The sequence below is a fragment of the Pseudomonas sp. TYF_14 genome (assembly GCF_043105275.1).
Classification (GTDB): Bacteria; Pseudomonadota; Gammaproteobacteria; order Pseudomonadales; family Pseudomonadaceae; genus Aquipseudomonas; species Aquipseudomonas alloputida.
Genome location: NZ_JBICLK010000009.1, coordinates 111911 through 166894, shown reverse-complemented (window position 1 = coordinate 166894; position 54984 = coordinate 111911). Strand labels below are relative to the sequence as shown.

The 54984-nt window shown below is 62.8% G+C and carries 56 protein-coding genes and 1 pseudogene (2 of these 57 only partly in view); 27 read left to right on the top strand and 30 right to left on the bottom strand.

Annotation, left to right across the window (positions count from 1 at the left end; genetic code table 11):
* The 4 genes from recD to ACF8O8_RS03855 form a co-directional block, all read left to right on the top strand.
* Positions 1-421 carry the 3' portion of an exodeoxyribonuclease V subunit alpha gene (gene recD / locus ACF8O8_RS03870; protein ID WP_392509271.1) on the top strand. 1655 nt of this gene lie to the left of the window's left edge, so the window shows 421 of its 2076 coding nt (coding positions 1656-2076); the start codon falls outside the window, past its left edge; the stop codon is at positions 419-421.
* Positions 422-521: 100 nt separating this feature from the next.
* The gene (locus ACF8O8_RS03865) at positions 522-1088 is read left to right on the top strand and encodes a YfiR family protein (protein ID WP_020191918.1); all 567 of its coding nucleotides are present in this window, start codon (positions 522-524) and stop codon (positions 1086-1088) included.
* The gene (locus ACF8O8_RS03860; protein WP_020191917.1) at positions 1085-2356 is read left to right on the top strand and encodes a diguanylate cyclase domain-containing protein; all 1272 of its coding nucleotides are present in this window, start codon (positions 1085-1087) and stop codon (positions 2354-2356) included. The genes ACF8O8_RS03865 and ACF8O8_RS03860 overlap by 4 nt, the downstream gene beginning before the upstream one ends.
* Before the next feature lie 4 nt (positions 2357-2360).
* The gene (locus tag ACF8O8_RS03855) at positions 2361-2852 is read left to right on the top strand and encodes an OmpA family protein (RefSeq protein WP_049587103.1); all 492 of its coding nucleotides are present in this window, start codon (positions 2361-2363) and stop codon (positions 2850-2852) included.
* A gap of 133 nt (positions 2853-2985) precedes the next feature.
* Here the strand turns inward: ACF8O8_RS03855 and ACF8O8_RS03850 are convergent, their stop codons facing one another.
* Positions 2986-3936, bottom strand: a complete 951-nt coding sequence (locus ACF8O8_RS03850; RefSeq protein ID WP_014859456.1) for a LysR family transcriptional regulator — start codon at positions 3934-3936, stop codon at positions 2986-2988.
* A gap of 132 nt (positions 3937-4068) precedes the next feature.
* Between ACF8O8_RS03850 and ACF8O8_RS03845 the strand changes: the two genes are divergently transcribed.
* Together ACF8O8_RS03845 and mmsB are read left to right on the top strand one after the other, a co-directional pair.
* Positions 4069-5595, top strand: a complete 1527-nt coding sequence (locus tag ACF8O8_RS03845; RefSeq protein ID WP_003251574.1) for a CoA-acylating methylmalonate-semialdehyde dehydrogenase — start codon at positions 4069-4071, stop codon at positions 5593-5595.
* A gap of 10 nt (positions 5596-5605) precedes the next feature.
* Complete coding sequence (mmsB, locus tag ACF8O8_RS03840) at positions 5606-6493, top strand: 3-hydroxyisobutyrate dehydrogenase (protein ID WP_012053718.1); 888 nt, start codon at positions 5606-5608, stop codon at positions 6491-6493.
* A 191-nt stretch (positions 6494-6684) separates the two neighbouring features.
* Here the strand turns inward: mmsB and ACF8O8_RS03835 are convergent, their stop codons facing one another.
* Together ACF8O8_RS03835 and dmeF are read right to left on the bottom strand one after the other, a co-directional pair.
* Positions 6685-7029 carry a cupin domain-containing protein gene (locus ACF8O8_RS03835; RefSeq protein WP_003251579.1) on the bottom strand — a complete coding sequence of 115 codons (345 nt, stop codon included), beginning with the start codon at positions 7027-7029 and terminating at the stop codon, positions 6685-6687.
* A 96-nt stretch (positions 7030-7125) separates the two neighbouring features.
* The gene (gene dmeF / locus ACF8O8_RS03830) at positions 7126-8070 is read right to left on the bottom strand and encodes a CDF family Co(II)/Ni(II) efflux transporter DmeF (protein WP_392509270.1); all 945 of its coding nucleotides are present in this window, start codon (positions 8068-8070) and stop codon (positions 7126-7128) included.
* A 70-nt stretch (positions 8071-8140) separates the two neighbouring features.
* On the opposite strand from dmeF, the gene ACF8O8_RS03825 reads away from it, so the two are divergent.
* Positions 8141-8416, top strand: coding sequence for a metal/formaldehyde-sensitive transcriptional repressor (locus tag ACF8O8_RS03825; protein ID WP_233692907.1), 276 nt, complete (start codon positions 8141-8143; stop codon positions 8414-8416).
* Between the two features lie 95 nt (positions 8417-8511).
* Here ACF8O8_RS03825 and ACF8O8_RS03820 read toward each other — a convergent pair whose 3' ends face one another.
* The 7 genes from ACF8O8_RS03820 to ACF8O8_RS03790 form a co-directional block, all read right to left on the bottom strand.
* Positions 8512-9444 (bottom strand): phosphatidate cytidylyltransferase, encoded by a 933-nt coding sequence (locus ACF8O8_RS03820; RefSeq protein ID WP_233692908.1) that lies wholly within the window; start codon positions 9442-9444, stop codon positions 8512-8514.
* A gap of 1 nt (position 9445) precedes the next feature.
* A complete protein-coding gene (locus tag ACF8O8_RS03815; RefSeq protein ID WP_016497906.1) occupies positions 9446-10069 on the bottom strand; it encodes a lysophospholipid acyltransferase family protein in 624 nt (207 codons plus the stop codon).
* 10 nt (positions 10070-10079) lie between these two features.
* The gene (locus ACF8O8_RS03810; protein ID WP_392509269.1) at positions 10080-10511 is read right to left on the bottom strand and encodes a hypothetical protein; all 432 of its coding nucleotides are present in this window, start codon (positions 10509-10511) and stop codon (positions 10080-10082) included.
* On the bottom strand, positions 10508-11956 hold the full coding sequence (locus ACF8O8_RS03805) for a phosphatase PAP2/dual specificity phosphatase family protein (RefSeq protein WP_392509268.1): 1449 nt from the start codon (positions 11954-11956) through the stop codon (positions 10508-10510). Before ACF8O8_RS03805 ends, ACF8O8_RS03810 begins: the two co-directional genes overlap by 4 nt.
* Positions 11957-13711, bottom strand: coding sequence for a bifunctional alpha/beta hydrolase/class I SAM-dependent methyltransferase (locus ACF8O8_RS03800; RefSeq protein WP_392509267.1), 1755 nt, complete (start codon positions 13709-13711; stop codon positions 11957-11959).
* A gap of 31 nt (positions 13712-13742) precedes the next feature.
* Entirely contained in the window at positions 13743-14348 is a 606-nt protein-coding gene (locus ACF8O8_RS03795) for a CDP-alcohol phosphatidyltransferase family protein (protein WP_392509266.1), read from the bottom strand.
* Positions 14349-14431: 83 nt separating this feature from the next.
* Positions 14432-15313 carry a LysR substrate-binding domain-containing protein gene (locus tag ACF8O8_RS03790; RefSeq protein WP_392509265.1) on the bottom strand — a complete coding sequence of 294 codons (882 nt, stop codon included), beginning with the start codon at positions 15311-15313 and terminating at the stop codon, positions 14432-14434.
* 77 nt (positions 15314-15390) lie between these two features.
* On the opposite strand from ACF8O8_RS03790, the gene ACF8O8_RS03785 reads away from it, so the two are divergent.
* Complete coding sequence (locus ACF8O8_RS03785) at positions 15391-16155, top strand: sulfite exporter TauE/SafE family protein (protein ID WP_392509264.1); 765 nt, start codon at positions 15391-15393, stop codon at positions 16153-16155.
* Here the strand turns inward: ACF8O8_RS03785 and ACF8O8_RS03780 are convergent.
* A complete protein-coding gene (locus ACF8O8_RS03780; protein WP_264360784.1) occupies positions 16145-16459 on the bottom strand; it encodes a putative quinol monooxygenase in 315 nt (104 codons plus the stop codon). The two genes, ACF8O8_RS03785 and ACF8O8_RS03780, sit on opposite strands and share 11 nt — an antisense overlap.
* 163 nt (positions 16460-16622) lie before the next feature.
* Here ACF8O8_RS03780 and ACF8O8_RS03775 point away from each other — a divergent pair.
* The 3 genes and pseudogenes from ACF8O8_RS03775 to ggt all read left to right on the top strand — a co-directional run bounded on the left by ACF8O8_RS03775 (position 16623) and on the right by ggt (position 20078).
* Positions 16623-17213, top strand: a pseudogene (locus ACF8O8_RS03775) (NAD(P)H-dependent oxidoreductase).
* Between the two features lie 183 nt (positions 17214-17396).
* The gene (locus ACF8O8_RS03770) at positions 17397-18293 is read left to right on the top strand and encodes a LysR family transcriptional regulator (RefSeq protein WP_003251593.1); all 897 of its coding nucleotides are present in this window, start codon (positions 17397-17399) and stop codon (positions 18291-18293) included.
* 117 nt (positions 18294-18410) lie between these two features.
* On the top strand, positions 18411-20078 hold the full coding sequence (ggt, locus tag ACF8O8_RS03765; protein ID WP_392509263.1) for a gamma-glutamyltransferase: 1668 nt from the start codon (positions 18411-18413) through the stop codon (positions 20076-20078).
* 122 nt (positions 20079-20200) lie between these two features.
* Here ggt and ACF8O8_RS03760 read toward each other — a convergent pair whose 3' ends face one another.
* Positions 20201-22168 carry a methyl-accepting chemotaxis protein gene (locus ACF8O8_RS03760; protein WP_392509274.1) on the bottom strand — a complete coding sequence of 656 codons (1968 nt, stop codon included), beginning with the start codon at positions 22166-22168 and terminating at the stop codon, positions 20201-20203.
* Between the two features lie 124 nt (positions 22169-22292).
* Positions 22293-23183, bottom strand: a complete 891-nt coding sequence (locus ACF8O8_RS03755; RefSeq protein WP_392509262.1) for a neutral zinc metallopeptidase — start codon at positions 23181-23183, stop codon at positions 22293-22295.
* A gap of 199 nt (positions 23184-23382) precedes the next feature.
* Here ACF8O8_RS03755 and pcaH point away from each other — a divergent pair, with 199 nt between their 5' ends.
* Both pcaH and pcaG read left to right on the top strand, forming a co-directional pair.
* Positions 23383-24102: a protocatechuate 3,4-dioxygenase subunit beta gene (gene pcaH, locus ACF8O8_RS03750; protein ID WP_009682255.1), complete on the top strand. Its 720-nt coding sequence runs from the start codon at positions 23383-23385 to the stop codon at positions 24100-24102.
* Positions 24103-24112: 10 nt separating this feature from the next.
* Positions 24113-24718 carry a protocatechuate 3,4-dioxygenase subunit alpha gene (gene pcaG, locus ACF8O8_RS03745; RefSeq protein ID WP_010955312.1) on the top strand — a complete coding sequence of 202 codons (606 nt, stop codon included), beginning with the start codon at positions 24113-24115 and terminating at the stop codon, positions 24716-24718.
* Between the two features lie 137 nt (positions 24719-24855).
* Here pcaG and trmA read toward each other — a convergent pair whose 3' ends face one another.
* From trmA to ACF8O8_RS03730, 3 genes are all read right to left on the bottom strand, one after another.
* Complete coding sequence (trmA, locus tag ACF8O8_RS03740; RefSeq protein ID WP_004575991.1) at positions 24856-25941, bottom strand: tRNA (uridine(54)-C5)-methyltransferase TrmA; 1086 nt, start codon at positions 25939-25941, stop codon at positions 24856-24858.
* A complete protein-coding gene (locus ACF8O8_RS03735; protein WP_392509261.1) occupies positions 25938-27233 on the bottom strand; it encodes an NCS2 family permease in 1296 nt (431 codons plus the stop codon). Before ACF8O8_RS03735 ends, trmA begins: the two co-directional genes overlap by 4 nt.
* Before the next feature lie 229 nt (positions 27234-27462).
* The gene (locus ACF8O8_RS03730; protein ID WP_010955310.1) at positions 27463-28683 is read right to left on the bottom strand and encodes an MFS transporter; all 1221 of its coding nucleotides are present in this window, start codon (positions 28681-28683) and stop codon (positions 27463-27465) included.
* Between the two features lie 343 nt (positions 28684-29026).
* Here ACF8O8_RS03730 and ACF8O8_RS03725 point away from each other — a divergent pair, with 343 nt between their 5' ends.
* The 3 genes from ACF8O8_RS03725 to ACF8O8_RS03715 are packed head-to-tail and all read left to right on the top strand — an operon-like array spanning position 29027 to position 31639.
* The gene (locus tag ACF8O8_RS03725) at positions 29027-30463 is read left to right on the top strand and encodes a cytochrome ubiquinol oxidase subunit I (RefSeq protein WP_010955309.1); all 1437 of its coding nucleotides are present in this window, start codon (positions 29027-29029) and stop codon (positions 30461-30463) included.
* Between the two features lie 3 nt (positions 30464-30466).
* The gene (gene cydB, locus ACF8O8_RS03720; RefSeq protein WP_010955308.1) at positions 30467-31474 is read left to right on the top strand and encodes a cytochrome d ubiquinol oxidase subunit II; all 1008 of its coding nucleotides are present in this window, start codon (positions 30467-30469) and stop codon (positions 31472-31474) included.
* A gap of 9 nt (positions 31475-31483) precedes the next feature.
* Entirely contained in the window at positions 31484-31639 is a 156-nt protein-coding gene (locus ACF8O8_RS03715; protein WP_003251614.1) for a DUF2474 domain-containing protein, read from the top strand.
* Between the two features lie 105 nt (positions 31640-31744).
* On the opposite strand, the gene ACF8O8_RS03710 is transcribed toward ACF8O8_RS03715, so the two are convergent.
* Positions 31745-32869 carry a methyltransferase gene (locus ACF8O8_RS03710; RefSeq protein WP_010955306.1) on the bottom strand — a complete coding sequence of 375 codons (1125 nt, stop codon included), beginning with the start codon at positions 32867-32869 and terminating at the stop codon, positions 31745-31747.
* 96 nt (positions 32870-32965) lie between these two features.
* Positions 32966-33673: an autoinducer binding domain-containing protein gene (locus ACF8O8_RS03705; RefSeq protein WP_392509260.1), complete on the bottom strand. Its 708-nt coding sequence runs from the start codon at positions 33671-33673 to the stop codon at positions 32966-32968.
* 215 nt (positions 33674-33888) lie between these two features.
* On the opposite strand from ACF8O8_RS03705, the gene ACF8O8_RS03700 reads away from it, so the two are divergent.
* Positions 33889-34665 carry a ferredoxin--NADP reductase gene (locus tag ACF8O8_RS03700; protein WP_010955304.1) on the top strand — a complete coding sequence of 259 codons (777 nt, stop codon included), beginning with the start codon at positions 33889-33891 and terminating at the stop codon, positions 34663-34665.
* A gap of 123 nt (positions 34666-34788) precedes the next feature.
* Here ACF8O8_RS03700 and mscL read toward each other — a convergent pair whose 3' ends face one another.
* Entirely contained in the window at positions 34789-35208 is a 420-nt protein-coding gene (gene mscL, locus ACF8O8_RS03695) for a large-conductance mechanosensitive channel protein MscL (protein ID WP_020193520.1), read from the bottom strand.
* A gap of 176 nt (positions 35209-35384) precedes the next feature.
* Here mscL and radA point away from each other — a divergent pair, with 176 nt between their 5' ends.
* A complete protein-coding gene (gene radA, locus ACF8O8_RS03690; protein ID WP_003251626.1) occupies positions 35385-36755 on the top strand; it encodes a DNA repair protein RadA in 1371 nt (456 codons plus the stop codon).
* Positions 36756-36790: 35 nt separating this feature from the next.
* Here radA and ACF8O8_RS03685 read toward each other — a convergent pair whose 3' ends face one another.
* Together ACF8O8_RS03685 and ACF8O8_RS03680 are read right to left on the bottom strand one after the other, a co-directional pair.
* Positions 36791-38308: a nucleobase:cation symporter-2 family protein gene (locus ACF8O8_RS03685; protein ID WP_010955302.1), complete on the bottom strand. Its 1518-nt coding sequence runs from the start codon at positions 38306-38308 to the stop codon at positions 36791-36793.
* A 263-nt stretch (positions 38309-38571) separates the two neighbouring features.
* Positions 38572-38934: a PilZ domain-containing protein gene (locus ACF8O8_RS03680; RefSeq protein ID WP_029615590.1), complete on the bottom strand. Its 363-nt coding sequence runs from the start codon at positions 38932-38934 to the stop codon at positions 38572-38574.
* Between the two features lie 177 nt (positions 38935-39111).
* On the opposite strand from ACF8O8_RS03680, the gene ACF8O8_RS03675 reads away from it, so the two are divergent.
* From ACF8O8_RS03675 to yjiA, 3 genes are all read left to right on the top strand, one after another.
* Entirely contained in the window at positions 39112-41178 is a 2067-nt protein-coding gene (locus ACF8O8_RS03675) for a carbon starvation CstA family protein (protein ID WP_004577217.1), read from the top strand.
* 17 nt (positions 41179-41195) lie between these two features.
* The gene (locus tag ACF8O8_RS03670) at positions 41196-41393 is read left to right on the top strand and encodes a YbdD/YjiX family protein (protein WP_003251633.1); all 198 of its coding nucleotides are present in this window, start codon (positions 41196-41198) and stop codon (positions 41391-41393) included.
* Between the two features lie 77 nt (positions 41394-41470).
* Positions 41471-42448, top strand: a complete 978-nt coding sequence (yjiA, locus tag ACF8O8_RS03665) for a GTPase (RefSeq protein WP_049587087.1) — start codon at positions 41471-41473, stop codon at positions 42446-42448.
* Here yjiA and ACF8O8_RS03660 read toward each other — a convergent pair.
* On the bottom strand, positions 42408-43895 hold the full coding sequence (locus tag ACF8O8_RS03660) for a methylenetetrahydrofolate reductase C-terminal domain-containing protein (RefSeq protein ID WP_010955299.1): 1488 nt from the start codon (positions 43893-43895) through the stop codon (positions 42408-42410). The two genes, yjiA and ACF8O8_RS03660, sit on opposite strands and share 41 nt — an antisense overlap.
* A gap of 227 nt (positions 43896-44122) precedes the next feature.
* Here ACF8O8_RS03660 and ACF8O8_RS03655 point away from each other — a divergent pair, with 227 nt between their 5' ends.
* Positions 44123-44947: a 5-methyltetrahydropteroyltriglutamate--homocysteine methyltransferase gene (locus tag ACF8O8_RS03655; RefSeq protein ID WP_129932564.1), complete on the top strand. Its 825-nt coding sequence runs from the start codon at positions 44123-44125 to the stop codon at positions 44945-44947.
* Positions 44948-45085: 138 nt separating this feature from the next.
* On the opposite strand, the gene ACF8O8_RS03650 is transcribed toward ACF8O8_RS03655, so the two are convergent.
* Entirely contained in the window at positions 45086-46264 is a 1179-nt protein-coding gene (locus ACF8O8_RS03650; protein ID WP_392509259.1) for an acetyl-CoA C-acetyltransferase, read from the bottom strand.
* Positions 46265-46565: 301 nt separating this feature from the next.
* On the opposite strand from ACF8O8_RS03650, the gene fabV reads away from it, so the two are divergent.
* Entirely contained in the window at positions 46566-47777 is a 1212-nt protein-coding gene (fabV, locus tag ACF8O8_RS03645) for an enoyl-ACP reductase FabV (protein ID WP_010955296.1), read from the top strand.
* 143 nt (positions 47778-47920) lie between these two features.
* Positions 47921-48829: an alpha/beta fold hydrolase gene (locus ACF8O8_RS03640; RefSeq protein ID WP_392509258.1), complete on the top strand. Its 909-nt coding sequence runs from the start codon at positions 47921-47923 to the stop codon at positions 48827-48829.
* Positions 48830-48873: 44 nt separating this feature from the next.
* Here ACF8O8_RS03640 and ACF8O8_RS03635 read toward each other — a convergent pair whose 3' ends face one another.
* The 4 genes from ACF8O8_RS03635 to ACF8O8_RS03620 are packed head-to-tail and all read right to left on the bottom strand — an operon-like array spanning position 48874 to position 50845.
* Positions 48874-49215: a HopJ type III effector protein gene (locus tag ACF8O8_RS03635; RefSeq protein WP_014592347.1), complete on the bottom strand. Its 342-nt coding sequence runs from the start codon at positions 49213-49215 to the stop codon at positions 48874-48876.
* On the bottom strand, positions 49208-49504 hold the full coding sequence (locus ACF8O8_RS03630) for a DUF1244 domain-containing protein (protein WP_010955294.1): 297 nt from the start codon (positions 49502-49504) through the stop codon (positions 49208-49210). Before ACF8O8_RS03630 ends, ACF8O8_RS03635 begins: the two co-directional genes overlap by 8 nt.
* Before the next feature lie 9 nt (positions 49505-49513).
* Positions 49514-50251 (bottom strand): dihydromonapterin reductase, encoded by a 738-nt coding sequence (gene folM, locus ACF8O8_RS03625; protein WP_392509257.1) that lies wholly within the window; start codon positions 50249-50251, stop codon positions 49514-49516.
* A gap of 33 nt (positions 50252-50284) precedes the next feature.
* On the bottom strand, positions 50285-50845 hold the full coding sequence (locus ACF8O8_RS03620; RefSeq protein WP_010955292.1) for an antibiotic biosynthesis monooxygenase: 561 nt from the start codon (positions 50843-50845) through the stop codon (positions 50285-50287).
* A gap of 219 nt (positions 50846-51064) precedes the next feature.
* Here ACF8O8_RS03620 and ACF8O8_RS03615 point away from each other — a divergent pair, with 219 nt between their 5' ends.
* Positions 51065-52000, top strand: coding sequence for a MerR family transcriptional regulator (locus ACF8O8_RS03615; RefSeq protein ID WP_392509256.1), 936 nt, complete (start codon positions 51065-51067; stop codon positions 51998-52000).
* On the opposite strand, the gene ACF8O8_RS03610 is transcribed toward ACF8O8_RS03615, so the two are convergent.
* Both ACF8O8_RS03610 and ACF8O8_RS03605 read right to left on the bottom strand, forming a co-directional pair.
* The gene (locus ACF8O8_RS03610) at positions 51985-52602 is read right to left on the bottom strand and encodes a hypothetical protein (protein ID WP_049587077.1); all 618 of its coding nucleotides are present in this window, start codon (positions 52600-52602) and stop codon (positions 51985-51987) included. The two genes, ACF8O8_RS03615 and ACF8O8_RS03610, sit on opposite strands and share 16 nt — an antisense overlap.
* Before the next feature lie 59 nt (positions 52603-52661).
* Entirely contained in the window at positions 52662-53090 is a 429-nt protein-coding gene (locus ACF8O8_RS03605) for a PAS sensor domain-containing protein (protein WP_010955290.1), read from the bottom strand.
* A 115-nt stretch (positions 53091-53205) separates the two neighbouring features.
* Here ACF8O8_RS03605 and ACF8O8_RS03600 point away from each other — a divergent pair, with 115 nt between their 5' ends.
* On the top strand, positions 53206-53661 hold the full coding sequence (locus tag ACF8O8_RS03600; RefSeq protein WP_003251656.1) for a flavodoxin: 456 nt from the start codon (positions 53206-53208) through the stop codon (positions 53659-53661).
* 21 nt (positions 53662-53682) lie between these two features.
* On the opposite strand, the gene ACF8O8_RS03595 is transcribed toward ACF8O8_RS03600, so the two are convergent.
* A complete protein-coding gene (locus tag ACF8O8_RS03595; protein ID WP_392509255.1) occupies positions 53683-54564 on the bottom strand; it encodes a LysR family transcriptional regulator in 882 nt (293 codons plus the stop codon).
* A 97-nt stretch (positions 54565-54661) separates the two neighbouring features.
* Between ACF8O8_RS03595 and ACF8O8_RS03590 the strand changes: the two genes are divergently transcribed.
* Positions 54662-54984, top strand: partial view of a CidA/LrgA family protein gene (locus ACF8O8_RS03590; protein ID WP_010955288.1) — the 5' portion only. It continues 64 nt past the right edge of the window; 323 of the gene's 387 nt are visible here — the first part of the coding sequence; the start codon lies at positions 54662-54664; its stop codon lies beyond the right edge, outside the window.

Here is a 54984-nt window from a genome sequence, read left to right as displayed (position 1 = left end):
GCCCTGGTACGAAGGGCGCCCGGTGCTGGTGACCCGCAACGACTACGGCCTGGGCCTGATGAACGGTGACATCGGTATAGCCCTGCGCTTGCCGGATGAGCAGGGCCAGCCGCTGCTGCGTGTGGCCTTCCCGCGCAACGACGGCAGTGGTGGTGTGCGGTTCGTTCTGCCGAGCCGGCTCAACGAAGTGGAAACGGTATTCGCCATGACCGTGCACAAGTCCCAGGGCTCGGAGTTCAGCCACACTGCCCTGGTGCTGCCGGATGCGCTCAACCCGGTGCTGACCAAGGAACTGGTGTACACCGGCATCACGCGGGCCAAGCACTGCTTCAGCCTGGTCGAGCCACGCCAAGGCATTTTCGAAGAAGCGGTGGCGCGCAAAGTACGGCGTATTTCCGGGTTGATGCTCGAGCAGGTCTAGGGCCATGACACCCATTACACGTGGCTGCAGGCTCATACAATAAAGCGGCCATGTGCTATCGTTGCGCCGATATCGGAAGGGGCTTAAAGGGATTTCCCACATGAACGTGGCCGCAAGGCGAGTGACAAGCTGTGCGCTTTCGCTATTGCTGGCCGTCCTGTTCCTTTCTGCAGGCGCTGCCCGGGCAGACCCCGGCACAACCGCCGCCCAGGCACAGCAGCGCGCCAAGGCAGTCACCCAGGTAGTACTGGGTATCTTCAGTTACGCCCGCTGGCCCGTCGAACCCTCTCCTTTGCGCCTGTGCCTGGTCGGCCCGACCGAGTACGCCGACGATCTCATCAAGGGCCATGTCCAGGAGTCCGGCCGGCCGCTGCAGGTGCGGCGCTTGCTGGCAGAAGACACCCAGGTCGCCCAGGCCTGCGATGCCCTCTACATTGGCAAGCTTGACCAGGGCCAGCGGGATCGGCTTTTCCAGCGTATCGGCGGCCACCCGGTGCTGAGCATCAGCGAGGCGGATGACCCCTGCACGGTCGGCAGCCTGTTCTGCCTGCGGGTCAGCGACCAGCAGGTGGCCTTTGAAGTCAATCTCGACTCGGTGGCACGCTCTGGCGTGCGCATTCACCCCAGCGTGCTGCAATTGTCGCGGCGCCGGGCGGAGCAGCCATGAAGCCGACCCGCAAGCGTACCGTGCGCCCGACCCTGCGCTCGGTGCTGGGCCGTGGCCACCTCAGCGTCGCCTTGCTTGCCGTTGGCCTGGCGGGTATCTCCCTCACCCTGCTGGGCGTGCTCGCCCTGCGAGTCTATGCCAACCATAACCTGCAGTTGATCGCCCGCTCGATCAACTACACCGTAGAAGCGGCTGTGGTGTTCGATGACAGCGCCGCCGCCAATGAATCGCTGGCGTTGATTGCCAGTACCGAAGAAGTGGCCGAGGCCAAGGTCTTCAACAACGAGGGCGAGCAACTGGCGCACTGGCAACGCGACAATACCGGCATGCTCGCGCAGCTGGAGGTGCAGGTTGCCAGCGCCTTGCTGGATGAGCCGGTCATTCTGCCGATCGTGCACCAGCAACAGCAGGTCGGGCATATCGAACTGGCAGGCCAGGGCAGGAGCCTGTTGCTGTTCCTGCTCAGTGGCTTGGCCGGTATCCTGTTCTGCACGGTCCTCAGCGCCCTGGCTGCCCAGTATCTGTCGCGGCGCCTGCTCAACGATATCACCCGCCCGCTGCGTGGCCTGGCCAGTGTCGCCCATGCCGCCCGCCGCGAGCGCAGCTTCGACCGGCGCGTGCCAGAAGCGCCGATTGCCGAGCTGAACGAGCTGGGTAACGACTTCAATGCCCTGCTGGATGAACTGGAGGTGTGGCATAGCCACCTGCAGAGCGAAAACCAGACCCTGGCCCATCAGGCCAGCCACGACAGCCTGACCGGCTTGCCCAACCGCGCCTTCTTTGAAGGGCGCCTGAGCCGCAGCGTGCGAAATGCGGCGCGCCAGCAGGACCACCTGGCAGTGCTGTTCCTCGACAGCGACCACTTCAAGCAGATCAACGACACCCTCGGCCACGCCGTGGGTGACGAGGTATTGATCAGCGTGGCCGAACGTGTGCGCGCCCAGCTGCGCGAGCAAGACCTGGTGGCGCGCCTGGGGGGCGACGAGTTTGCCGTGTTGTTGACGCCTTTGCATACGCGCAAGGATGCCGAACACATTGCCGAGAAGATCGTTGCCAGCATGGAGCTGCCGGTGCAACTGGACAGTGGCCGCAGTGTTTCCACCTCGCTGAGTGTCGGTATTGCCTATTACCCGGATGACGGCGCTGACCCCGCCAGTCTTCTGAATGCCGCCGATGCGGCAATGTACCAGGCCAAGCGCGAACGCCGTGGCCATTGGCAAGTGGCGCAGACGGAACGGTCCGCCAATGAAATCAGGAACAGGAGTTGAACCCGTGATGCACGCTTTACGTTTTCCGCTTTGGGCCTTGTTGTTCGCCATGCTGGCGCTGACGGGGTGCCAGAGCGCCCCCCAAAAGGGCCTTACCCCAGAACAGATTGCCGTGCTCAAGCGCGAAGGTTTCACCCCGACCGATGAAGGTTGGGCCTACGACTTGTCTGGCAAAGTGCTGTTCGGCAGCGATCTGGACAGCCTCAACGGCCAGAGCCAGGCGATTGTCGAGCGCATCGGCAAGGCGCTGCTCGGCGTGGGTATCCAGGGCGTGCGGGTGGACGGGCATGCCGACTCGTCGGGCAAGGCGGCGTATAACCAGCAGCTGTCCGAGCGCCGCGCGCAAAGCGTGACCAAGGCGCTGGTGGGGATTGGCATGCAGGCACAGAACATTCAGAGCCGTGGCCTGGGCAGCAGCCAGCCGGTGGCGGACAACCGCACCAGCGCCGGGCGTACCGAGAACCGTCGGGTGTCCATCGTGGTAGCGTCCTACTGATCGTCGCCGCTCGGGCTGTCACATAGCCCCCTGTAGGCGCGGGCAACGCGGTGTCTGACACCGGCTTCGCCGGTGTTCGCGGGCAAGCCCGCTCCTACAGGGGCTGTGTTGCCTTCGGAAATGCGCAGGCCCATCAGTCCTGGGCAAAGCGCATCTCGCGGGTTTGCCCCATCAACAACGGCGCATTCGCCTCGGTCACCGACCGGATGTAATCCCACAACAAGGTAATGCGCTTCAACTTGCGCAAATCCTCCCGGCAATACATCCAGAACTGCCGCGTCACCTCGATCTCCTCCGGCAACACCGTGACCAATCGCGGGTCCTGCGCGGCGAGGAAGCACGGCAATATTGCCAGCCCACGCCCCTGCAGCGCTGCCGTGTACTGCGCGATCACGCTGGTACTGCGCAAATGTGCGCTGGCGTTGGGGATCAGGTTGGCCAGGTACAGCAGCTCGGAGCTGAACGCCAGATCATCCACGTAACTGATGAAGGGGTGTTTGGCCAGGTCCGTCACCTGGCGGATCGGCGCGTGGCTGTCCAGGTAGCCCTGGGTGGCATACAACCGCAAGCGGTAGTCGCACAGCTTGCAGCACACATAAGGCCCATGCTCAGGCCGCTCCAGCGCGATGACGATGTCCGCCTCACGCTTGGACAGGCTGATGAAGTGCGGCAGCGGCAGGATGTCCACCGAAATTGCCGGGTAGGCGTCGACGAAGTGGCTTAGCTGCGGCGTGATGAAAAAGCTGCCAAAGCCCTCCGTGCAGCCCATGCGCACATGGCCCGACAATGCCACCCCCGACCCGGATACCTGCTCGCAAGCCATGTGCAGCGTGCTCTCGATCGATTCGGCATAGCCCAGCAGGCGCTGGCCTTCGGCGGTCAGCACAAAGCCGTTGGTGCGCGACTTTTCGAACAGCAAGGTACCCAGCGCGCCCTCCAGCGAGCTGATGCGTCGCGACACGGTGGTGTAGTCCACGCTCAGCCGTTTGGCGGCACTGCTGGCCTTGCGGGTGCGAGCCACTTCGAGGAAGAACTTCAAATCGTCCCAGTTGAGCGCGCTCAGGGATGTAAGGTCTTTTTGCATGATGATCCGGTTTTTTTGTGCGTTCTTGTTGGATGTTTGCACATCTATACTCGAAACAAGCCTCAGGACGCCACCCCGCGTTTGCCCGGCGCTGGCGATCTCGTCCCGACAACAATTCCAAGGAGAACGCAGATGAACGCACCGCAATCCCCTAACAGCACCAAGGTCGAGCAGGTCAAGCTGCTGATCGACGGCCAGTGGGTCGAGTCCAAGACCACCGAATGGCGTGACATCGTCAACCCGGCCACCCAAGAGGTGCTGGCACGCGTACCGTTCGCCACCGTCGAGGAAGTCGATGCAGCCGTGGCCGCTGCTCACCGTGCTTTCCAGACGTGGCGTAACACCCCGATCGGCGCCCGCATGCGCATCATGCTCAAGCTGCAGGCGCTGATCCGCGAACACACCAAACGCATTGCCCAGGTGCTCAGCGCCGAGCAGGGCAAGACCCTGGCCGACGCTGAAGGCGATATCTTCCGCGGCCTGGAAGTGGTCGAGCACGCGGCGTCCATTGGCACCCTGCAGATGGGCGAATTTGCCGAGAACGTCGCCGGCGGTGTCGATACCTACACCCTGCGCCAGCCGATCGGCGTATGCGCTGGCATCACCCCGTTCAACTTCCCGGCAATGATCCCGCTGTGGATGTTCCCCATGGCCATTGTCTGCGGCAACACGTTCGTGCTCAAACCGTCCGAGCAGGACCCGTTGTCGACCATGCTACTGGTCGAGCTGGCGCTGGAAGCCGGCGTACCGGCCGGTGTGCTGAACGTGGTGCACGGCGGCAAGCAGGTGGTGGATGCCATTTGCACCCACCAGGACATCAAGGCGATTTCCTTCGTGGGCTCTACTGAAGTCGGCACGCACGTTTACAACCTTGGCAGCCAGCATGGCAAGCGTGTGCAGTCAATGATGGGCGCCAAGAACCACGCGGTGGTGTTGCCTGATGCCAACCGCACGCAAACCATCAATGCGCTGGTGGGGGCTGCCTTTGGCGCGGCGGGCCAGCGCTGCATGGCGACCTCCGTGGCCGTGTTGGTGGGCAAGGCCCGCGAATGGTTGCCGGATATCAAGGAGGCCGCCAGCAAGCTCAAGGTCAATGCTGGCTGTGAGCCGGGCACCGACGTTGGCCCGGTGGTTTCCAAGCGTGCCAAGGAGCGTGTGCTGGGCCTGATCGAAAGCGGTATCAAGGAAGGCGCCAAGCTGGAACTCGACGGCCGTGACGTCAAGGTGCCGGGCTACGAGCAAGGCAACTTCGTCGGCCCAACCCTGTTCTCGGGCGTGAAGACCGACATGCAGGTGTATACCCAGGAAATCTTCGGCCCGGTGCTGGTGACCCTGGAAGTCGATACGCTCGACGAGGCCATCGCCCTGGTCAACGCCAACCCGTTCGGCAACGGCACCGGCCTGTTCACCCAGAGCGGCGCTGCGGCCCGCAAGTTCCAGAGCGAAATCGATATTGGCCAGGTCGGCATCAACATCCCGATCCCGGTACCCGTACCGTTCTTCAGCTTCACCGGCTCGCGGGGTTCCAAACTCGGTGACCTCGGGCCGTACGGCAAGCAAGTGGTGCAGTTCTACACTCAGACCAAGACCGTCACTGCTCGCTGGTTCGATGACGACAGCGTCAACGACGGTGTGAACACCACCATTAGCCTGCGCTAAGGAGTACGTCATGCGTATCGCATTCATCGGCCTGGGCAACATGGGCGCGCCCATGGCCCGCAACCTGATCAAGGCCGGGCATCAGCTGAACCTGTTCGACCTGAACAAGGCCGTGCTTGCCGAGCTGGCAGAACTGGGCGGGCAGATCAGCCCCTCGCCCAAGGACGCGGCGGCCAACAGCGAGCTGGTGATCACCATGCTGCCGGCCGCAGCCCATGTGCGCAGCGTGTACTTGAGCGAGGACGGCGTACTGGCCGGCATTCGCCCTGGCACGCCGACCGTTGACTGCAGCACCATCGACCCGCAGACCGCACGTGATGTGTCCAAGGCCGCAGCGGCAAAGGGTGTGGACATGGGGGATGCGCCGGTTTCCGGTGGTACTGGCGGCGCGGCGGCCGGCACCCTGACGTTCATGGTCGGCGCCAGTACCGAGTTGTTCGCCAGCCTCAAGCCGGTACTGGAGCAGATGGGCCGCAACATCGTGCACTGCGGGGAAGTCGGTACCGGCCAGATCGCCAAGATCTGCAATAACCTGCTGCTCGGCATTTCGATGATCGGCGTGTCCGAGGCCATGGCCCTGGGTAACGCGTTGGGTATCGATACCAAGGTGCTGGCCGGCATCATCAACAGTTCGACCGGGCGTTGCTGGAGCTCGGACACCTACAACCCGTGGCCGGGCATCATCGAAACCGCTCCGGCATCGCGTGGCTACACCGGTGGCTTTGGCGCCGAACTCATGCTCAAGGACCTCGGGCTGGCTACCGAAGCGGCACGCCAGGCACACCAACCGGTGATTCTCGGTGCCGTGGCCCAGCAGTTGTACCAGGCCATGAGCCTGCGAGGCGAGGGTGGCAAGGACTTCTCGGCCATCGTCGAGGGTTATCGCAAGAAAGAGTGATGCTAGAGGTGGACTTCATCGCGGGCCAGGTGGCCTTCCCTCTGTAACTGCGCACCAGAGGGAAGGGCGTCTGCTCCGCGATTTTTTTGTCCACGCTTACAGGTATTGCGCGGCTGTTGTAGGCGCGGGTTCACACGCGAATGCTGCAGAAGCCTCACCGCCGCATTAGCAGGTAAACCCGCGCCTGCAAGTCAGGCGAAGACGAAATACTTACGTACAGTCTCGACCACTTCCCACGTACCTTTCATGCCCGGTTCGATCACGAACACATCACCCGCCTTCAGGTGCTTGGGCTCTTCGCCTTCCGGGGTGATGATGCAGTAGCCATCGAGGAAGTGGCAGAACTCCCATTTATCGTAGTTGACCTCGAACTTGCCCGGGGTGCAGATCCAGGTGCCCATGATCTTGCTGCCGTCGGCCGACAGGTAGGCATTGAGGTTGACGGTGTGCGGATCGCCGCCGATGCGCTTCCACTTGGTGGCGTCCACGACCGGCGTCGGGCAGGTTTCGCGCAGGACGGTGATGAAATCGGACATGGCACAACTCCTGGTGACTGGCTGAATGACGGGTCACCATAGGCCCAACGGCCGCGCCGCAGTTGCCTGGGCTCGACGTCCAGGTGTCTGGTCGCGCTATGGCAGGCGGTTTACCTCGACAGTGATGTGCGCCAACTCTTCGTGCACGGCCAGGGCCTGGCGCACGCCGTCGGCATTCAATGTGGCCTGGGTGGCCAGGCCAAGAATGCAGGCGTACTGGTCCCTGCCCACCCGCCAGACATGCAGGTCGGTGATACTGGCCGGCACCGGCAATTGCGCGACCACTGCGCGGACTTCCGCCACAACCGGGGCGTCCATCTCGGCGTCCAGTAACACTCGCCCGGTATCGCGCAGCAGGCCACGGGCCCACAGCGCGACCAGCAGCGCACCGACGAGGCCCATCGCTGGGTCGAGCCAACTGGCGCCCCAGAACTTGCCGGCCAGCAAGGCAGCAATGGCCAGCACCGAAGTGGCGGCATCGGCCATCACATGCAGGTAGGCCGAGCGCAGGTTCAGGTCGTGGTGGTGGTGGTGGTGGTGGTGGTGGTGGTGATGATCGTGGCTGTGAGGGTGATGGTCATGATGATGGTCATCGCGTAGCAGCCAGGCGCAGACGAGGTTGACGGCGAGGCCCGCCACGGCAATCAAGATCGCCTCGTCATAGTGGATCTGTCCCGGCACCAACAGCCGTTCCACCGACTGGAACGCCATCAGTCCGGCCACGCCCAGTAATAGCAATGCGCTGGAGTAGCCGCCGAGAATTTCGATCTTCCAGGTGCCGAAGGCAAAGCGCCGGTCACCTGCATAGCGCCGAGCGGCAGCGTAGGCCAGCAAGGACAGGCCAAGTGCCAGGGCGTGGGAGCTCATGTGCCAGCCGTCGGCCAGCAGCGCCATGGAGTTGAAGTACCAGCCTCCGGCAACCTCCGCCACCATCATCACTGCGGTCAGCCAAACCGCCAGGCGGGTTTTGCGCTCAGCGCCCAGGTTGCTGGTGTGGAACTGGTGGCTGTGCTGCCAGCGGTCTGAGGTTTGTGTCGCCATGGTTTATCATGCTCCCGGAAGATCGAGAAAAATACTATACCCCAGTATACCTAGCATGGCGTGAAACCCAATGGCACATACCCTGAAGAGCAAGAAGCAGCTGTTGACCCGGGTGCGCAAGATCAAAGGCCAAGCCGCCGCCCTGGAGACGGCGCTGGAGCAGGACAAGGACTGCCTGGCGATCCTGCAGCAGATCGCTGCCGTGCGCGGCGCGGTGAACGGGCTGATGGCCGAGGTGATGGAAGGGCACATCCGCGATCACCTCGTGGCGGACGGCCTGAGTGCCGAGGAACGGCAGGACGAGGCGGACAAGGTGGCTACGTTGTTGCGGTCTTATCTCAAGTAGCCGGTACAGTGATGGTCGATACCCCAGGGGGGTATCAACGTCCGCGTTACAGTGCAGATTTTCGCTTTCACACTGATCGCAGATGCGCGCATTCGCTACGCCCACCAGTACCGCACAAAGTGGAAGAACACCGGCGCGGCAAAGCACACCGAGTCCATGCGATCGAGCATGCCGCCGTGGCCTTCGATCATGTGGCCCCAGTCCTTCACCCCGCGGTCGCGCTTGATCGCCGACATCACCAGCCCGCCGAAGAAGCCCATGGCGTTGACCGCCAACGCCATCAGCGCGGCCTGCCAGAAGGTGAACGGGGTGATCCAGCACAACAGGGCGCCGATCAGGGTGGCCAGTGCTACGCCGCCGGCCAACCCTTCTACGGTCTTGGACGGTGACAGGTTGGGGGCCACCTTGTGCTTGCCAAACAGCTTGCCGCACACGTATTGCAGCACGTCGCTGATCTGCACCACCAGGATCAGCCAGGCGATCAGCAGCAGATTCCGCCCCTCGTAGCCGGGGATGTCCAGGGTCATCAAGGCGGGCACCGACGATACGCAGTACACCGCGATCATCAGCCCCCACTGCACTTTTGACGCCCGTTCGAGAAAGCGTGTGGTATCGCCGCCGAAGCTGGCCAAAATCGGCAGCAGCAGGAACAGGTACACCGGGATGAAGATGCTGAACAGGCCGTACCAGTCCATGGCGATCAGCACGTACTGCACCGGCAGTGCCACATAAAACGCTGCCACCAGCGCCGGGTAGTCGCTGCGCCGGGTCGGGGTGAGGGTCATGAACTCGCGCAGGGCGTAGAACGACACGCCATAGAACAGCACGATCACGCCGTATTTACCGAACAGGAAAGCGATGCCGATCACCAGCACCATCACCCACCAGGCGTTGATGCGAGCGTTGAGGTTGTCGATCACCGCGTGTGGCGCCGGGCCGGCGCGCCACTTCAGCAGGCGGCCGGTCACGCTGGCGAGCAGCAGCAGGGCGCCGATGCCGGCGAACAGGAAAAGGGTGTTGTCGTCCATGTCAGGCATCCTTCGGGGCCAGGGTCAGCAGGGCCTGGCTGGCCCGCTCGAGAAAGGCCTGCTTGCTTTCATCTGCGTGCAGGTGCAGCGGTTCGCCAAAGCTCAGTGTGCACAGCAACGGCAGGGGCAGGGCGCGGCCTTTGGGCATCACCCGGTTGAGATTGGCGATCCATACCGGTACCAGTTCGACGTCGGGGTTGGCCGCGGCCAGGTGGTACAACCCGCTTCTGAACGGCATCAGTGGCTCGTCGCCCAGATTACGCGTGCCTTCCGGGAAGAAGATCAGCGAGTCGCCTTGAGCCACGGCTTCAAGGATCGGCTGTAGCGGGCTGCCCTGGCCTTCGCTGCGTTGGCGGTCGATCAATACGCCGTTGAACACCTTGCGAATGAGAAAATCGCGGATGCCCGGTTTGGCCCAGTAGTCCGCGCCGGCCACCGGGCGGGTGCGTTTGCGCAAGGGCTGCGGCAGTGAAGCCCACAGCAGCACGAAGTCACCGTGGCTGCTGTGGTTGGCGAAGTACAGGCGCTGCACTGGCAGCGGCGTGCAACCCAGCCACAGGGCGCGGGCACCCGTGATCAGACGGGCGGCGGAGGTGATGAGGTAGGCGGTCAGGTTGGCGAGCATGGATCGGTGGTCATCCCTTCAAAGGCAGTGTCAGCAGGGTAGCCAAGGCCAGCGACAACTGCAGGCCCAGGCACACTGCCTGGCGGCGCAACAGGTTCAGTGCGGCCTGGCTGCGATCAGGCCAGGCCCGGGCGTCCGTGGCCTGCGGTTTCAGTTTCAGCTCGAACAGGGCGCGGTCCAGGGCCTGGGTGTCCGCTGCCAGGTGGTTGCTGCTGGCGAGGTGGGTGAACAGTTCGGCATCTATGGCCACGCGGATGGCCCAGTACTTGTGCACTACGCCTAGCACCAGCAGCACGCCGCACAGCAGGCTGGCCAGCGGTTGAAGTGGGGCACCCAACAAAGGTGCAAGGCCGTAGGCCAGGGCCAGCAGGGTGAGGCCGTCGGACAAGCGTTCCAGCTGTTTGCCGCGACCCAGCAGGCTGGCTACCACACGCAGGTTCATGGCTGTGCTCCAAGCTGTTGCAAGGCCAGGCGGTGTGCCGGGTGCAGAATGCTGCCGGGGCGGGCTTTGCAGATCAGTGCTTCGGCCTGCCGGGCATCGCTGCAGCGGCCGGAGAGCAGCAGCCAGGCGGCCACGGCGCTGGCGCTGCGTGAATAGCCCAGCGCACAGCAGACCAGTAAGGGGCCTTGGGCGCGCAGGCGTTCGATGGCGTTGGCGGCCTGTTGTAACAGGGCAGCGTCCGGCGCTATCAGGTCCAGGGTAGGGAAACACTGATACTCAAAGGCTGGCGCGGCCGATGTAGGAGCGGCCTTGTGTCGCGAAAGGGGCGCGAAGCGGCCCCCGTTCAGCTTCGCAGCAGACATTGCCGGGGCTGCTGCGCAGCCCTTTCGCGACACAAGGCCGCTCCCACAAATGCCCGCAGCAGGGCGGCTGACAGCGCAAGGCAACTCGGCGCACAAATCGACAATCGCAGCGAACGGCGTGCTGCGCCCCGGGATCCTCCCCAGGTACACGCCATCGCACACTTCATCGGCCTGCGGATGGTGCCGGGTCCATAGCCGCGAATTGACCCACGCACCGACCAGGTAGGGTGCCAGCAGCCAGCTGGCCGCACTCGACAAGTGGCCATCGGCGCCTTTCTGAAACCCGCCTGCACCCAACACACCATAGTTCAGCGCAACCAGTGCCAGCGACACGGCCGGCCAGGCCAACCACAACCAGGCACCGCCCGACACAACGGCAGGCACAGCGCACAAAACAGCGCCCACGGCATAATAAAACGCCATCCGCCAGCGCTTGGCATCCCGTGCAAGGTGCGCCTGCTGCCAGGGCAGTTGCCCCTGATGCGGCCACAGCCAGGCGCAGGCAAACCCCGCCAATGCACCCGTGGGTACATCGATGAAATGATGCTGCCAGGTGGTCAGTACCGACACCCCGATCAACGCCATCCAGCCATGCATCAGCCATCGCCAGGGCAGGTGCTGCACATGCCGGGCAAACATCGTCCAGATGATCACCAGCAGCGCAATGTGCAGCGATGGCGCCTGGTTGAACGGTTTGTCGAAGCCCATCAGTACATCGAACAGCCAGCCGAACAGCCCACCCAGCTCCGGCCGTTCGAAGGTGAACCGCAGCGGCCACAGCAGGAAGCAGGTGACACTGATCACTTGTGCGCTGAGCAGTGCCAGCGCGTGCCGGTCCATTTCCTGGCGTGTGCGCGGCAGCAGAAAAGACAGCCCGTAAAGCAAGTCGATTGACCAGTACGGGATGATCGTCCAGGGCCACAGCGGCATGCTGCGCTCCCAACCGAACACCAGGCTGCCGACATCACTGCGCCCGGCGGTATGGTTGTTCGCCAGCCCATAGCTGAGGAAAAACAACGGCCCCAGCAGCAGAAGCCAGAACACGCCCCGGCGGATCAGCCCTGGCTCGCGTGGTGGGTTCATTCAGCGCACCCGCTGTGCCAGGCTAACGCTGAAAATCCCCCATTCATCGATGCGTTGGGCCAGCTTGCGGAAACCGGCCGCCTCTACCAACTGGTCCATTTCGGCCTGGCTGCGGCGTCGCATCACCCAGGCCTCGCCACCCCGGTGGCTGGTAAGGGCGCGGGCGATCATCTCCAGTTGCGGGTGCCACGGCTGGCCGGTGTAGACCAGATAACCGCCATCTTCCACGGCATCGGCCAGGCCGGCCAGCGAGTTGCCCACCAGTTGGTTGCTGGGGAACAGTTCGTAGAGCCCCGAGACCACCGCCAGGGTCGGCGGTTGCTCCAGCGTGGCCAGGCTCTGGCGGTCGAAGGCATCGCCCTGGACGAAGCGGGCGATGTCGGCCAGGCCCTTCTCAGTGATCAGCGCGCTGCCTTGCTGCACGTTAAGCTCGCTGTAGTCGCGCAGCAGGATCGAGTCCGGCAACTGCTCAAGGTCTTGCAGGGCTTCGAGGATGTAGCGGCCATGGCCGGCGGCGATATCGACAATGTGCACAGGCCGCTGTTGTTCGCGCAGTCGGGCGATGGCCAGGCGCAGCAGTTCCTCGACGTGCAGCTTGCGCTGGCGAATGCCACGCCAGCCGATGGCGTCGAGGTAGTTCTGGTCGACCAGGCGGCCCAGCTGGCCCTTGCCGGTCGGTTGGTTGCGGTACACGTAGTCGAGCGTGCTGCCCGAATCGAAGCCGGTGTCGAAGCCCAGCTTCACCCCCGCAGACAACCCCTTGCCCAGGCTAAGCCCGGCGCGGGTGGCGCGCCAGTAAAGGTCACGCGGCGAGTGGCGCGGCAACGGTGCGGCCAGGCTTTCGGCTTCGGCGCAACTGGGGCCCGTCTTGTCGGCATCGAGCAGTGAGGGCCGGGCGGCGGGGCTGGTGAAGCAGTGCTCCACAAACCGTTCGATGCGCTTCAGGGCGTGGGCCCGGTCACGCTCACCGAGGGTGTCGTGGAAGAAGCCCGGCAGAATGTGCATTTCCTTGCGTGTGCTGCCCAGCCGTTCGAAAAAGCGCTCCTGCGGCTGGCGCTCGACCACGAAGTCGGCCCCGGATACCAGCAACTGGGTGGGTACCTGAATGGCCTGGGCATCCGCCACCACCCGGTCAGCGGCTTCGTACAGGCCCAGCAGCATGGTCACCGAAATCGGCCGGCTGATCAGCGGGTCGGCCACGTACGACATCACCCGCTCGGGGTCGTGAGTGAGCAGGCGTGGCTTGACGTAGCTGTTGACGAAGAAGTTGCCGCGCAAGGCCTTGAGCAGCTTCAGGCCAAGGCGGGCGAATGGCACGTACAGCTTGACCTTGAACGCGGGCGAGGCCAGCACCAGGCAGCGTACCTTGGGCGCGTAGTCGTGGGCCCAGGTGGCAATCAGCACCGCGCCGACGCTTTGCGCCAGCACCACCAGGTCGTGCTCGGCGATGCCGTGATGGGCCTGGATATGTTCGATGAAGGTTTGCACGTCGCGCACGCTGGTGGCGAACCCTGGGCTGTCGCCGCGTGCGCCTGGCGACTGGCCATGGCCGCGGGCATCCCAGGCGAAGAAGTCATAGCCCGGCATGTCCAGTTCATCGGCCAGGTGGGCCATGCGCCCGCCGTGTTCATGGCCGCGGTGGAACATCACCACGGCCCGGCGTGGCTGGTGCTCGTTGCGGGTGGCAGACCAATGACGGTAGTGCAACTCGACACCGTCATGGGTGGAGAAGTGCAGCACTTGCGCTTGGCGCATTATCAACGTCCTTTTTGCGGCGGCTTTGGGCTCAGCGGGTTTCGGCCAGCCCTTGGCGAACCCGGTTGTAGAGGGTATAGAGCGAGAGCGTGAGGATGACCAGCAGCAGGCCATTGATCCAGCTGCCATTCAGCAGGCCAAAAGCGACGCCGGTGCCCAGCACGCCGAAGGCAAAGGCCCGGTCGCTTTTGCCCATGGGGCCGTCGTAACGGCGCGAGGCGCCAGCCAGCGGGCCCATGACGCCGGCGTATTCGCTGAAGGTGGCACACAGCACCACCAGCACCACCAGCACCGGAGAAACCCCGGTCAGCAGGGCGAAGGGCAGGTACAGGGCGGCGTCGGCGATCACGTCGCAGAGTTCGTTGAGGTAGGCGCCGAGGGTAGATTGCTGGCCGAACTCCCTGGCCAGCATGCCGTCGACGGCGTTCAGTGCCATGCGCAGCAGCATCCACACCGGTATCAGGATGAACAGCCAGGTAACGTGGGGGAGGGCGGCCAGCAGCAGGCCCAGCAGGACCGACACCACGGCGGCGGCGACGGTAACCTGGTTGGCGGTGACACCGCGGTCGTAAAGGCGCTGGACTGCTGGGCGCAGCAGGGCCTGGAAGCGCGGTTTGAGCTGGTAGATCGATGCCACTGGAAAATCCTTTTTCGTGGTGCGATGGGGGGATTGTGTGCGACCGGCCGAAAAAATGCACTTACTGTGTGGGCACTGACGCTTCAACGGGTGAGGGTGGTCACCAATGCTGCGGCATAGCCCGGCAACGCCGCAAAATCCCGCGCGCACACCAGCAACTTGCGGTTGGCCCACGCCTCCTCCAGCGCCACCCAGTGCAACGGCAGCACGCCTTGCCAGCGCTTCACGGCTGCAAGCGGCACCACCCCGACCCCGGCCCCGCCTGCAACCATGCGGATCACCCCATCGAAACCCTCGGCCCGCACCCGCACGTGCATACGGCGCCCCTCACGCAGGGCCTGTTCTTCCAGGTACAACGCCAACGCGCTAGCGGCACCCAGCCCGACATGGCCATGCACCAGGCTGTCGATGAAACTGGGCGCGACCGCACTGGCCAGCGGGTGGCCCAAGGGCGTCACCAGTACCAGCGGGTCGTCGCGAAATGGCCGGGTTTGCAGATGTTCGTTGGGCGCTGCGGTGGAAACGATGCCAAGGTCCGCCATGCCCTGGGTAATCGCCTGCACGATGCGCAGGCTCGGCAGCTCCTGCACATCTACGCTGACCCCGGGATTTGCAGCCAGGTAGCTGGCCAGCAGTTCCGGCAGGTACTCCGTGAGTGCTGCTGTGTTGCACAGCAGGCGTACCTGGCCCTGCTGCCCTTGTGCGTACTGGCCCAGATCAAACTGCAGGCGCTCGACCTGCTGCGCTATCAGGCGTGCATGCTGCAGCAGTGCCTGACCCGCCGGTGTCGGCTGCACGCCACGGCGGTTGCGCTGCAGCAACGGGATACCCAGCGATGCCTCCATGGCGCGGATGCGTGCGCTGGCTGCCGGCAGCGACAGGTGGCTGCGGCTGGCGCCGGCAGTGATGTTGCCGCACTCCAGAGTGTGCTGGAACAGCTTGAGGTCGATCAGGTCGAAATGCATGTGGCTCTGTCTTCACAAGAGTCTGGCTGAGTATATGGCAGATTTTCCCGCTGCCCGGAAACCGCCATCATTAGCCCATGACTACTTTGCTTGCTTTCTACCAGAACATTGGCCCAGCCCTTTCGCTGCTGGTAGTGCTTACCTTCCTGCTGGCCGGCGCGGTCAAAGGGGTGATCGGCCTGGGCCTGCCGACCATCGCCATGGGCCTTCTGGGCCTGGCTATGCCACCGGCGCAGGCAGCTGCGCTGCTGATCGTGCCGTCGACCCTCACCAACCTTTGGCAACTGGCCAGCGGCGGGCACCTGCGGGCGTTGCTGGTGCGGCTGGGGCCGATGCTGGCGCTGATCTTCATTGGCACCTTGCTGGGCAGTGCCTGGCTGGGGATCAACAGTGGCCCATGGGCCATCCACGCGCTGGGTGCGGCTTTGCTGGTGTATGCGTTGTACGGGCTGGTCGGCCCGGCCTTGCACCTCGCGCCGGCGCACGAGCGTTGGCTTGGGCCGGTCTGCGGGCTGGTGACGGGGGTGGTCACCGCGGCAACCGGGGTTTTCGCGATACCTGCTGTGCCCTACCTGCAAAGCCTGGGCCTGAGCCGTGAACAGATGATCCAGGCCCTGGGCCTGTCGTTCACGGTGTCGACCCTGGCGCTGGCCGTTGGCCTGGCCGGGCAGGATGCCCTCGGTGGCCAGGCGTTGGGGGCTTCACTGCTGATGTTGGCGCCCGCCTTGGTCGGCATGCTGGCCGGGCAGTGCTTGCGTCAGCGCATCAGCGCGCTGCTGTTCAAGCGTTGCTTCTTCATCGGCCTGGCCGCCCTGGGCGGCCACTTGCTGATCAACGGCTAGCGCTTGATGCGCTGAGCATGTCGACCCGCTGGATATCGAAATCGCGCTCCAGGTAGTCCATGCGCTTTTCGAAGAACGCGGTCATGTGCGGCAAGGCCGAGTGCACATCCAGCGCGGCCTTGTCGGCCCACACTTCGAAGAACACAAACAGGCTCGGGTCCTGCTGGTCGCGCAGCATGTGGTACTCGATGCAGCCCGGCTCCTGGCGGCTGGGTTCGACGTAGGGGCGGAACAGGGTTTCGAACGCATCAGCCATTTCCGGGCGGGTCTTGGCTTTGAGGATAAAGGCAAACTGCTCACTCATGGGGCGCTACTCGGTGATGGGTGGTGAGTCGATTCTACGGCAATAATACTTTGCTCATTCGTGACTTCCGGTCAATTGTATTTTGCCCAGTCACCCCTGTATCCCGCCCCCGCGAGCCTCTAACCTGCCGGCATCAAATTTTGACTCGGCCCGGGAGGCCAGCATGAAAAAGATTCTTCTGCTCAATGGTGGTAAACAGTTCGCTCACTCCTAAGGCCGCCTCAACGCGACCTTGCACGAAGCAGCCATCGCTCACCTGGACCGCGCCGGCTTCGATGTGCAGGAAACCTTCATCGACGGCGGCTACGACGTGCAGGCCGAGGTAGAGAAGTTTCTCTGGGCCGATGTGATCGTCTACCAGATGCCGGGCTGGTGGATGGGCGCACCCTGGACCGTGAAAAAGTACATCGACGAAGTTTTTACCGCTGGCCATGGCAGCCTGTATGCCAACGATGGCCGTACCCGTTCGGACCATTCGCAGAAGTACGGCAGCGGTGGCCTGTTGCACGGCAAGCAGTACATGCTGTCGCTGACCTGGAACGCGCCGCAGCAGGCGTTCGATGACCCGAGCGATTTCTTTGAAGGCAAAGGGGTGGATGCCGTGTACTTCCCGTTCCACAAGGCCAACCAGTTCCTCGGCATGACCGGCCTGCCGACCTTCCTGGCTGTGGATGTGATGAAGCGCCCGGATGTGCCGGCGGCGTTGGCAGCTTATGAGGCCCATCTGGACAAGGTGTTTGGCAAGGCACAGTAATTTTATGCCTGTACCGGCCTCTTCGCGGGCTTGCCCGCTCCCACAGGTATTACGCAGGTTTCAAGGACTTTGCAGTATTTGTGGGAGCGGGCAAGCCCGCGAAGAGGCCCGTTCAGGCGCCGCTGGACTTGGCCTCGACAAGCGGTTATCTAATCCTTGCACAGACCAACCACAGGCCCTGATGTGAAAACCCGATCTGAAGAACTCCAGGTATTCGTCGCCGTCATCGACTGCGGCTCGATTTCCGCTGCTGCCGAGCAGATGGGCCAGACCCCGTCTGCCGTCAGCCGCACCCTGTCGCGCCTGGAGGGCAAGCTGGGCACCACGCTGGTCAACCGCACCACCCGGCGCATGGACCTTACCGAAGAGGGGCGCTACTTTCTTGAGCGCTCGCGGCTGATCCTGCAGCAGATGGACGAGATGGAAGAGCGTCTGTCGATGAACCGCCAGACCCCGACCGGGCGATTGCGCATCAATGCCGCTGCGCCGTTCATGCTGCATGCCATCCTGCCGTGGATTGGCGAGTTCCGCCGCCAGTACCCGGGCATCGAACTGGAGCTCAACACCGACGACCTGATCATCGACCTGCTGGAGCAGAGCACTGATGTGGCGATCCGCATCGGAGAGCTGGCCGACTCCAGCCTGCACGCGCGCAGCCTGGGTTGTAGTCCGGTGCAGGTGCTGGCCAGTCCGGCCTACCTGGAGCAGCACGGCACGCCACGGCAGGTTGAGGAGCTGGCCAACCACTGTCTGCTCGGCTTCAGCCAACCGGAGTCGCTCAATCATTGGCCGCTACGTCACGCTCAGGGCGATCGCTGGAGCATCCGCCCGGCGTTGGTTGCTTCCAGCGGCGAAACCCTGCGCCAGCTGGCGCTGGCCGGGGAGGGCATCGTCAGCCTGTCGCACTTCATGACCCACGAAGATATCCGCACAGGGCGCCTGCAGGTGCTGCTGAGCGAGGCCAACAATGGCTACCGTCAGCCGATCCACGCGGTGTATTACCGCAACACCCAGTTGGCGCTGCGCATCCAGTGCTTCCTGGATTTCATCCAGCGCAAGCTGGCGATGTACGCCTGCTGAGTTGCCTGATCGCGACAAATCCTGTCCACAGGCGGCGAAACTTCCGACGGTTGATTGCACAGTCGAAGCGCTTCGGCCTTACTGACTGCTCAACAAAAACAACACCAAGGAAGTGTCATGCGTATTGTCCCTTTCCAGTATCTGGCTCTCGCAGCCGCGATCCTGAGCTGTTCCTCAGTTTACGCCGCCACCCTGGAGGGCGGCGCGGTGGCCGCCCCCGATCAATATGGTGCACAGGTGGCCGCCGATATTCTGAAAAAGGGCGGCAACGCGGTGGACGCGGCAGTAGCGACCGCCTTCACCCTGGCGGTGACGTACCCAGAGGCCGGTAATATCGGCGGTGGCGGCTTCATGACCCTGTTCGTCGATGGCAAGCCTTACTTCCTCGACTACCGCGAAGTCGCGCCCAAGGCCGCCACGCGCAACATGTACCTGGACGACAAGGGCGAGGTCATCGAGAACCTCAGCCTGGTCGGGGCACGCGCCGCAGGCGTACCCGGTACGGTAATGGGCCTGTGGGAGGCGCACCAGAAGTTCGGCAAGCTGCCTTGGAGCGAGTTGCTGACCCCGGCCATCGGCTATGCGAAAAACGGCTTCAAGGTGGCGGAAAAGCAGTACCAGTACCGCAACGATGCCCAAGGCATGTTCAAGACGGCGACCAACTTCAACGATTACTTCGGCAACATGAAGGTCGGCGAGCTGTTCAAGCAGCCGGAAATGGCCCAGACCCTGGAGCGTATAGCCGACAAGGGCGTGAGCGAGTTCTATCAAGGCAAGACCGCCGATTTGCTGGTGGCGCAGATGCAGGCTTACAAAGGCCTGATTACCAAAGATGACCTCAAGGATTACAAGGCGGTATGGCGTGAACCGATGGCCGTGAGCTGGCGTGGCAATGTGGTGTATACCGCGCCACCGCCGAGCTCGGGCGGTGTGGCGCTGGCCCAGTTGCTGGGCATCAAGGAAGACCGCGCGGCCGACTTCAAAGGGGTGGCGCATAACTCGGCGCAGTACATCCACCTGTTGGCCGAGATCGAAAAGCGGGTGTTCGCCGACCGCGCCGATTACCTGGGCGACCCGGCCTTCACCAAGGTGCCGGTTGACCAGCTGGTGGCCAAGGATTACCTGGCCAAGCGCGCAGCTCAGGTCAACCCGAAGGCCATTTCCGACACCGACAAGGTCAAGCCGGGCCTTGAACCGCACCAGACCACGCATTTCTCGATCGTCGACAAGCAGGGCAACGCGGTCAGCAATACCTACACCCTCAACCTCGACTACGGCAGTGGTGTGGTGGTGAAGGGCGCTGGTTTCCTGCTCAACGACGAGATGGATGATTTCAGTGCCAAACCAGGGGCGGCGAACGCCTTTGGCGTGGTCGGCGGTGATGCCAACGCGATCGAACCAGGCAAGCGCATGCTGTCGTCGATGAGCCCCAGCCTGATGACCCGCGATGGCAAGGTCGAGCTGGTTATCGGTACCCCGGGTGGTTCACGGATCTTTACCTCGATCTTCCAGGTGATGAACAACCTGTACGACTACGGCATGCCGCTGGACAAGGCGGTGGCGGCGCAGCGCGTGCACCATCAGTTGCTGCCCAAGGACACCATCTACTTCGACAGCTATGCGCCACTGACCGGGCCGGTAGCTGAGGAGCTGAAGAAGATGGGCTATGTGCTGGAGGACCAGGGCTGGGAGATGGGCGACATCCAGGCGATCCGGGTCGATGGGGCGAAGCTTGAGACTGCTTCCGACCCACGTGGGCGTGGGGTAGGGATGATCGTCAAGTAGTACCTGTCAGAACGCCGGGAGGGCTTTGCCCTGCTATCGCGACACAAGGCCGCTCCCACGAGGACCTGCGTTGGGGGCCTTGAGTCGCGAAAGGGCCGCAAAGCGGCCCCAGGTGCCAACGGTCAGACGCGGAACTGGCTGACCAGTGTCTGCAACTGCCCACCCAACCGCGCCAGCTCCACACTCGACGCTGCCGTCTCGTCACTGGCTGCTGCGGTTTGCTCTGACACATCACGCACATTCAGGATGCTTCGGCTGATCTCTTCAGCCACCGCACTCTGCTGCTCTGCCGCCGCAGCAATCTGCTGGTTCATCGACTGGATGCTCGATACCGTACTGGTAATGCTCTCCAGCGATGACCCGGCCTTTCGCGCCAGTTCGACGCTGCTGTCGGTCAGGGTACGGCTGCCCTGCATGGCATTCGCCACTTGCTGGGTACCGTGCTGCAGGCTGGCAATCAGTTCTTCGATCTCTTCGGTAGACTTCTGCGTGCGCTGGGCCAGACCGCGCACTTCGTCGGCAACCACGGCAAAGCCACGGCCTGCCTCGCCGGCACGCGCCGCCTCGATCGCTGCGTTGAGCGCCAGCAGGTTGGTCTGTTCGGCCACCGACTTGATCACGTCCATCACGCTACCAATTTTCTGGCTTTCCTGCTGCAGCAGGTTCATGGCCTCGGTGGAGCGGTGCATGTCTTCGGCCAGGCGTTCGATCTGGCCAATCGCTTCGCCCACCACGCGGTCGCCGGCACGGGCTTCGTCATCGGCTCCGGTGGCTGCATGTGAGGCCTGCTCGGCATTGCGCGCCACTTCCTGAACGGTAGCGGCCATTTCGTGCATGGCGGTGGCCACCTGGTCGGTCTCGACTTTCTGGCTGTTGGCGCCCGCGCTGGTCTGTTCGGTGACTGCCGACAGTTCTTCGGCGGCGCTGGCAATCTGGGTGACACCATCGCGGATGCCGCTGATCAGCTCGCGCAGGGTGGTGCCCATGCGCGCGATGCCTTGCTGCAGCACGCCCAGTTCGTCACGGCGGGTGACGCGCATGTGCTGGGTAAGGTCGCCACTGGCGATTTTTTCCACGGCCACCAGGGTGTCTTGCAACGGGCGCGTGATCTGGCGGGTGATCAGCACCGCCGCCAGCACGCCGACCAGCAGCGCCAGCAGTGTGGCGATGGCCTGCAGGCTGCGGGCCTGGGTGCTCTCGATGTCACGGCGCTCCAGCTGGATCTGGTACAACGCGTCGCTGCGCTTGACGATGTCGGCACCCTGCACGGTCATTTCGGCGCGCGAGGTGGTGATGTTGGCAACCGCGTCGCGGAACTGGCGTACGGCGTCACGATAGGCCAGTACCGCGTTTTCGAACTGTTGCAGGCGCGCGTCTTCGCTGGGCAGCTGGCGCTTGAGGTTGTCGGTATCGGCCAGTGCTGCATCCAGCTGGCGCAGGGCGGCCTGCTCGTTGGCGCTGCTGTTCTCGGCGATGTAGCCACGCACATCGATGCGTACCTGCAGCAATTGCTGGCGGGCCTTGCTGATCAGCTGGTACTGGGCCAGGCGCACGCTGTCAGCCTCGGGGCGAGCCATCACCTCCTGGCTGAGCGCATCCATGGCCTGGTCGGCGCGAATGGCCGAGCTGTCCATGGAAACGCGCGCTGCGCGGGTGGCGTCGTAGCCCTGGCGCATCTTGTTCAGCGACAGCTTGTAGGCACTGATGGTATCGCCCAGCTCACCCAGCAGCTTGACGTTCTCCGGGCTTTTGAAGGTGGTGGCCAGGTAGGCCTGCTGCTTGCTGAATGCGTCCAGCTTGGCCAGGGTGTTGGCGGCGGCGGTATCGTCGCCGTTGGCGATCATGTACTGCAGGCGCGCAATGCGCAGATCGGTGAGGTCTTTGTTCAGCTGACCAATATCGCCCATCCAGTTGCTACGGTCGATCAGGCTGCCCAGGCTGGTCCAGCCGGTGAGGGCCAGCAGGCCAGTGAGGACCAGCACCAGGCCGAAGCCCAGGCCGAGTTTAAGGTTGACGCTGATGTTGGCGAACCAGCTGTTCATGCACGCTCTCCAGAAGTTGATTTCGCTCTCTTGATCTTCGATCGCCAGGCGTTTTTGTTCTGGATGCCCGCTGATTCGTGCAGGGGTTATCGGCCATGATTGGGGAAGCTGAAACGCTTTTTCAGCAAAATATCAGCAAGACGGTCTCACTCGGTCCCTGTTGCACCGGGTATCAGAGGGTGCGCGCACTGAAGGTGTCGCAGCGGTTCACCTCACCTTCGGCAAACCCGGCCTTGAACCAGCGCACCCGCTGCGCCGAGGTACCGTGGGTGAACGAGTCTGGCACTACGCGCCCGCGGCTTTGCTGCTGCAGGCGGTCGTCGCCAATGGCATTGGCCGCATTCAGCGCTTCCTCGACATCGCCTGGCTCCAGCCAGTTCAGGCGTTTCTGCGCCTGGTAGGCCCATACCCCGGCCAGACAGTCGGCCTGCAACTCCTGGCGCACCAACAGGCCGTTGTCGCCCTCCATGCGCTGGCCGGCGCGTCGTGCGGCGTCGACCTTGGCCGAAACGCCCAGCAGCGTCTGCACATGGTGACCGATTTCATGGGCGATCACGTAGGCCTGGGCGAAGTCGCCCGCTGCAGCGAAGCGGGTTTCCATTTCATGGAAGAACGACATGTCCAGGTACACCCGCTGGTCCGCCGGGCAATAGAACGGCCCAACCGCGGCCGAGGCAAATCCGCAGGCCGAATTGACCTGGCCGCTGAACAGGACCAGTTTGGGGTCACGGTATTGTTTGCCGGCCTCGGCGAACAGGGCTTTCCAGGTGTCTTCGGTGTCACCCAGAACCGAGGCGACGAACTCGGCTTGCTGGTCGTTGGCCGGTGGCGCCTTGCCGCCCGCACCACTGGGCGCCGTCTGCTGTTGTTGCTGCTCCATCTGCCCGGCAAGCTGGCCAAGAATCTGCAACGGGTCCTGCCCGGTGAGCCAGCCGATGCCGACGATCAGCAGGATTGCCCCAAGCCCCAGCCCCTTGCCGCCGCCGAAACGCATGCCGCCGCCGCCACATTCGCCTCGGGCATCGACCACGTTGTCGCTGCGTCGGCCTTTTCGCCATTCCATGAATGCTCTCCGAGCGTGAAACAAGAAGACAAAGATTAGTTCACGAAGGTGGAACCTGTCAGGCCGAGGTGTTTATACATAACCATTTGGTTATGTATCAAGGGGTCGATTTCAATGTTCATCGCCCGCGACCTGCCGGAAACTGTAAGTCCGCCTGCCACACTCAGGCGTTCTCATAATTCCAAGAGAGGAAACCGGCATGCCCGCCCAGGACAACAGCCGCTTCGTGATCCGTGATCGCAACTGGCACCCTAAAGCCCTTACGCCTGACTATAAGACCTCCGTTGCCCGCTCGCCGCGCCAGGCACTGGTCAGCATTCCGCAGTCGATCAGCGAAACCACTGGTCCGGACTTTTCCCATCTGGGCTTCGGCGCCCACGACCATGACCTGCTGCTGAACTTCAATAACGGTGGCCTGCCCATTGGCGAGCGCATCATCGTCGCCGGCCGTGTCGTCGACCAGTACGGCAAGCCTGTGCCGAACACTCTGGTGGAGATGTGGCAAGCCAACGCCGGCGGCCGCTATCGCCACAAGAACGATCGCTACCTGGCGCCCCTGGACCCGAACTTCGGTGGTGTTGGGCGGTGTCTGACCGACCGTGACGGCTATTACAGCTTCCGCACCATCAAGCCGGGCCCGTACCCATGGCGCAACGGCCCGAACGACTGGCGCCCGGCGCATATCCACTTCGCCATCAGCGGCCCATCGATCGCCACCAAGCTGATCACCCAGTTGTACTTCGAAGGTGACCCGCTGATCCCGATGTGCCCGATCGTCAAGTCGATCGCCAACCCGCAAGCCGTGCAGCAGTTGATCGCCAAGCTCGACATGAGCAACGCCAACCCGATGGACTGCCTGGCCTACCGCTTCGACATCGTGCTGCGCGGCCAGCGCAAGACCCACTTCGAAAACTGCTGAGGACCCCGCCATGCCAATCGAACTGCTGCCGGAAACCCCTTCGCAGACTGCCGGCCCCTACGTGCACATCGGCCTGGCCCTGGAAGCCGCCGGCAACCCGACCCGCGACCAGGAAATCTGGAACTGCCTGGCCAAGCCAGACGCCCCGGGCGAGCACATTCTGCTGATCGGCCACGTTTACGACGGAAACGGCCACCTTGTGCGCGACTCGTTCCTGGAGGTGTGGCAGGCCGACGCCAACGGTGAGTACCAGGATGCCTACAACCTGGAAAACGCCTTCAACAGCTTTGGCCGCACGGCTACCACCTTCGATGCCGGTGAGTGGACGCTGCAAACGGTCAAGCCGGGTGTGGTGAACAACGCTGCTGGCGTGCCGATGGCGCCGCACATCAACATCAGCCTGTTTGCCCGTGGCATCAACATCCACCTGCACACGCGCCTGTATTTCGATGATGAGGCCCAGGCCAATGCCAAGTGCCCGGTGCTCAACCTGATCGAGCAGCCGCAGCGGCGTGAAACCTTGATTGCCAAGCGTTGCGAAGTGGATGGGAAGACGGCGTACCGCTTTGATATCCGCATTCAGGGGGAAGGGGAGACCGTCTTCTTCGACTTCTGAGGTGAAGCTTGGGGCCGCTCTGCGGCCCATTCGCGGGCAAGCCCGCTCCTACAACGATCTGCGTACACCGACGCCGATCAATGTCGGAGCGGGCTTGCCCGCGAATGGGCTGCAAAGCAGCCCCGGCAATACAACGATCAGCGCCGAACCAGCAGAACCCCACTCTCCATATGGTGGGTATACGGGAACTGGTCAAACAATGCACAGCGCTCGATGCGGTGGGTGTCCTGCAACTGGGCAATGTTCGCTGCCAGCGTTTCCGGGTTGCACGAGATGTACAGAATGCGCTCGAAACGCCGGGTCAGCTCGCAGGTATCCGGGTCCATCCCCGCACGCGGTGGGTCGACGAACACGGTACCGAACTGATAACTCTTCAGGTCGATGCCTTCCAGGCGACGGAACGGCCGCACCTCATTCAGTGCCTGGGTCAGCTCCTCTGCCGACAAACGTACCAGCCGCACGTTATCCACAGCGTTTTCGTCAAGGTTGCTCAGGGCGGCATTGACCGACGTCTTGCTGATTTCGGTGGCCAGCACCTGGCGTACACGCGTGGCCAGCGGCAGGGTGAAGTTGCCGTTGCCGCAATACAGCTCCAGCAGGTCATCCTCACGCTCGCCAATGGCCTCGAAGGCCCAGCTGAGCATCTTCTGGTTCACTGCGCCGTTGGGCTGGGTGAACGCACCCTCCGGCTGGCGGTAACTGAACACGCGGCCAGCCACATCAAGTTTTTCCACCGCGTAGTCGCGGCCGATAACCAAGCGCTTGCCCTTGGAGCGGCCGATGACGCTCACCCCCAGCGCTTCAGCCAGTTGCCGTGCTTCCACTTCCCAGGCCTCGTCCAGCGGGCGGTGATAGCACATCGTGATCATCGCATCGCCAGCCAGCGTGGTGAGGAACTCCACCTGGAACAGGCGGTTGCCCAGTTCTTCGCTGGCCTGCCAGGCTGCCTTCAGGCGTGGCATCAACGCGTTGATGCGTTCGCTGGCAATGGGGAAATCGTCGATCAGGATTGCCTTGTGCTTCTCGCCCGGGGCGAACATGGCGTAGTGGCGCTGGCCATCCTCGCGCCACAGGCGGAACTCGGCGCGCAGGCGGTAATGCTCGCGCGGTGAGTCGAAAACAGCCGGTTCCGGCGCGCCGAATGGCGCCAGCAGCTCGCGCAGCCGGGCCACCTTGGCGTCCAGTTGGGTGGCGTAGGAGGAGGGGTCGAAAGCAGCACTCATGCGTTGAACCAGCCTAGCTTGATGACGAACAGGATGGAAAGGATCACCAGGGCCGAGTTGAGTTCGCGGTGGCGGCCCGAGATCAACTTGACGGCGGTCCAGGCGATGAAGCCGAAGGCGATACCATTGGCGATCGAGTACGTCAGCGGCATGGCCAAGGCAGTTACCACCGCCGGTGCGGCTTCGGTGACGTCGTCCCAGTTTATTTCCGCCAGGCCCGAGGCCATCAGTACCGCGACGAACAGCAGCGCCGGAGCGGTGGCGAAGGCGGGCACGCTACCGGCCAGTGGGGCAAAGAACAGCGCCAGCAGGAACAGCACGGCAACCACGATGGCCGTCAGGCCGGTGCGGCCACCGGCGCTCACACCCGCAGCGGACTCGATATAGCTGGTGGTGGTCGAGGTGCCCAGCAGGGAGCCGGCCATGGCGGCGGTGCTGTCGGCGATCAGGGCGCGGCCCATCTTCGGCATGTGGCCGTCCTTGCCCATCAGGCCGGCGCGCTTGGCCACGGCGATCAGGGTGCCGGAGTTGTCGAACAGGTCGACGAACAGGAACGCGAAGATCACGCTGATCAGGCCCACATCGAGGGCACCGGCGATGTCCAGCTGCAGGAAGGTGGGTGCCAGTGAAGGTGGCATCGACACGATCCCGCCGAACGGCGTGACGCCCATGGCGATCGACGCGACGGTGACGGCCAGGATGCCGATCAGCACCGCGCCGCGCACTTTCAGCGACTCAAGGCCGACGATCAGGAAAAAGCCCAGTGTGGCGAGAATCACCGACGGCTGCTTGAGGTCGCCCATGCCCACCAAAGTGGCTGGGTTATCGACGACGATGCCGGCGTTATGCAGGGCGATCAATGCCAGGAACAGGCCAATGCCGGCGGCAATCGCCGAACGCAGCGGCAGCGGGATGCTGTTCACGATCCACTCGCGGATGCGGAAGATCGACAGCAGGAAGAACATCACCGCCGACAGGAACACGGCACCCAGTGCCACCTGCCAGGTGTGGCCCATGTGCAGCACCACGGTGTAGGTGAAGAACGCGTTCAGGCCCATGCCCGGTGCCAGGGCGATCGGGTAGTTGGCAATCAGGCCCATGGTGGCGGAGCCGATGGCCGCTGCCAGGCAGGTGGCGACGAAGATCGCGCCCTTGTCCATGCCGGTCTCGCCGAGGATGCTCGGGTTGACGAACAGGATGTAGGCCATGGCCAGGAAGGTGGTGACGCCCGCGAGAATCTCGGTGCGCACGTTGGTGTTGTGTGCTCTTAGTTGAAACAGCCTTTCCAGCATGCCCGCTCCCCAAGGCGCCCCCGGCGCCATGAATGTATCGACCCCAACAGCAAAGCACAGACCGTACCGGATGCCGTGGTTTTGTGTGGGGAGGAAAAAAGCCGCGCATCATACCAGCATGCATGGCGGGGGCCTATGGCCGTTGGGGAATGGGTTTTTCTGGCCCTGTGCGGGGAAGTTCCCCCGTAGGCGCGGGCTTGCCCGCGAAGCGGCGGGCACAGGTGACCCATCACCCGTTATGCAACCGGTCCCGCTTGGCCAGGGTAGGGAACAGTTTTATCCACACCCCGGTCACCACCAAAGTGCCCACCCCGCCCAGCACCACCGCCGGCACTGTACCAAACCAGTGCGCGGTCACCCCCGATTCGAACTCACCGAGCTGGTTCGAGGCACCGATGAACAGGCCGTTCACTGCGCTGACCCGCCCACGCATTTCATCCGGTGTCTCCAGCTGCACGAACGAACTGCGAATGACCATGCTGATCATGTCTGCCGCACCCAGTACCACCAGTACCGCCAGCGAGAACCAGAACGAGGTCGACAGGCCGAAGGCGATGGTCGCCACGCCGAACACGCCGACCGCAGTGAACATCGTCCGCCCGACGTTGCGCTGGAACGGGAAGCGCGCCAACCAGAGCGACATCAGCAATGCTCCCACCGCTGGCGCCGAGCGCAAGAGGCCAAGGCCCATCGGCCCGGTCAGCAGGATGTCCTTGGCAAATACCGGCAGCAACGCGGTGGCTCCGCCCAACAATACGGCGAACAGGTCCAGCGAGATGGCGCCGAGGATGTCGGGCCGGCTGCGAATGAAGCGGATGCCAGCCAGCAGCGATTCGATGCTGGCGCGCCCGCGCTGGGCGACCTGGCCGCGCGCCTGCAGGCTCAGGGTCAGCACGCAGGCAATGGCGTACAAGGCCACCGTCGGGCCGTACACCCACATGCTGCCAAAGGCATACAGGAATCCGCCCACCGCCGGCGCCACGATGGTCGCCGACTGGGTGGCCGAGGCCGACGCCGCCACTGCCCGCGGGAACAGCCCGGCCGGTACCACATTGGGCAACAGCGCCTGGGTTGCCGGCATTTCGAATGAGCGGCTGGCGCCGAGCAGGAAGGCCAGGGCAAAGATCAGTTCGCGGGTGACGTTGTCGGTGGCACTGCCCACCGCCAGCGCCAGGGCAATCAGCCCCTGGAGGCTCTGGCACAAGGCGGCGACCTTGCGCCTGTCATAGCGGTCGGCGACATGGCCGGTGTGCAGCATGAACAGCACCCGTGGGGCGAACTCGACCAGGCCGACCAGGCCCAGGTCCAGGACGTTGCCGGTCAATTGGTAGAGGTGCCAGCCGATGGCCACGGTGAGCATCTGGAAGCCGCTGGCGGTGAACACGCGGGCCAGCCAGAAGGCCAGAAAAGGACGATGGTGACGCAACAACTGCGGTGCGGAATCGGACATCGGAAACCAGGGGCCTCGGCGCAGTAGAGGGGGGCGCAGCGTATCATCTGTTTGTAACAAGCGGTTACTGTTTGCTCAGGTCGGCACTTTTCCACTGCTAATCAAAGAGGGTGAGGCAACAGGTCACGCGGCAATCCACCACACGGCCCACCGGGCCATTCGGGACTATGCTTCCTAGCATTCATTGATCTGGGTCAATCGTTCCAGATCAATGAATTGGCCGTCTGGCCGGAATCCCTGCGATCGAACAGAACAATTCCAACACGCCGTACTCGACCCAGTGGGGGCAGTGGGCGACTGGGGCCACAAGCCCGGACGCCGGATTATCTGAAGAGGAAGCACCATGTTCGGAATAGAGGCCTTAGAGCTCGCCCGAATGCAGTTTGCCTTTACCGTGTCGTTCCACATCCTGTTCCCGGCCATCACCATTGGCCTGGCCAGCTACCTGGCAGTCCTCGAAGGCCTATGGCTGCGGACCCACAACCAGGTCTACCGTGACCTCTATCACTTCTGGTCAAAGATCTTCGCCGTCAACTTCGGCATGGGCGTCGTCTCCGGCCTGGTCATGGCCTACCAGTTCGGCACCAACTGGAGCCGCTTCTCCGACTTTGCCGGTGCCGTCACCGGCCCGCTGCTCACCTACGAAGTACTGACTGCGTTCTTCCTCGAGGCCGGTTTCCTGGGCGTCATGTTGTTTGGCTGGAACCGCGTCGGCCGTGGTCTGCACTTCTTCTCCACGGTGATGGTAGCGCTCGGTACGCTGGTCTCTACCTTCTGGATTCTCGCCTCCAACAGCTGGATGCAAACCCCGCAAGGTCACGAGATCATCGATGGTCGGGTGGTGCCGGTGGACTGGTTTGCGGTGGTGTTCAACCCCTCCTTCCCCTACCGCCTGATGCACATGGCTACTGCCGCGTTCGTGTCCACCGCGTTCTTCGTCGGTGCCTCGGCGGCCTGGCACCTGCTGCGCGGGCGTGACAACCCGGCTGTACGCAAGATGCTGTCGATGGCCATGTGGATGGCATTGATCGTCGCCCCGATTCAGGCAGTGATCGGCGATTTCCACGGCCTCAATACCCTCAAGCACCAGCCGGTGAAAATTGCTGCGATCGAAGGCCACTGGGAGAACGTGCCCGGTGAGCCGACTCCACTGATCCTGTTCGGCATTCCCGACATGGAGGCCGAGACTACCCGGTTCAAGATCGAGATTCCGGCCCTCGGCAGCCTGATCCTGACTCACAGCCTGGACAAGCAGGTGCCGGCGATGAAGGAGTTTCCGCCCGAGGACCGGCCTAATTCGACCATTGTGTTCTGGTCGTTCCGGATCATGGTCGGGCTTGGTTTCCTGATGATCTTCGTTGGCCTGTGGAGCCTGTGGTTGCGCAAACGCGGCACGCTGTACAGTTCACGCCCGTTCCTGCATGTGGCCCTGTGGATGGGCCCATCCGGGCTGGTCGCACTGCTGGCCGGCTGGTTCACCACCGAAATTGGCCGCCAGCCCTGGGTGGTGTACGGCCTGATGCGCACGGCGGACGGTGTTTCCAACCACAGCTACGCTCAGCTCGGCTTCACCCTTGTGGCGTTCGTGGTGGTGTACTTCGCCCTGTTTGGCACCGGCCTTGGCTACATGATGCGCCTGGTGCGCAAAGGGCCGCAAACCGGTGAGGGTGACGAGCACACACCGGGAGGCCCAGGCCAGAAACGCACGCCGGCACGGCCTTTGTCCGCCGCCGATGATGGCCGCGAGGCCACCTCTGCCAGCCTGAACGAGGGGAACTGAACCATGGGTATCGACCTTCCACTGATCTGGGCCGTGATCATCATCTTCGGCGTCATGATGTACGTGGTGATGGACGGATTCGACCTGGGGATCGGCATGCTCTTCCCCTTCGTCAAGGGCGAGCAGGACCGTGATGTCATGATGAACACTGTCGCGCCGGTATGGGACGGCAACGAAACCTGGTTGGTCCTGGGCGGTGCCGGACTGTTCGGGGCCTTCCCGATGGCGTATGCCGTGGTCCTCGAGGCCCTGTACCTGCCCCTGATCCTGATGCTGATCGGCCTGATTTTCCGAGGCGTGGCCTTCGAGTTCCGCTTCAAGGCCAAGGCCGACAAACGACACATCTGGGACAAGGCTTTTATCTGGGGTTCGCTGATCGCCACCTTCTTCCAGGGCGTGGCGCTGGGCGCGTTCCTGGAGGGGTTCAAGGTGGTCGACCGGCATTTTGCCGGTGGCACCCTGGACTGGCTGACCCCATTCAGCCTGTTCTGCGGGCTGGGGTTGATCGTGGCCTACACCTTGCTGGGTTGCACCTGGCTGATCATGAAGACCGAAGGGCCGCTGCAGCAGAAGATGCACGATATGGCCCGGCCGCTGGCGCTGGTGCTGCTGGTGGTGATCGGTATCGTCAGCCTGTGGACGCCCATCGCCTACCCGCAGATTGCCGACCGCTGGTTCAGCATGCCCAACCTGATCTGGTTCATGCCGGTACCGCTGCTGGTGCTGGTGACCTTCTACGGGTTGCTCAAAGCGGTGGCACGCAACGCGCACTACACGCCGTTCCTGCTCACCCTGGTACTGATCTTCCTGGGCTACAGCGGCTTGGGAATCAGCCTGTGGCCTAACATCATCCCGCCGTCGATTTCGATCTGGGATGCCGCAGCGCCACCGCAAAGCCAGGGCTTCATGCTGGTGGGTACCCTGTTCATCCTGCCGTTTATCCTCATGTATACCTTCTGGAGCTACTACGTGTTCCGCGGCAAGGTGACCCACGAAGACGGCTATCACTAGGAGGGCTGCATGATGGCTGGCAAGCATGGTTTGGAAGACAAGAAACCGCTGTGGCAGCGACTGGGTTGGCTGTTGCTGATCTGGGCGATGAGCGTCGCAGCGCTGGGTGTGGCGGCCTGGGTGATGCGGCTGTTCATGGGGGCGGCGGGCCTGACCACACACTGATAAAGAGCGGCAGCGGGCTTGCCCACGAAGCAGGCAACGCGCTAGATGGCACCGGCGTTGCCGGTGTTCGCGGGCAAGCCCGCTCCTACGGGGGCGGTGGCGCGCCTACTTGCGGGCTTTCAGAATGACGAACTTGGGCGTTGCCGCCACCTGCTCCACCCCCCGGAACAACCGCGCCAGCTTGCTGTGATAGCCCAGATGCCGGTTACCTACGATGTACAGCGCCCCACCTACCACCAGCGCTTCACGCGCCTGCTGGAACATGCGCCAGGCGAGGAAATCGCCTACTACCTGCTGTTGGTGGAACGGCGGGTTGCACAGCACCACGTCCAGCGACTGTTTCTCCAGCCCGGCCAGGCCATCGGCCGCGAGGAAGGTCGCCGGGCGCTCGCCCAACGCTGCCAGCCAGTTCTCCTGCGCCGATTGCACTGCCATGTACGACTCGTCGACCAGGGTGTACTCGGCCTCCGGGTTGGCCAGGGCGCTGGCGATCGCGAGCACGCCGTTGCCGCAGCCCAGGTCTGCCACCCGCGCACGGCCGAGGTTGCGTGGTAGATGCGGGAGGAACGCCCGCGTCCCGATATCCAGGCCTTCACGGCAGAACACGTTGGCGTGGTTGACCAAGTCAAGTGCCGGCGCGTCGAGGCGGTAGCAGCTGGGGTAGGGGGACTTGGCGAGCGGCCGCTCGGCAACCGTTGCTGTCAGCAAACGGGCCTTTTTCAGTGCCAGCGAAGCCTGTACGGGGCCGATGTACTTCTCCATCAGGTCGCCGGCCGCCCGTGGCAGGTGCTTGATCATTGCCCCAGCAATCACCTGCGCACCGGGTGCCAGCTGGCCTTGCAGGCGGATCAGTTGTTCTTCCAGCAGGGCCAGGGTCTTGGGTACACGCACCAGCACCCGGTCGAACGGGCCTTGCCAGTGTTCGCTGGCCGGTACGAACGGCACACTGTCGAACGGCAGGCCATTGCGCGCCAGGTTCTTTTCCAGGGCCAGGTGCCCCAGGTGCGAGTCACCGCTGCTGACCACCTGCAGCTGGCCCGCAAGGCTTGCGGCCAGGGCACCGAAGCTGTCATTGAGCACCAGTACCCGGCAATTGGCGTCGGGTGCCTGATCGTGTAGCTGCGCAAGCAGGTACTCGTCGGCGGCATCGAAGGCCTGCAACGGGTCGTTGGCCTGCTCCGGCTGGCGGATCAGGTCGAGTTCGGCGTAGGGGGTGGTCAACAGGGGCATGGCGTCTGGCTCGGGTACGAAACTGCCCGTTGCGGTTCGCGCCGGGCTTTGCCGGGCGATTCTACAGGGCTTTGCCCGAGGTCGCAGGTTCGAAGATCAGATCCAGCCACGCAAGGCGGCAATGGCAATGGCTCCGGCCTTGTTGGCTGCGTTGGTCTTGGTGATCACGCTGCGGATATGGAAATTGACCGTGCTTTGCGACAGCGAGAGGATGGAGGCAACATCGGCAGCGGTCTTGCCGGCGGCAGACCATTTCAGCACTTCCAGTTCGCGCTCGCTCATTTTCGGTTGGGGTGGGCATAGCGCGTTCAGATGGTGCTCGCCCAGTACCGCGTGAAGTGTGTGGCACAGCCACTGCACGCTCCCAGCTTTGTCGTACAGTTCGACCTCATCGATGGGGCCATTTGGCCGAGCGACACTGATCTGGCTTTCGTTGTGCTGCTGATCGTGAAGCGACTGTGTCCAGCCGTGCCGCAAGCCATGCAGGCAGGCCATTTCGCGAAATTGCGGGGCTTCCTTGTAAAGTTCATCGGTCCACAGCACCGGCATCGTCGAGCTGTGGCTCAGGTTCGCCGCCGGGTCCTGCTTGTAGAAGTCGTCGCGCTGGTAGCGCTCGATCCACTCACTTGGGTAGTTGCTGTAGAGGTACAGCCTTGGCGTTTGTGTAGCGATCTGAATGCGGATGTTCAGCCCAAGGTAATCCATGTCCAGGTCCTGAGCCAGATGGACTGCGATGTCGAATAGCTTCTGCGGGCTGCGCTCGCTGACGAACGCACGAAGATACTCGGGTTTCCAGTGAAGCATTTGAAACACTCCTTGGGGCGCGCAGGATCCAATCCGTTTGAGTACCCGGATGATTGTAGGAAAAGACCTACCATCCTGTTGGGATTTTTTTGTTATAGCGAACAGGATTTTCTGCGAGTTCGGCGCGTTCACCCTGGATGAGGCCCTACAAAGCGGTGGTTTTTATCCTGGCCACTTTAGGCGACACTGTGCACACGCCAACCCTGGAGCCCGATATGACCGCTAGCGCCGAAAAGTTCACTCGCCAGACACTGCTCGATGTTCAGCCACTGACGCCGAACCTCTTCAGCCTGCGGGTTACGCGCGATGCGGGGTTCCGTTTCCGTTCCGGCCAATTTGCCCGGCTAGGTGTGACCAAGGCCGATGGTAGTGTGGTGTGGCGCGCCTATTCCATGGTCAGCGCCCCTCATGACGAGCACCTGGATTTCTTTTCCATCGTGGTGCCAGGTGGTGAATTCACCAGTGAGCTGAGCCGTTTGGGGGCAGGCGATACGTTGCTGATCGACCGCCAGGCGTTTGGTTTTCTCACCCTCGACCGCTTCGTCGGAGGTCGTGACCTGTGGCTGCTGGCTACCGGTACCGGCATTGCGCCCTTTATGTCGATCCTGCAGGACTTCGAGGCCTGGGAGCGCTTCGACAGCATCAAGCTGGTGTATTCAGTGCGCGAAGCGAAGGAGCTGGCTTATGTGGATGAAATTGCTGGGCTGGAACAGCGCGAGTACCTGGCCGAGTACGCGGGCAAGTTGCAGTTCATTCCCGTGGTGACCCGTGAACAACACCCTGGGGCGTTGAATCAGCGCATTACCACGTTGATCGAGAATGGCGAGCTGGAGAAGGCGGCAGGGCTTGAGCTGTCGCCGGAGCATTCGCGGGTGATGCTGTGCGGTAACCCGGAAATGATCGACGAAACCCGCAAGGTCCTCAAGGCGCGAGACCTGCAATTGAGCCTGAGCAAGCGGCCCGGGCAGGTGGCTGTCGAGAACTACTGGTAAGACCATTGCGGCCGTTGTGGGGCCTGTAGGCGCGGTTCACCCGCGAACACCGGCGAAGCCGGTGCCATCCACCGCACTGGACTCTTCGCCAGCAGGCCCGCCCCTACAGCGCCCCCGGCAATTTCAAGGCAAGCGGTTCTGGTTCTGCGTCTTGAGCAAATCGCGAATCTCGGTCAGCAGCGTCTCTTCAGCCGAAGGCACAGGCGGTGTAGTCGGTGCCACGGCTTCTTCACGCTTGAGCTTGTTGATCGCCTTCACGCCCATGAAGATGGCAAAGGCCACGATCAGGAAGTCGATCACGGTCTGGATGAACTTGCCATACGCCAGCATCACCGCTGGCACGTCACCTTCGGCAGCCTTCAGGGTAATGGCCAGGTCGCTGAAGTCCACGCCACCGATCAGCAGGCCCAGTGGCGGCATGATCACGTCGCCGACGAAGGACGAGACGATCTTGCCGAAGGCCGCGCCGATGATGATACCGACCGCCATGTCGACGACATTGCCTTTGACTGCGAAAGCCTTGAACTCGTTGAGCATGCCCATGTTTGGTTCCTTGTAACAAAAGGTAAGGTTAAGGCAGTGTAAGCCACTTAAACGCTTCATGCGTTGTGTTCAGGGCTACTGACTGCAGTTAGAACGAATAGTTTTGTCGCATCCCGAGGCGTTCGAGACACGTCCTGCTCAGCTATCATGGCGAATTTTTCCAGGAGACCTCACCCATGGCCAAGGCCAAGCGCTTGTATGGCTGCACCGAATGCGGCGCGACCTTCCCCAAATGGGCCGGCCAGTGCGGCGAATGCGGGGCCTGGAACACCCTGGTCGAAACCATGATCGAAAGCGGCGGCGCTGCTGCACCCAGCAGCGGTCGCGCTGGCTGGACAGGGCAGCAGGCGCAGATCAAGACCCTGGCCGAAGTCAGTGTCGAGGAAATCCCGCGTTTCACGACCAGCAGCACCGAACTGGACCGCGTGCTGGGTGGCGGCCTGGTGGATGGCTCGGTGGTGCTGATTGGCGGTGACCCCGGCATCGGCAAGTCGACCATTTTGCTACAGACCTTGTGCAACATTGCCGTGGGCATGCCGGCCCTGTATGTCACGGGGGAGGAGTCGCAGCAGCAGGTGGCCATGCGCTCGCGGCGGCTGGGCCTACCCCAGGACCAACTCAAGGTGATGACCGAAACCTGCATCGAGACGATCATTGCCACGGCGCGGGTCGAGAAGCCGCGGGTAATGGTGATCGACTCGATCCAGACCATTTTCACCGAGCAGTTGCAATCGGCCCCGGGCGGCGTGGCCCAGGTGCGCGAAAGCACAGCGTTGCTGGTGCGCTATGCCAAGCAAAGCGGTACGGCAATCTTCCTGGTCGGCCACGTGACCAAGGAGGGCTCGCTGGCTGGCCCAAGGGTGCTGGAGCACATGGTCGACACGGTGCTGTATTTCGAAGGTGAGTCCGATGGCCGCCTGCGCTTGCTGCGGGCGGTCAAGAATCGTTTTGGCGCGGTCAATGAGCTGGGCGTGTTCGGCATGACCGATCGTGGCCTCAAGGAGGTATCCAACCCGTCGGCGATCTTCCTCAACCGTACCCAGGAAGAGGTGCCGGGTAGCGTGGTGATGGCAACCTGGGAGGGTACCCGGCCAATGCTGGTCGAGGTGCAGGCGCTGGTCGACGATAGCCATCTGGCCAACCCGCGGCGGGTAACCTTGGGCCTGGACCAGAACCGTCTGGCCATGTTGTTGGCGGTGCTCCACCGCCATGGCGGTATCCCGACCCATGACCAGGATGTGTTTCTCAACGTGGTCGGCGGGGTGAAGGTGCTGGAAACGGCTTCGGACCTGGCCCTGCTGGCGGCGGTGATGTCGAGCTTGCGCAACCGGCCACTGGCCCATGGTTTGCTGGTGTTTGGCGAGATCGGATTGTCGGGCGAGGTACGCCCGGTACCCAGTGGCCAGGAGCGCTTGAAGGAAGCGGCCAAGCACGGCTTCAAGCGTGCCATCGTGCCCAAGGGCAATGCGCCGAAAGAAGCGCCTGCGGGGTTGCAGGTGATTGCCGTTACCCGGCTGGAACAGGCGCTGGATGCATTGTTCGAATAGCGTGCAGGAGCGAGCAAGCTCGCTCCTGCAACCCGTCAGTGCTCGGCAACGGCCGTGCGCCTGACCGTTTCATTGCCGTGCTCGTCCAGTTCCAGCATCGGCACTTCGTTACCCTCGGCATCGAACAGCTTGCCATCCTTGAAGTAGTCCCCATCACGCAGCGCGGAAATGTCCGAATACTGGATGGTGCGCTCGTAGGCTGCAGCGAACACTGACTGGTTTTCCGAGTTGCCGGTGGTGAAATGGTTGAAGATCAGGTTCAGCAGGATGGCCATGATCGCCGCCGAGCTGATGCCGGAGTGGAAGATGGTCTCGAACCAGTTCGGGAAGTGGTGGTAGAAGGTCGGTGCGGCAATCGGGATCATGCCGAAGCCCAGCGAGGCCGCGACGATGATCAGGTTGACGTTGTTCTTGTAGCTGACCTTGGACAGGGTGCGGATACCGCTGGCCGCCACGGTGCCGAACAGCACGATACCGGCGCCGCCCAGTACCGGGGTAGGCACGGCGGCAATCACCCGGCCCATGACTGGCAGCAAGCCGAGTACCACCAGAATCACGCCGCCGGTAGCCACCACGTAGCGGCTCTTGACCCCGGTCACGGCCACCAGGCCGACGTTCTGGGCGAACGCGCTCTGGGTGAACGAACCGAAAATCGGCGCCAGGATGCTCGATGCCATGTCGGCGCGCAGGCCGTTGCCCAGGCGCTTGGAGTCCACCTTGGTGTCGATGATCTCACCCACGGCGAGGATATCGGCCGACGTTTCCACCAGGGTGACCATGATCACGATACACATCGACAGGATCGCGGCGATGTGGAACTCCGGCATGCCAAAGTGGAAAGGCGTAGGGAAGGCGAACATCGGGCCTTCGCCGACCTTGCTGAAATCGGTCATGCCCAATGCCCAGGCGATCAGCGTGCCGACCACCATGGCCAGCAGGATCGACAGGCGTGAGATGGTGGCGCTGCCAAGCTTGCTCAGCAGCAGCACGATGGCGAAGGTCAGCGCGGCCAGGCCGATGTTGGCCATGCTGCCGAACTCCGGCGAGGCGCTATTGCCACCCATTACCCAACGTGCGGCAACCGGCATCAGGGTCAGGCCGATGGTGGTGATGACGATGCCGGTCACCAGCGGCGGGAAGAACTTGGTGATGCGCGAGAACACCGGCGTGATCAGAAAGCCGATCAGCGACGCAGCCATGACCGCGCCAAGCACCCCTGGCAGGCCACCGCCCCCCTCGCTGCTCAGGATCGCACCCATGGTCGCCACACCGGCGAACGACACGCCTTGCACCAGTGGCAACTGGCAACCGAAGAACGGCAGGCCAAGGGTCTGCAGCAGGGTGGCAAGGCCACCGGCGAACAGCGAGGCGGCGATCAGCATGCCGATTTCGGCACCATTCAGGCCCGCGGCCTGCCCCAGGATCAGGGGTACTGCGACGATCCCACCATACATGGTCAGCACATGCTGCAGACCATAGGCCAGGTTGGCACCAAGGCCGAGGTTTTCATCCTCGGGTCGCTTGGCGGGAGACGTGCTAGGGGACGTAGTCATGGAGCAGGCTCTCTGTTTATTGTTGTGCCGCTACTGTAGACACTTCCTACAAATGATTGCCACAAGAATTGTATACAATATTTTGATCGGAGCGCGAACAGGTCTGGCTGCAGGGTGTGCTAAAACCCAATGCAGAAGGCGTACCAACTTGGCAGAAGCTGTATTAGAAGGGTGTGTACAAAGCATCGCTACCCAGGCTTAAAGCTGTCTGGGTAGACAAGAAACACCAGGTGGGAGGGCTATTAGCTAGCTAAGAGATTTCATTATTCGATGAGTTCGCGCAGCTCACGCATCATTTCGGTGCTGTCAGCCACGTTCAATTCCACAAGACGGTGCAAATGGGTCATCGAATCGACGTCGATGTACAGGCAGATGAAGCCCAGGCGGTCCGGTTCTTCGTGGCGCAGTTCGACCTGCATCTGCACACGGACCTCGTTGTCCAGGTCGATGATGGCGTCGAAATCCTGAGTCAGGTCGGCATCCCAGTCTGCCGGGCGTTCGATCAGCAAGCCTTTGAGTGAAAGGTCCAGCAGTTTTGCAGGCCAGCGTTTCAGCCCCTGGCGCAGCTCGGTGGGGGCATCGAAGTCGATGCGTTGAAAGCGGCGGCGTTCGTCATGATCGCTCATGGCATGGATCCTCGAATAGGTCATCAGGTGTCATCCTGACTATAGTTAGAGTTGCATGTGCATCAGGTACTGCAATCTGGCCGCAGAGGCTCTAGAACGAAGCAAGTGTGGCAATGCCGCTTGACTGGCCCTAGACTCGGTGGGCGGTCTTTCCAATCCACCAGCTGGAAGCTAACCATGAACAACAATAATAGCCTGCTACGCCATATTCCGTGGCTGGCGCTGGCAGTCATAGGCGCCTGCGCACTGGGTGTGGTTGCCCTGCGTCGCGGCGAGGCGATCAACGCCTTGTGGATCGTGGTCGCGGCAGTGGCCATCTACCTGGTCGCCTATCGTTACTACAGCCTGTTCATCGCCACCAAGGTGATGCAACTCGACCCGCGCCGTGCCACCCCGGCGGTGCTCAACAACGACGGCCTGGACTACGTCCCGACCAACAAACACATTCTTTTCGGTCACCACTTCGCTGCCATCGCCGGCGCAGGCCCCTTGGTCGGGCCGGTACTCGCCGCGCAAATGGGCTACCTGCCCGGCACGCTCTGGCTGATCGCCGGCGTGGTGCTGGCCGGTGCGGTGCAGGACTTCATGGTCCTGTTCCTGTCTACCCGCCGCAACGGGCGCTCGCTGGGCGACATGGTGCGCGAGGAAATGGGCAGAATCCCGGGCACCATCGCCCTGTTCGGCTGTTTCCTGATCATGATCATCATCCTCGCGGTGCTGGCGTTGATCGTGGTCAAGGCCCTGGCCGAAAGCCCATGGGGCATGTTCACGGTGATGGCGACCATCCCGATCGCGATGTTCATGGGCATCTACATGCGCTACATCCGTCCGGGCCGTATTGGCGAAATCTCGGTCGTTGGTGTGGTACTGCTGCTGGCCTCGATCTGGCTGGGCGGCGTGATCGCTGCGGACCCGGTGTGGGGCCCGGCGTTCACGTTCACCGGCGTGCAGATCACCTGGATGCTGGTGGGCTACGGTTTTGTCGCCGCCGTGCTGCCAGTGTGGCTGGTGCTGGCGCCGCGTGACTACCTGTCGACCTTCCTCAAGATCGGCACGATCCTTGGCCTGGCCATCGGTATCCTGATCATCGCACCTGAGCTGAAAATGCCGGCGCTGACCCAGTTCACCGACGGTACGGGCCCGGTGTGGAAGGGTACCCTGTTCCCGTTCCTGTTCATCACCATTGCCTGTGGTGCGGTGTCCGGCTTCCACGCGCTGATTTCCTCGGGGACCACCCCCAAGCTGCTGGATAACGAAACCAACGCCCGCTATATCGGCTACGGCGGCATGCTGATGGAATCGTTCGTCGCCATCATGGCCATGGTTGCGGCCTCGGTGATCGAACCGGGCGTGTACTTCGCCATGAACAGCCCGGCGGCAGTGGTCGGTACCGATGTCGCGTCGGTGGCGCAGACTGTCAGCAGTTGGGGCTTCCTGATTACACCCGAGCAGCTCGAAGCCGTTGCCCGTGACATCGGCGAGCACACCATCCTGGCCCGTGCCGGCGGTGCGCCAACCCTGGCGGTCGGTATCGCGCAGATCCTGCACCAGGTGTTGCCAGGTGAAAACACCATGGCCTTCTGGTACCACTTCGCGATCCTGTTCGAGGCGCTGTTCATTCTCACGGCGGTAGACGCTGGTACCCGTGCCGGGCGCTTCATGCTGCAGGACCTGCTGGGCAGCTTCGTGCCTGCGCTCAAACGCACCGAATCGTGGGGGGCAAACCTGCTTGCCACTGCTGGCTGCGTGGCGCTCTGGGGCTATCTGCTGTACCAGGGCGTCATCGACCCGCTGGGTGGCATCAACACCCTGTGGCCGCTGTTTGGTATCTCCAACCAGATGCTGGCCGGTATCGCCTTGATGCTCGGTACTGTGGTGCTGATCAAGATGAAGCGTCAGCGCTACATCTGGGTCACCCTGCTGCCGGCCGTATGGCTGCTGATCTGCACCACGGCTGCAGGCCTGATCAAGCTGTTCGACCCCAACCCGGCTGTCGGCTTCCTGGCCTTGGCCAAGAAGTACAGCACTGCGCTGGACGCCGGCCAGGTACTGGCCCCGGCCAAGGACATCGGGCAGATGCAGCACGTGATCTTCAACGCCTACACCAACGCGGGCCTGACGATCTTGTTCCTGCTGGTGGTCTTCAGCATCCTGTTCTTCGCCATCAAGGTCGGCTACGCCGCCTTGGGCCGCAAAGAACGCAGCGACAAGGAAACCCCGTTCCAGGCGTTGCCTGACGCGTAATCGAGAGGACTGCAATCATGTTCAACGACTTGGGTCGACTGGGCAAATACCTGGGGCAGGCAGCCCGCCTGATGGTCGGCATGCCCGACTACGACAACTATGTCGAACACATGCAGAAAACGCATCCGGACAAGCCGGTGATGAGCTACGAGGCATTCTTCCGCGAACGTCAGGAAGCACGTTACGGTGGCAAGTCCGGGCCCAAGTGCTGTTGAGCCTGCGGTACGTGTAAACCTGTGGGAGCCTGGGTAACCGGCTCCCACAGTCATTTTCAGATTCAGGAGTATTTTGCGTGCAGATGCCCATTCCCGTAACCGTCCTCACAGGCTTCCTCGGTGCCGGCAAGACCACCTTGCTCAAGTACATGCTCAAGGCCGAGCATGGCCTGAAGCTCGCCGTGATCGAAAACGAATTCAGCGAGGCCGGCATCGACAGCCAACTGCTGGGGGAACAGCCGGTGCAGGTCATGACCTTGGCCAACGGTTGTGTATGCTGCAGCATCCATGGCGACCTGACTCGCGCGCTGTACCTGCTGCTTGAACGCCTGGATGCCGGGGAAATCGCCTTCGATCGCCTGGTGATCGAATGCACCGGCCTGGCCGACCCGGCGCCGGTCGCGCAAACGTTCTTCATCGACGAAGAGCTGCGTGAGCGCTACATCCTCGACGGCATCATCACCCTCGTCGATGCCGCGCATGCCGAACTGCACCTGACCCAGACCATCGCTCAGGCGCAGGTCGGCTTTGCCGATCGTCTGCTGCTGAGCAAGACCGACCTGGTCGAGCCGGCTGCGGTTGAAGCCCTGCGCGAACGCCTGGCCCGCATCAATAGCAGGGCTGCGATCCGTGTGGTCGAACACGGCTGCATCGACCTGGCTGAGTTACTGGATGTGCGAGGTTTCAACCTCAACCCTGACCTTGGGGTGAACCTGAAACCGATGTTGCGACCGGTGCTCAAGCCTGCCACCCCGGACCGCATTTCCACGATGGTGCTGCGTACCGAAGCCCCGCTGGATATCGACCGCCTCAGCAGCTTCATGAACGAGCTGCTGGAAACCCACGGCAAACAGCTGCTGCGCTACAAGGGCGTGCTGAACATTGCCGGCGAGGAGCGCAAGCTGGTGTTTCAGGGCGTGCTCAAGCTTTATGGCTTCGACTGGGACGCCGAGTGGGCTGCAGGCGAAGCGCGCGAGAGCGTGATGGTGTTCATTGCCGATGAACTGCCCGAGGCTACGATTCGGGCTGGCTTCGAGGCAATGGCTGCGGGCTGAGCCGCTGCGGTGCCTGCCCTGCGAACCACTGCGGCCATGAGCTGCGGTGGCGGGTTTCGACCTCGATGCACGGGATCAGGCGCTCGGTCAGCACAGCGGTTTGCCGCACGGCTTTGGCGGTGCGGTACTTGACGCTGTGGATGCACTCGCGGTCGCCGAACTCGCAGCGGTTCAGGGCGGTTCCGCCGCAAGGGCCATTGGCCAGGCCTTTAGGGCAGGTTTCCGGGCAGATATACAAGGTGTCTTCCAGGCGGCAACGGCCGCAGGTGTCGCAACCCACCAGCGGGCGCTTCACACTGCGCTCCAGCGTGTGCAGCACGTGTGCGCCGACGCGTGTACCCCACAGAGGCTGGCGCACCGCCCAGCCGAAGGCCTTGCTCAGGCTGTTGCGCCGGCTGAACAGCAGTGCGTGCATGCCATGCATCAGGTGATAGCGGGCTTTTTCCTTGAATGAGGCATCGACCCGTGACTCGTCCAGGCGCCAGCCAGCCTGTGGCGGATGGAAGGTCACCGCCGGCAGGCCAGGCATCTGCCAGCTGGCGTGCCAGGCCGGTGCCCATTGCTCCAGGGACTGAACCTGGGTTTGCCAGTACTCGATACGGGTCTCCAGGGCCAGCAGCTGTTCGAGCGTGTGAACCCCTGACAGGTGCACACCGGCGTAGCCCATCAGCTTTGTACCGATAATCTGCAAGGCCAGGCGGTCAACACTGCGCGCCTGGGCAAAGGCCTTGGACTGCGCCGTCTCCGCTTCGAGCATGTCGCGCATGGATGGCGTGACAGTCACGCCGGCCACGTGGTCGAGCATCGTCGCGCGCCCGTGGGTGAGGCTCATGAGGCAGGCCAGCATGGGCTTGGGTGAGGCCTGACGGCGCATCCAGTGTATGGCTTCCTGATGCTTGGCGGCATCGAAGCCCAGCTGCAAGGTGAGGAAGTCAGCCCCCGCTGCCAGCTTTTTCTCGGCCTTGAAGTACTGGGCGCCGCCTTCTTCCTCGTGGTACTTGAACGGGTTCAGCGCCGCACCCAGCAGCCAGTGCGGGCAGGCCTGGCGGGCAACCTGCAGGGCGGCGACCGATTCCAGATAACGCACCGGGCGCTGGCCAGGTTCATGGCCGGGCAGGCGGTCGCCAGTCAGCAGTAACAGCTGGTCGAGGCCGGCGGCGTCCATGCGCTGCAATTGGGCGAGCAGGTGGTGGCGTTCGCGATCCTTGCCTGAAAAATGCGGCAGGGCAGGCACCGGGTTGCTGAACGAGGCGAGGGCGTCCAGCGGTGACATGTCCAGCGGGCTGCCGACACGATCACCGATGGCCACGGTCATGGGCCAGCCGCACAGGTGCGCACGGGCCAGGATCGCTTCCATGGCGGCAAAGCGTTCTGCGGAAGGCTTGGGGACGAACTCCATTACGCAGACGAAGTTCTGTTCGCGCAGGGCGGTTTTCAGCAGGCTCATATTGGCCGGGCACCTGGTGTGGTCAGGGTGGCATTGTGCGGCAGAAGGCGAGCCGGGTCATGTCCGGATGCGCAAGGTGGTGATCTGAATGAGACATGGGGCGCGAAGACCATGACAGCATGATCATGAAGATTTCTTCTGTTCATCTCAAATTTAATGAGTTTGTCTCAATACTCCGCCAGCCGGAGAATCCCCTCATTCATTCAAGCATGCTGAAGGGACAAGACATGGCACTGGCACATAACCTGGGCTTTCCACACATCGGCCGTGACCGCGAGCTGCGTGCCCGCCACTGGCAGGTGCAGAAAGACGCTGGCATCGAGCTGCTGCCGGTCGGCGACTTCGCCTGGGACAGCCACGTGCTTAGCGCAGGCGATCAGCCGTTCGTTCTGAACTGGGAACCACTGTTCGAAGAAGTGGAGCACGCCAAGGCTCTGGGTCATGCAGTGAAGCCGGTAGTGATCGGCCCTTTGACCTACCTGTGGCAGGGCCAGACCCTGGGCGGTGACTTCGACAAGCTGGAGCTGCTTGACCGCCTGCTGCCTGTGTATGACCAGCTCCTCAACCGCCTGGCCGCCCTGGGCGTTGAATGGGTGCAGATCGATGAACCCATCCTCGCCCAGGCGCTGCCCCAGGACTGGAAAAACGCCTATGAACGCGTCTACAACATCCTTCAACGCGCACCGTTGAAGAAGCTGATCGCCACGTACTTCGGTGGCCTGGAAGGCAACCTCGGCCTGGCCGCCAACCTGCCGGTTGATGGCCTGCACGTCGATCTGGTTCAGGCGCCCGAGCAGTACCAGACCATTCTCGATCGCCTGCCGGCCTACAAGGTACTGTCGCTGGGCCTGGTCGACGGTCGCAACGCCTCGCCTTGTGATTTGGGCAAGACCCTGGGGCTGCTGCACGAAGCCCATGAACGCCTGGGTGAGCGGCTGTGGTTGGCGCCGGCTTGTTCGTTGCTGGAGAGTCCAGTGGAACTGGCCGTGCAGAAGTGCCAGGAAGTGGCGGTGCTGGCCGCTTCGCTGGAGCAGGCCCGAGCCGCAGCTTGAACGGTTGCCGCCTGTGCCGGCCTCTTCGCGGGTGAACCCGCTCCTACGACGGCCTGCGCGCAATCACCGATGTGTGTCCGCCACCGATCAGCGTAGGAGCGGGTTTACCCGCGAAGAGGCCGGGCCTGCGTGAATCAATCAACGTTCGATGGCCAGCGCCACCCCTTGCCCACCACCAATGCACAAGGTCGCCAGGCCTTTTTTGGCATCCCGTTTGATCATCTCGTGCAACAGGGTCACCAGCACCCTGCACCCGGAAGCACCAATCGGGTGGCCCAGGGCAATCGCTCCTCCATTGACGTTAACCCGCGCGGCATCCCATGCCAGCGCATTGCCCACGGCCAGCGCCTGGGCGGCAAAGGCTTCGTTGGCTTCGATCAGGTCCAGTTCGGCCAGTTGCCAACCGGCCTTGTCCAGGCAACGCTGGGTCGCCGAAACCGGACCAATGCCCATGATCGCGGGGTCTACCCCGGCACTGGCGTAGGCGGCGATCTTCGCCAGCACCGGCAGGCCCAACGCCTCGGCCTTCGCTGCGCTCATCAAAAGCACGGCGGCGGCGCCATCGTTCAGGCTGGAGGCATTGCCTGCGGTGACGCTGCCGTCCTTCTTGAAGGCCGGGCGCAGTTTGGCCAGGGACTCGGCGGTGGTGTCCGGGCGTGGTTGCTCGTCACGGGCAAAAACCTTGGGCTCGCCCTTTTTCTGCGGCAGCACGATGGGGGTGATTTCAGCGTCGAAACGGCCAGCCTCGATCGCTGCCACTGCCTTGCGCTGCGATTCGGCAGCAAAGGCATCCTGCTGCTCACGGCTGAGGCCGTACTTGTCCACCAGGTTTTCGGCAGTGATGCCCATGTGGTAGTCATTGAAGGCATCCCACAGGCCGTCCGTGATCATGCTATCGATCAGTTGGCCATGGCCCATGCGCTGGCCGGTGCGGGCCGAGGGCATCACGTAGGGGGCAAGGCTCATGTTCTCCTGGCCACCGGCAATCACCACCTCGGCATCGCCACAGCGGATCGCCTGGGCGGCAAGGTGCAGGGCCTTGAGGCCCGAGCCGCAGACCTTGTTCAGGGTCAGGGCCGGTACGCTGAAGGGTAGGCCAGCCTTGATCGCTGCCTGGCGTGCCGGGTTCTGACCGGCACCGGCAGTGAGCACTTGGCCGAGGATGACTTCGTCGACCTGCGCCGGGTCCAGCCCGGTTTGTTTCAGCAGTTGCTTGATCACGGCGGCGCCGAGGTCAACCGCAGGCACTGTGGCCAAGGCGCCCTGGAAGCTGCCGATGGCGGTACGGGTTGCGGCGACGATCACCACGTCGTTCATGTTGTTGTTCTCCGTGCAATGGGCGTAGTGCCGCCAGCATCGGCGGGTTTGGCTTATTTGTTAAGTTTGTTTTTCTTTCGGATTGATGTGAAAAGCAAATCAATGGGTGCCCGGCGTTCTAACCCGCCAATCTGGATTTCAAGCAGCCATGTCCTTCCTGCACAGAAGAACTCTGGTTTTGCATCCCTCTGATCACCCCGTAATATGTGTCGGATAACCTGCGGGGGTAGTCTCACCCTCTGATCAATCGGAATCGCCCCAAGCGGCGCTTTCCTGGCATAAACCTGACGAGGTACAGACATTGGCCATCATTCATCCTAAGGTTCGCGGTTTCATCTGCACCACGACTCACCCGAAGGGCTGCGAGCTCAACGTCCGTGACCAGATCGAAGCCACCCGCAAGCTGGGCGTACGCGAGGATGGCCCGAAGAAGGTCCTGGTCATCGGTGCTTCCAGCGGCTACGGCCTGGCTGCCCGCATCACGGCGGCCTTCGGCTTCAAGGCCGACACCCTGGGCGTGTTCTTCGAAAAACCAGGCACCGAGACCAAGGCCGGCACTGCTGGCTGGTACAACGCTGCAGCCTTCGACAAGTTCGCCAAGGCCGAGGGCCTGTACAGCAAGTCGATCAACGGTGACGCCTTCTCCGACGAAGCTCGCGCCAAGGTCATCGAGCTGATCAAGAACGAAATGGGTGGCAAGGTCGACCTGGTCATCTACTCGCTGGCTTCGCCCGTGCGCAAGCTGCCGCAGACCGGTGAAGTGATTCGCTCGGCACTCAAGCCGATCGGCCAGCCATACAAGTCGACCGCCATCGACACCAACAAGGACACCATCATCGAGGCCAGCATCGAGCCGGCCACCGAGCAGGAAATTGCCGATACCGTCACCGTCATGGGTGGCCAGGACTGGCAGCTGTGGATCGATGCGCTGGCTGGCGCCAATGTACTGGCCGAAGGCGCTCGCACCGTGGCCTTCAGCTATATCGGCAGCGATATCACCTGGCCGATCTACTGGCACGGTGCACTGGGCCAGGCCAAGCAGGACCTGGACGAAACCGCCCTGCGTCTGAACCAGAAGCTGGCCGGTGAAGTGAAAGGCGGCGCCAATGTGGCGGTGCTCAAGTCGGTGGTTACCCAGGCCAGCTCGGCCATCCCGGTGATGCCACTGTACCTGTCGATGGTCTTCAAGATCATGCAGGAGAAAGGTGTTCACGAAGGCACTCAGGACCAGCTCGACCGCATGTACCGCGACCGTATGTACCGTACCGACGGTGCGCCGGCAGAGGTCGACGAGAAGGGGCGCCTGCGCCTGGACGACTGGGAACTGCGTGACGACGTGCAAAACGCCTGCAAGGCCCTGTGGCCACAGGTGACCACCGAGAACCTGTTCGAGCTGACTGACTACGCCGGTTACAAGAAGCAGTTCCTCAACCTGTTCGGCTTCGAGCGCGCTGACGTTGACTACGACAAAGACGTGGCCACCGATGTGAAGTTCGACTGCGTCGAGCTGTAATCGGGTAAGCCTGTACCGGCCTCTTCGCGGGCAAGCCCGCTCCCACAGGTTCTCCCCCTGTAGGAGCGGGTTCACCCGCGAAGAGGCCAGTACAGGCTACAAAATCTTTGCTAGTTTTGGCGCACAACAACAGGACATGCGCCATGAGTAGCCTCATCCAACCCGCTACCCCATTTCGCCACCCCGCGGCCGACGGATACAGCCTCGGCGGCTTCTGCTGGCGCCGCGCCCAACCTGATCCCCAGCGCCCGCTGGTGATCATCAACGCTGCCACTTCGGTACGCTGCCGCTATTACGCCCGCTTTGCCGACTACCTGTTCGCCCACGGCTGCGATGTGCTGACCTACGACTACCGTGGCATCGGCGAATCCCGGCCGGCTTCGCTGCGTGGTTTCCAGGCCTCCTGGAGCGACTGGGGCCGATTGGATTTCGAAGCCATGCTGGCGCACGCGGCAGCGCATTTTCCAGGTCAGCCGGTGGACGTGGTGGGGCACAGTTTCGGCGGTTGTGCAGTAGGCCTGGCACCATCGGCTGGCCAGATCCGTCGGGTCGTGATGGTTGGCGCGCAGTTCGCCTACTGGCGCGACTATGCGGCCAACCAGCGCTGGCAGCTGTTCGGCAAGTGGCATGTGGTCATGCCGCTGCTGACCCGGGTATTCGGCTATTTTCCCGGCAAGCGCCTGGGGTGGCTGGAAGACACGCCATCCGGCGTGGTGCACGACTGGACCACGCGTACCCCACGTTATGAGCACCGCCCCAGCGGGCGGGCGTTGGCGGCGCTACCTTTCGCCCAGGTGCGTGCGACGACGTTGGCCATCAGTCTGACTGACGATCCTTTCGGGACCGTGGCGGCGACCGAGCGTTTGTTGGGTTATCTACAGGGTGCCGAGCGAAAGCACCTGCGCATTGCACCTGTGGATATCTCGGCCGAGGAAATTGGCCATTTCGCGTTTTTCCATGACCGGTTTCGCGAAAGCCTGTGGCCGGTGGCCTTGCAGTGGTTGCGGCAGGGGAGGCTGGAAGGCGGGGGGCCTGGCACCATCATGGATTGAGGGTGGGCGCAGGATCGTGGGGCCGCAAAGCGGCCCCGGCAATCTCAAGCCTTGCGCGCAAGCGGCTGCGCAGCAAACTTCACGCCCGCCAGACCGTGTTTGATCAGTGCACGGATGTTGCCATGGTCGCTACCCTCAGGCGTGGCCAACACATCACGGTAGTGCTCGCCGAAGGCCAGCAGCGCTTCCTGGTCGCTCAGCCCTTCAAGCAAGGCCAGGCCCAGGGTTTTGCACGAACCTTCGTTCTGCCCTGCCGCATTCTCCACGCCGCCGTTGTTGAAGGCCTGCGGCTGGTAGCTGTAGTTGTCGGCAATGAACGCCAAGGTATCGGCAAATACATGTTGGCCGCTGGCCAGGCTTGCGCGCAGGGTATTCAGGTCAGTCACGAGGTTTTCCTTTTTCGAACGCCGCTTGTTGTTCGGCGCTGGCTTCTTTCTGGTATTGGGCTTTCCACTCGGCGTATGGCATGCCGTACACCGCTTCGCGGGCATCATCCAGGCTCAGGTCCAGCTGACGCTCGTCAGCGGCGGCCTTGTACCACTTGGACAGGCAGTTGCGGCAGAAACCGGACAGGTTCATCAGGTCGATGTTCTGTACATCGGTGCGCTTTTGCAGGTGTTCGACCAGGCGCCGGAACGCGGCGGCCTCGAGCTCGAGCTGTTGCTGTGGGGTCATGGTCTTCTCTCAAGTCATGCGGTTCTTCAGGTGGCGGCCACCGTTGATGACCACCTGGCTGCCGGTGCTGTACTGGCTGGCGAGCAGGTACTTGACGGTCTCGATCAGCGGGCCGGCGCCGGGTTCGAACTCCAGCAGGGCCTTTTTCAGGGTTTGCTGGCGGTAGGCGTCGTCACCCCCTTCCTTGAGGATCAGCAGCCCGGGCAGGATACCGTTCACACGCACCTTGGGCGCATATTTTTCGGCGAATGACAGCACCATGTTCTGCAGCGCGGCCTTGGTGGCGGCGTAGCCGATGTGGCTTTTACTGCCGCGCGAGGAGGTTTCGTCGCAGATGTGGATGATGTCGGCCTTTTCCACCCTGGCCAGCAGGTCGCCCAGGGCCAGGTTGAGGTGGTAGGGCGCTTCGACGTGCAGGCGGAACATGGTCTCGAGGTTGTCGAGGCCGTCGTCGAGCCATAGCGAGGCGTTGTGGATGATGGCGCGTAGTCCGTCATAACGATCGTGCAGGTGATCGATCAGCGCCTGGCGGTCGCCCGCCTGGCACAGGTCGGCCTGAAACTGCACGATGTTGGGGTGGGCTGCCTGCGGCTGGATGCTGCGGCTGGCACTGACCACCGTATGGCCGGCCTGTGCCAGTTCGAGGGCCAGGGCCAGCCCGACGCGCTGGCTGGCTCCGGTAACGAGAATGGGGCTGTTCATGTTCGGGGTGGTCAACTTGTCTGTCCTTTGGTTGCCACCCAGCATACCCGAACTGTTTCCCTGTTGTATGGCCTGGCCTCAGCGGCTGCGCAAGGCGCCGGCAGTGGCCGGGGAGGCATGCAGCCAACTGGCCAGCAGGCGGGTGGACAGCGGGATGAACAGGTACACCATCACCGGCGTCAGGGCCAGGGTGCTGAGCAGTACCCGAGGCACGAGGTCGAGTGCCGTCAACCAATGGCCGAACAGCAGGTTGAAGGCCAGCGAAACTGGGAAAAACGCCAGCCAGATGGCCACGGCCTGCTTCCAGCGTGGCGGTTTCTGCACCGTGTTGGTGCCGAACCAGTCGTCGATACCGCTTACGCGCGCCTCTTTGGGGCGTTCGAACAGGCCGTTGCCGCGTTGTAACCATGCGCGGCGAGAGGCGGAGTGCTCCCAGGCATGCAGCGTCGGCTCGTCGCTGAAGCGGAAGATGATCTGAAATTCGTCGCCATCCCGGGGCGGGGCAAGGATGCCCGAGCCGAGGTAGCCAGGGAAGTCGGTGGCCAGCTGTTCGCCTTCGTGCAGCCAGGCCAGCAGGTCCTGGTAGCGGCCATGGGCGGCGCGACGCGACACCATGAGGGTGACGGGTGGGGTAGACATTGTGTATCTCCTGGCAACGGGGCTGGCGGGTAGCTGGCCCTTTGGCTGTGTGGCCCGGGGTGGTGGGCAACGCAGTCGTGCATGCAAGAATCGGGCACGCATTATCGCGAAGTTGCGTTCCTCGGCAACTATCAGCTGGCAAACGGTGGGTCCAACAGACCGACACAGTCGTAGTAAGCTATGTGCACAGTTTTTACGCACTCAGGGTACTTCGTGCAGATGAACGAGCAGGGACGTAAACCGGTGATCGATGCGAGTTTCGAGCAGCAGGAGCTGTTTCCGATTCGTGAAGTGTCACGCTTGACCGGTGTCAACGCCGTGACCCTTCGCGCCTGGGAACGCCGTTATGGGCTGATACAGCCCATCCGTACCGACAGTGGTCACCGCCTGTATTCCCTGGCTGATATCGATGAAATCCGCCGTATCCTCGGGTGGCTGGAGCGCGGCGTGGCGGTCAGCAAGGTGAGCAGCATTCTCGCTCGCGACAATGCGCTCTCCGGGCAGGCTGGCGGCGCGGTGGACGCCTGCCTGCGCTGGCAAAACCAGATTCGCCTGGCGGTACAGCACTTCGATGTGGCGAGCCTGAATCGCCTCTATGACGAGGTGTTCGCGGCCAGCACCCTGGACCAGGTTTTCGCCGATGTGTTCATGCCGGTTTGGCATGACATGGTCGTTCGGCAAGGCGGCTATGGGCAGGCCAGCGAATGGCTGTTCTATGACCAGTTCCTGCGCGGTCGGGTTTTCGCCCGCTTGCAGCTGGCCCGTGTGCCGTGTAGCCGCACCGTGCTATTGGCGCCATTGCCGGGGCAGTGCCATGAGCTTGAGTTGCTGGTAACCAGCCTGATCCTGGGCAGCGACGAAACACGCGTGATCCCGCTGGCGAACGGGCAGCCGCTGCAGGAGCTTGCGCTGGTCTGCGAACGGCTGAAGCCGGACGCCCTGGTGCTGTTTTCCCATCAGTCGCCCACAGCAGAACTCGCCAGGCACTTCAAGCGCCTGGCGTCGATGCTGGAATGCCCGTTGTTACTGGCTGGTGAAGCAGCGGAAGCGGTACAGGACAGCCTGGTTGGCAGCCCTGTAGCCTGCCTGGGCGCGCAGGGCAGTGTGATGCGCCAGCGCTTGCGGCAGTTTCTGGCCCGTCAGCTCGATACTTGAGTGTGCAGTTCGGGGTGGGCGTGGCGGTGGGCCTGGAGGATGTAGTCGCGCAGGCGTTCGATTTCTTCGGCTGGGCTTTGGCCGAGGTCGTAGGCAGCCAGGTCCGTGCCGATGCGCCGGCCCAACACACCATGCAGTTCGATCGGGGTGATGCCGCCGGGGGCGAAGCGCAGCTCGAAGCGGGTAGGGGCTGTTGGCAAATCACGGACTTCCAGCAGCACGCCTTTGAAGGAAATCTCGCGCACCCACAGGCCACTTGCCTCGTCATGGGCATCGAGCAGTGCGCTCGGCTGGTCCAGCGACAAGCGCCATGGGCGCAGCATGGGGCCGTCTTCGTAGATTTCCGGTGAGCCCAGCTGCAGGTGCAGGGCGTGGAACTCGTCCTCTACCAGCTGCAGGGGAAAACTGATCTGCTGGTTGTTGAACTGGGCCTGCAAGGTCACCTGCTCATTAGCCACCAACCGGGTGAGCAAGCTTTGTATGCGGCGGTCGCCATTGACCAGCAGGCTCGACATGGTGTCAGCCAGGTTCAGTTGCGGCGAATGCTGCATGTTCTGTATGAAATCCAGCTCGTCCTGGGTCAGGAGCGCGTCTGCTTGCATGATCGAACTCGGTGGTGGCGATTTCTTCAACGGAATTGACCGTGCGTGGCGGACTTGGTTCAGGCGCGTTCGTCGGGTTTCGGACGAGCGCGCAGTTCTGCCAGCTCCCGTTCCAGTTCGACCTGGCGGCTGACGTCCTTCTGGATGCCGATGAAGTAGGTGCGCTGGTCGAAGTCGCTCTTCACCGGCGTGATCGACAGCTCGTTCCAGAAGGCGCTGCCGTCCTTGCGATAGTTGCGCAGCACTTCGCGGCATGGGCGGCCTTCGGCCATGGCCTTGCGGATGCGTGCGCGGCCAAGCTGGTCACGGTCGTCACCCTGCAGGAACCGGCAATCCTGGTAGAGAATCTCGTCACGGCTGTAGCCAGTGAGGTATTCGAAAGCGGCGTTCACGTAGATCAGGATGGTGTCGTCGCCTTCCTTTTCGGCAACCACGATGCCGTCATTGGACGCATCGACCATCGATTGCAGCAATTGCGCGTTGATCATGTCCGGGCCATTGGTAAAGAAAAACGGAAGATGGCGACGTGGGTAACGGCGGCCTTTTGCCAGCGTTGAATGCTAGTATCCTACGTTTTCACTCAGTTTCGGAATCCTCTACCCGATGAAAGTCGCCATTATTTCCGGCTCGGTCTATGGCACCGCCGAAGAAGTCGCCCGTCATGCTGAATCGCTGCTCAAGGCGGCGGGGTTCGAGGCCTGGCATGCTGCGCGTGCCACCCTTCAGGATCTTCAGGGCTTTGCCCCCGACGCCTTGCTGGCCGTGACCTCTACCACCGGCATGGGTGAGTTGCCGGACAACCTCATGCCGCTGTACAGCACCCTTCGTGACACACTGCCTGCGGCCTGGCGCGGCCTGCCTGGCGCGGTGATCGCCTTGGGCGACTCCAGCTACGGCGATACCTATTGCGGGGGTGGCGAGCAGATGCGTGAGCTGTTCGCCGAACTGGGCGTGCGCGAAGTGCAGCCAATGCTGCGCCTGGATGCGAGCGAGACGGTGACCCCGGAGGCGGATGCCGAGCCTTGGCTGGCTGAGTTGGCGAGCGCACTGAACGCCTGACCCGGCACCTGTGCAGGCGTGTTAGCCGTGGGGCTCGCGCAACAAGGCCAACCACGCCTGCGCCGCTCGTGACAGGTAGGCGCCACGCCGCCAGATAAACGCGATATCCCAACGCAAATCCTCCTGCGCATGCAACGGCACACGCACCACCCCGGGGCGCTCCAGCACTTTTGCCACCACCCGGGGCAGCATCACCACGCCCTGGCCCGCCGCCACCAGCGCCGCCAAAAAATCCGCCTGGCCGCTGCGCCCGCCTTCCTTGGGGGTGAAGCCCTGCTGCTGGCTCGCCTTCAGCAGCCGGTCGTTGAGCACGAAACTGCGCTGGTACAGCAGGAACGGTGTATCGGCCAGTTGCCCCAGGCCCACGGCGTCCAGGCCCGCCAGAGCATGGCCAGCCGGCAGCAAGGCATCCAGCGGTTCGTTGCAGAAGGGCTGGTAGTCGAATGCCTCGTCGGTGGGCGTCAAACAGCCGCCCAGTTCCAGTTCGCCACTTCTGACGGCCTGTTCGACGCTGCGGCTGCCGCCTTCGAGCAGCTGGATGGCGATGTTCGGATGGCGCCGCCGGTACTCGGCGAACAAGCCGGCGAACAGCGTGTCGCTGCCAAGCATCGGCAAGCCCAGGCGTAGTTCGCCACGCTCCATCTGGCTGAGATCGTCCAGCTCGTTGAGCAGCGCCTGGCGCTGGCGCAGCAGGGCTTCGCCACGCTCCAGCACGATGCGCCCGGCAGCGGTCAAGTGCAGGTGTGACGCCTGGCGCTCCAGCAGCGGCTGGCCCACATCTTGCTCAAGCTGGGCCACCTGCTTGCTCACGGCCGACTGGCTGATGTGCAGGGTCTGTGCCGCCTGGGTAAAACCGCCGCGGTGCACCACTTCGATGAAGCTGCGCAGTTGTTTGAATTCCATACTTCGGATTCCATTTTGGAATGGTGAGCAGTCTAACAATTCGCTTCTGGCCTAGGCAGCCAAATCTTAAAATGAGGGCCTGTCGAGGAACCCCGCCATGAAACCTGCATTATTGAAAAAAGCCCTGCGCCTGCTTGTCGAGCTGGCGGTTCTCTGTGCGCTGTTCCTGCTTGGTGGCCAGATTGCCAGTTGGCTGGGCTGGCCGATCCCCGGTGGTGTGATGGGCCTGGCACTGCTGTTGATACTGTTCGCTTCGGGTGTGCTCAAACCGGCCATGCTGCAATTGGGGGCCGGCTGGCTGATGGCTGAGATGCTGCTGTTCTTCATCCCGGCGCTGATGAGCCTGCTCGACTATGGCGCATTGATCCGTGAAGAGGGCTGGCGCATCTTGCTGGTGATCGCCGTGAGCACGCTGATAGT

Bases quoted from the DNA above. Each gene is read 5' to 3' on its own strand.
- ACF8O8_RS03865 (WP_020191918.1), top strand. From the start codon at position 522: ATGAACGTGGCCGCAAGGCGAGTGACAAGCTGTGCGCTTTCGCTATTG.
- ACF8O8_RS03860 (WP_020191917.1), top strand. From the start codon at position 1,085: ATGAAGCCGACCCGCAAGCGTACCGTGCGCCCGACCCTGCGCTCGGTG.
- ACF8O8_RS03850 (WP_014859456.1), bottom strand. From the start codon at position 3,936: ATGCAAAAAGACCTTACATCCCTGAGCGCGCTCAACTGGGACGATTTG.
- ACF8O8_RS03845 (WP_003251574.1), top strand. From the start codon at position 4,069: ATGAACGCACCGCAATCCCCTAACAGCACCAAGGTCGAGCAGGTCAAG.
- mmsB (WP_012053718.1), top strand. From the start codon at position 5,606: ATGCGTATCGCATTCATCGGCCTGGGCAACATGGGCGCGCCCATGGCC.
- ACF8O8_RS03835 (WP_003251579.1), bottom strand. From the start codon at position 7,029: ATGTCCGATTTCATCACCGTCCTGCGCGAAACCTGCCCGACGCCGGTC.
- dmeF (WP_392509270.1), bottom strand. From the start codon at position 8,070: ATGGCGACACAAACCTCAGACCGCTGGCAGCACAGCCACCAGTTCCAC.
- ACF8O8_RS03825 (WP_233692907.1), top strand. From the start codon at position 8,141: ATGGCACATACCCTGAAGAGCAAGAAGCAGCTGTTGACCCGGGTGCGC.
- ACF8O8_RS03820 (WP_233692908.1), bottom strand. From the start codon at position 9,444: ATGGACGACAACACCCTTTTCCTGTTCGCCGGCATCGGCGCCCTGCTG.
- ACF8O8_RS03815 (WP_016497906.1), bottom strand. From the start codon at position 10,069: ATGCTCGCCAACCTGACCGCCTACCTCATCACCTCCGCCGCCCGTCTG.
- ACF8O8_RS03810 (WP_392509269.1), bottom strand. From the start codon at position 10,511: ATGAACCTGCGTGTGGTAGCCAGCCTGCTGGGTCGCGGCAAACAGCTG.
- ACF8O8_RS03805 (WP_392509268.1), bottom strand. From the start codon at position 11,956: ATGAACCCACCACGCGAGCCAGGGCTGATCCGCCGGGGCGTGTTCTGG.
- ACF8O8_RS03800 (WP_392509267.1), bottom strand. From the start codon at position 13,711: ATGCGCCAAGCGCAAGTGCTGCACTTCTCCACCCATGACGGTGTCGAG.
- ACF8O8_RS03790 (WP_392509265.1), bottom strand. From the start codon at position 15,313: ATGCATTTCGACCTGATCGACCTCAAGCTGTTCCAGCACACTCTGGAG.
- ACF8O8_RS03785 (WP_392509264.1), top strand. From the start codon at position 15,391: ATGACTACTTTGCTTGCTTTCTACCAGAACATTGGCCCAGCCCTTTCG.
- ACF8O8_RS03780 (WP_264360784.1), bottom strand. From the start codon at position 16,459: ATGAGTGAGCAGTTTGCCTTTATCCTCAAAGCCAAGACCCGCCCGGAA.
- ggt (WP_392509263.1), top strand. From the start codon at position 18,411: ATGCGTATTGTCCCTTTCCAGTATCTGGCTCTCGCAGCCGCGATCCTG.
- ACF8O8_RS03755 (WP_392509262.1), bottom strand. From the start codon at position 23,183: ATGGAATGGCGAAAAGGCCGACGCAGCGACAACGTGGTCGATGCCCGA.
- pcaH (WP_009682255.1), top strand. From the start codon at position 23,383: ATGCCCGCCCAGGACAACAGCCGCTTCGTGATCCGTGATCGCAACTGG.
- pcaG (WP_010955312.1), top strand. From the start codon at position 24,113: ATGCCAATCGAACTGCTGCCGGAAACCCCTTCGCAGACTGCCGGCCCC.
- trmA (WP_004575991.1), bottom strand. From the start codon at position 25,941: ATGAGTGCTGCTTTCGACCCCTCCTCCTACGCCACCCAACTGGACGCC.
- ACF8O8_RS03735 (WP_392509261.1), bottom strand. From the start codon at position 27,233: ATGCTGGAAAGGCTGTTTCAACTAAGAGCACACAACACCAACGTGCGC.
- ACF8O8_RS03730 (WP_010955310.1), bottom strand. From the start codon at position 28,683: ATGTCCGATTCCGCACCGCAGTTGTTGCGTCACCATCGTCCTTTTCTG.
- ACF8O8_RS03725 (WP_010955309.1), top strand. From the start codon at position 29,027: ATGTTCGGAATAGAGGCCTTAGAGCTCGCCCGAATGCAGTTTGCCTTT.
- cydB (WP_010955308.1), top strand. From the start codon at position 30,467: ATGGGTATCGACCTTCCACTGATCTGGGCCGTGATCATCATCTTCGGC.
- ACF8O8_RS03715 (WP_003251614.1), top strand. From the start codon at position 31,484: ATGATGGCTGGCAAGCATGGTTTGGAAGACAAGAAACCGCTGTGGCAG.
- ACF8O8_RS03710 (WP_010955306.1), bottom strand. From the start codon at position 32,869: ATGCCCCTGTTGACCACCCCCTACGCCGAACTCGACCTGATCCGCCAG.
- ACF8O8_RS03705 (WP_392509260.1), bottom strand. From the start codon at position 33,673: ATGCTTCACTGGAAACCCGAGTATCTTCGTGCGTTCGTCAGCGAGCGC.
- ACF8O8_RS03700 (WP_010955304.1), top strand. From the start codon at position 33,889: ATGACCGCTAGCGCCGAAAAGTTCACTCGCCAGACACTGCTCGATGTT.
- mscL (WP_020193520.1), bottom strand. From the start codon at position 35,208: ATGGGCATGCTCAACGAGTTCAAGGCTTTCGCAGTCAAAGGCAATGTC.
- radA (WP_003251626.1), top strand. From the start codon at position 35,385: ATGGCCAAGGCCAAGCGCTTGTATGGCTGCACCGAATGCGGCGCGACC.
- ACF8O8_RS03685 (WP_010955302.1), bottom strand. From the start codon at position 38,308: ATGACTACGTCCCCTAGCACGTCTCCCGCCAAGCGACCCGAGGATGAA.
- ACF8O8_RS03680 (WP_029615590.1), bottom strand. From the start codon at position 38,934: ATGAGCGATCATGACGAACGCCGCCGCTTTCAACGCATCGACTTCGAT.
- ACF8O8_RS03675 (WP_004577217.1), top strand. From the start codon at position 39,112: ATGAACAACAATAATAGCCTGCTACGCCATATTCCGTGGCTGGCGCTG.
- ACF8O8_RS03670 (WP_003251633.1), top strand. From the start codon at position 41,196: ATGTTCAACGACTTGGGTCGACTGGGCAAATACCTGGGGCAGGCAGCC.
- ACF8O8_RS03660 (WP_010955299.1), bottom strand. From the start codon at position 43,895: ATGAGCCTGCTGAAAACCGCCCTGCGCGAACAGAACTTCGTCTGCGTA.
- ACF8O8_RS03655 (WP_129932564.1), top strand. From the start codon at position 44,123: ATGGCACTGGCACATAACCTGGGCTTTCCACACATCGGCCGTGACCGC.
- ACF8O8_RS03650 (WP_392509259.1), bottom strand. From the start codon at position 46,264: ATGAACGACGTGGTGATCGTCGCCGCAACCCGTACCGCCATCGGCAGC.
- ACF8O8_RS03640 (WP_392509258.1), top strand. From the start codon at position 47,921: ATGAGTAGCCTCATCCAACCCGCTACCCCATTTCGCCACCCCGCGGCC.
- ACF8O8_RS03630 (WP_010955294.1), bottom strand. From the start codon at position 49,504: ATGACCCCACAGCAACAGCTCGAGCTCGAGGCCGCCGCGTTCCGGCGC.
- folM (WP_392509257.1), bottom strand. From the start codon at position 50,251: ATGCTGGGTGGCAACCAAAGGACAGACAAGTTGACCACCCCGAACATG.
- ACF8O8_RS03620 (WP_010955292.1), bottom strand. From the start codon at position 50,845: ATGTCTACCCCACCCGTCACCCTCATGGTGTCGCGTCGCGCCGCCCAT.
- ACF8O8_RS03615 (WP_392509256.1), top strand. From the start codon at position 51,065: ATGAACGAGCAGGGACGTAAACCGGTGATCGATGCGAGTTTCGAGCAG.
- ACF8O8_RS03610 (WP_049587077.1), bottom strand. From the start codon at position 52,602: ATGCAAGCAGACGCGCTCCTGACCCAGGACGAGCTGGATTTCATACAG.
- ACF8O8_RS03605 (WP_010955290.1), bottom strand. From the start codon at position 53,090: ATGATCAACGCGCAATTGCTGCAATCGATGGTCGATGCGTCCAATGAC.
- ACF8O8_RS03600 (WP_003251656.1), top strand. From the start codon at position 53,206: ATGAAAGTCGCCATTATTTCCGGCTCGGTCTATGGCACCGCCGAAGAA.
- ACF8O8_RS03595 (WP_392509255.1), bottom strand. From the start codon at position 54,564: ATGGAATTCAAACAACTGCGCAGCTTCATCGAAGTGGTGCACCGCGGC.